A 57,671-nucleotide genomic window follows, 5' to 3' on the forward strand; every position below is an offset into this window, starting at 1 on the left:
TGCACGTCCTGCCCGAGGGCGTGCTCGGCCTCGAGTCCGCAGCCGGCGGTCCAGGTCGCTGGATCGCCTTCCGGCCGGTGGTCTCCCGGTAGCCGGCCACCGCGGCGAGGCGTGCCGCGGTGGCCGGCTACCGGATCAGCTGACACGGGGGATCAGGGCGGCCTGGCCGGCCGGGGCGCCGTCGGCGTCGCGCAGGGTCCAGAGCGTCACGTCCTCGATCCAGAACCGGTGTCCGTCCTTGGCGACCCGCCGTCCGCGGTAACCGGTGGCGTACCCGTCGGCGCGGACCGAATCCAGGAACATGCGCCGGGAGGCCCGGTCCTCCTCGTCCGCGGACAGGCGCGACGGCAGTCCCACGAACTCGTCCCAGCAATAGCCGAACACCTTCTGAGCCGTGCGGTTGGCGTAGACGAACACCGGGTCCGGCGATGTGTCGTGGGCGAGCAGGCCGAACGGCGCGTCGTAGAGCCAGGCGGCCGCGTCCGCTCCGGCCGGGACAAGCGGCTCGCCGACGAGCCGGCGGTAGCTGTCGGCGAGCAGACCGGCCCAGACGGCATCGAGCGCGTTCACTGGACGAAGATGTCGACCGACGGTCGCATCTCGGCGCAGATGCGCAGGACATCGTGGATCGGGTGCTCCTCGAACGCCTTCATCACGGCCGTGTCCGGGGCCTCGGCGGTGTACGCGGTCTGGCTGAGCAGATAGTCGAACCGCGGCGCCCACTTACGGGAGCCCAGCCGGGCGGTGGTCGAGCAGTTGTCGACCATGTACGCGACACCTCGCGCGTGCATGTACGGGTTGAGCGAGTCGGTCGCCTCGATCACCGACTCGTTGGCAATCTCGGAGTACGGGTGACCCTTCTCGATGAACGTGTCGATCTGCCCCATCATCACACCGCAGAAGACACCGGCCGTGTACGGATCCAGCGGGAGCGCGTCGTCGTCGCGGGTCTGTCGCGCGACCTCGCCGGCCTTCCACATCGAAGCCTGGTCGATGCGGCCCATCGGGAAGCGGGACAGCCGCTCGCCGGCCAGGATCACGCTGCGGATCTCGTTGCCCGACGCCACCTCGTCGTAGATCTCCTGGGTGAGTTCCAGCCCGACCGGGTAGGCGGCGGCGTACGCGTGGGCGAACCCCTCGCGGTCGGTGCCCTCCAGCCGCCGGTAGAGACCGATGAGGCCTTCCTTGGACACGATCCGGGAGATCGGACCGGTCACGCAGTCGACCGAGTGCCGGTACGCCTCGGTCTCGCCCATGCCCTGCTCGCGGAACCGCCGGTACAGGCTCTCGACGATGCCGTGGACGCCGCCGAGCAGGATCGATCGCTCACCGGTCAGGTCGGACAGATATTCCGAGCGCAGCGTCGTCTGGAAGGTGTAAGGCGCGCCGAGCCCGACCGACCAGCCGATCGCCCGGTCGACGGCCTTGCCGCTGACGTCCTGCTCGACGGCGAAGCTGGCGTTGATGCCGGCGCCGTTGGTCTCGGCGCCCTGCTGGTACAGCGCGCGCACCGAGGCGCCCATACCCTTCGGGCACACCGCGATCACGTCGATGTTCTCCGGGAACCGGTCGCCCTGCTGGTCGAGGTGACCCAGCAGGAATCCGTGGGACAGGCCGAGCGTCGCACCGGGCCGCAGCGCCGCGAAGATCTGCTTGTACCGGGCGGCCTGTGCGGCGTCCGAGATGAGCAGCAGAACCATGTCCGACGTGGCGATGACCTCGAACATCTCGCCCAGTGTCCCGTCGGCCTCGGCGAAGCCGGCGGCGCGGGCGGCGTCGAAGGAGGACGAGCCCGCACGGAGCCCGACCACGACCTCGACATCGCTCCCGGCCAGGGAGTCGCGCAGGTTCTGCGATTGGGCCGACGCCTGCGGTCCCCAGCCGATCACACCGATCCGGTTGACGCCCTCGAACGCCCGCGGCAGCCGGTCGAACAGGTCGCGACCACCCCGGACGATCGCCTCACGGGTGCCCGCCAGGGTGATGTATTCCTTGTCGAAGGTGCTCGTCTCGAAGTCCAATTCTCGTGCGTTCATGCCCGGGAAATCGCATTCGTCCGCCCGAGGTTCAGGCGCGACCGGTAGTTGTGACATGGCTTACTCGCCAATGGGCGCCGCCTCGGCTTCCTCGAGGCGGGATCGGGCCGAATTGACGACAGTGTGATCTTTCGGTGTCGCATGAACTCCCGGCATTTTTCTGCGACAAGCCACTTCACGCCGATCGCTTGGAACCCGACTGTCTCGAGCGCGTTGAACAGGGAAAATGATCCAGTGGAACATTCCCGTGGCGCGTGGATGACACTTCGCGCCGGCCTGGTCCAGGTCGACATCATGGTAAAGCGGCGCAATGAAATTCTTTCATTTTTGCGTGATGTACCGTACCGCTGTGTCTCGCTCCACTTCTCGCATTGTCGCCCATCGTTACCGCCTGGTTCGAAAAATCGGCCAGGGCAAGATGGGTCGTGTTTGGGTGGCCACGGATGAACTCCTGGACCGCGAAGTAGCGCTGAAAGAAGTGCTGCTGCCCGCCAACTTGAGTGACGCGGAAAGGCAGGCGATGCGCGAACGGGCGATGCGCGAGGCCCGCGCCATCGCTCAACTCGCTCACCCGAACGTCGTACGGTTCTTCGACGTGGTGCTCGATGATGACCTTCCCTGGATCGTCATGGAGTACGTTCAGGCGCCCTCGCTGCACGAGTTGATTCGGCGGGACGGACCGCTGCCACCCGAGCAGGTCGCCCACATCGGTACCGCTCTGCTCGGCGCGCTGAAGGCCGTGCACGAGGTCGGCATCGTGCACCGCGACGTGAAGCCGTCGAACGTTCTGATCGCGGCCAGCGGCCGCGTCGTCCTCACCGATTTCGGGCTCGTCTCGCTCGCCGGTGACTCCGAGCTGACCGGCAGCGATGTCGTGGTCGGCTCGCCATCCTTCATGGCACCGGAACAGGCCCTCGACGGAGTGATCGGGCCGGCATCCGACCTGTGGTCCCTCGGAGCGACGCTCTACCTGGCTGTGGAGGGCAGGCCCCCGTACCTCGGGAATTCGCCCGTAAGCACTTTGGCCGCTTTGGCCATCGAGCCTCCCCGAACCCCTCGCCGCGCCGGCGGGCTGCTGCCCACCCTGCAGGCCCTGCTCGAAAAGGACCCCACCGCGCGTATCGACGCCGGGGAGGCTGAGCGACTGCTGCGTTCAGCGGCGAAAGAGCCGGCGATCGCCCCGCGAGCCGAAGCGGTCGAGCATGACCGATGGCTGCGGTGGGGCATCAGCGCGGCGGTCGTGCTCGGTATCGGTCTGATTTCCCTGGCGGTCGGGAAGCCGGAGGATCTTCGAACCGATTCCGGAAGCGTGCCTTCCGTGGGATCGCCGCCCGTCGTTCTGCGGGCCCCCACATTGCCGAGCGTGCCGTCCTCCGCGGCGGTCACGCCGCCGGCCTCGCCGCCATGGTCGTCGACCGCCCCCATGGCGGAGCACGTCACCGGCCGATCCGCCGCGGCTGCGGGCCAGATTCCGAAACCGGCCCGGCCCACCCCTACCGCGGAGTCCACGCAGTTCACGACGGTGGTGTACCGGGCTGAAGCCAATCATCACTACGTCAGCGCCGAGGATGCCGGAGCCTCACCGCTGCTGGCGTACCCGGCAGCCGCCGGCCCCTGGGAGACATTTGATGAGATCGATCTCGGTGGTGGGGAGGTGGCGTTACGCGCTGAGGTGAACGACAAGTACGTGACCGCCTCGCCGTCCGGCGGCGCGGCGCTAATCGCACGCAGTGACCACGTCACCGCAGCCGAGACCTTCGTTCTTGTCTTCAACGCCGACGGTACGGTGTCGCTGCGCTCCAAAGCCACCAGCCGGTACGTCTCGGTGCCCTCGCGGGCAGAGTCGCCGCTGACGGCCAGCCGATCCTCGATCTCGAAAACCGAGAAGTTCACCCGCTCGGTCCTCGGCCGGCACGGCTGACCCTCGATCCAGCGCACGCGGGTTTCTCGCCGGTCCGGCCGACAGCGGCCGCCACGTCACCTCACGAGGCCTACGGCCCGGCCCACAAGTTCAGGTGCGAGTTCGGTCGCTGAGCCATCTCGGCGAGATCGGGAAGCTCCACGATCTCCACCCCGGCCCCGGTCAGGAGCGTTACTCCCTCGCAGGTGGCGAACAGTGCGGGTTCCCGCCAGGCGATGACGACCCGCCGGATGCCGGCCCTGATGATGAGCTGGGCACATGGCGCGTCCGGCCGGCTCCGGCGGTGCGAGCAGGGCTCCAGCGTGCTGTAGAGGGTGGCGGTGGACAGCCGCGGATCATCGGGCACTTTCGCGAGGGCGGACTCCTCGGCGTGTACGTGCGGGTCGTTTTCGCGGGAGTAGCCGTGGGCGGTCTCGGTACCGTCCTGGCCGACGATCACTGCTCCGACCGCGTAGGCGGTCGTCGACCGGGGGCACCGGTACGCGAGATCGATGGCGCGGCGCATCCATCGGCGATCATCTGCGGTGCCCGTGCTCTGGCAGCCGGCTGCGGTCGCCTGGCTCATGTGGTCACGGGCTTGGTGAGGTAGCGCGCGAGCACGACATCGCCGGTCTGCCGAACTTCCTCAAGTCTCATCCGATGCGCGCTGTCCTGCGGGAAGGTTCCCGCGTTCACGCAACGAGGGGCCCCGGTGTCGCCGACGAAGAACGGCGCCATGGCCACATGCAACTCGTCGGCGAGGTTCTGCGTCAGGAACTGCGTGTGCATCCGGGCGCCCCCTTCGACCATGAGCCGACGAATGCCCCGATCACCGAGGTCGTCCAGTACGGTGCCGAGGTCGACGGGGTCGCCCCCGTCGACGACGGTGGCCAGGCCGTCCAGCTCGGCGCGCGTCTTCTCGGCGGCGGCCGTGGAGCAGTAGACCAGCTTCTCACCGCCGGTGTGGAAGAACGTGAACGACGAGTCCAGGCCACTGCCGGTGACAGTGACCTTCACCGGGTGGGGTGGTCGTGCGTCGGCCGCCCGTGCTGCTCGTCGCTCGGCGGAGTTCACCAGCAGGCGGGGGTCGTCTCGCCGGACAGTGGTCGCGCCGACGAGGATGGCGTCGGACCCCGCCCGCACCTCATCGACGCGGTCGAAGTCCTGTGCGTTGGACAGCAGCAGACGCTCGGAGCTGGCGTCGTCCAGATACCCGTCGACGGACATGGCCCAGCTCAGGAGCACATACGGACGATTCATGTCTGCCCTTTCGGATACTTTGCCGGCCGGACCGCAGTGATCAGCCGGCCAGCGGCAGGGCGATGGTGTGGTGGGTATGGGTGACCTTGGCCGACAGGTACCGGACGTTGGCGGTTGACACGTGAACCGCGGTGGGGACCCGGTCAGTGACCCGCACACCGAGCGCGCCGAGCTGCGTCGCCTTGTCCGGGTTGTTGCTCAGCAACCTGATCCGATGGGCGCCCAGGGAGAGCAGCATCTGAGCCGCCGCGGTGTAGTCGCGCTCGTCCTCACCGTGGCCGAGCGCCAGATTGGCCTCATAGGTGTCCAAGCCGGTGTCCTGCAGAGCGTAGGCGTCGAGCTTGGCGTACAGGCCGATGCCCCGGCCCTCCTGGCGCAGATAGAGCAGGAAGCCGCCGGCATCGGTGATCCGCTCGGCCGCCTCACGAAGCTGCGGACCGCAGTCGCACCGCTGGGAACCGAATACATCACCGGTCAGGCACTCGCTGTGCGGACGCACCAGCGGCGCCACACCTCCCCCGGCGCTCCGGTCGAGGGCCCCGCGCCAATCACCGAGACCGAGCGCCAGGTGCTCCCGGCCGTCGGCCAGTCCGTGAAAGGTGAACACCTGCGCCGTGGTGGCATACCCGTCGGAAAACTTCAGCGGCACGGTGACTTGCGTCCGCGCTGTTGCTGCCGACGCCACGAGCGGGTCCGTTCCACTGGTCATGACCGCCATGCTGATCTCCAAGATTGTCAACTTCACCGACACCGACCCGATAGGCATGAGCCGTTGGGTCCGACGATGTCTTGCTTGCTATTACTTGTACCTACAACCAAGACCGTAAAGCATGCTAGTTGTAGCTGCAACTAAATTTTCGGTTCAATCTCGTGATGTATGTCTTCCTGTCCTCCCCAGCTCAGGCCGGATCCGCCCGCTCGCGGGGTTCGCTCCCCGTCCTGGCTCGGCGTACTGCTGCCGGGGGAGCCGGGTTCGTCGGTCGGCGCCCAGCCGACACCGGTGGCGAGTTCCGCGTCGAGATGCTCGTTCACGAGAACCGCGTGCAGCGATTCGAGCCGGGCGCGCTGGCCGGCCAGAGCTCTGCGCGCTTGCCGGGTCCACTGCTGCCGTTCCCGGGGCTGGGCCTCCTCCGTTCCCGATGGCCGAGGATGGCGCGACGGATCGCGGACCTCGTCGATCATCGTCATGAGCAGGTCGATGAGCGGCCCCCGGCGGAGGCCGGCCGGTTGGTCCAAGACCCGGACGAGGGCATTGATGAAGGGTGTGTCGTTGTCGTCCAGGGTGAACGCCCACTCCGAGCGGGCCCGGCCGAAGGCCGTGATCGCGCCTTCGAGCTGCCCGCGGATGCCGTCGTCGGGCCGGGCCTGCACGCTCAGGGCGATGGCCAGGTCGGCCAAGGGTAGAGCGGCGTCCAGACCCTCCTGGTGGGTGCGGTACCGGTATCGGGCGATATGCGCGATCAGCGTGGTGACGAGATCCAGCCGGCGCGAGGGTGATGCCGTCGCGAAATGCCAATAGGTCGGCGTCACCGACGAAGGAGCCTCGCCGCGTCGCTGCCGGATGCTGGTCAGCGCCTGAGTGGCTCCGTCGAAGGCCAACAGAGACGCGACCCGTTTCGCATCGCCGATCACGACGGCCGGCGGGCGGTCCGTCTCGTTCCCCGTTCGCTCGGCGCTCATCAAGTGTTCCAGCAGCGAGGACACCATGCCGTACCGGGAAACGCCGGCAGCCGGTGGGCCCACGAAGGCACGCAGCAAACCGTGGGCGTTGGTGAACCCGCCCAGGGACTCCTGGGACAGCCACGACGAGTGACCATGGTAAATGGCCTGATCGACCGTCCCGACGGTCAGCTGAAGCAAGCGGTCGGGGCTGACGTCAGCAACCGCGCTCAGCCTCAGCCAGTCGCGTTGGCTCTCGACCGCGCGAAGGCTCTCGGCCGCCCGGGAGTCAGCGCGCCGTAGGTCACCGCCGGCGCCCTGCCGTAGTGCGACGGCCATGTCATGGAGGAGGTCGGTGGTCGCCGGCCCGTCGTCGGCTGCTCCGGCGTCGAGAGTCCGCACGAGTTCGTGCACGATGCCGGCATCGGCGGCGCGGATGTCACCGGCCGCCCATCTGTTCCGTAGCTCAGCCAGGACCAGTCGCGCATCGAGGAGAGCATCAGGTCGTGGACGTTGACCGGTCATCTCCTCGACGGCGGCGTCGATTTCCGGCAGCGCCGGACTGTCGCCGGACACCCGGATCGACAGTTCGTGCCGTAGGGAGTGCAGGGACTCGTACAAGGCGGTGTCGAATCCGGACCCGGGCGAGGCCAGAGCGCTGAACAAGGACGCGGCTGCCCGGGACGAGGCCCAGCGGGACCCGGCGGCGTCCAGCGTGTCCAGGGCATAGGCGATCGCCGGGAGGTCCCGGTGATGACCGGCCACGGCGGCAGCCATCCGGCCGGCCATGGAGGTCGACAGCTGGAATTCCGCGGCCGCGGACCGGTTGACCGTCTCCGGGCCCAGTGCGCCCTCGATGTAGAGGGCGATCTCCTCCCGCTCGTCCGCAAGGTCGAGAACGTCGCTGAAGTGGTCGGCGACCGTGTCCAGGAGGCTCGCCTCGGACAGCTCACCTCGCGCGGTGTCGTCGAGTGACCCCCACAGCTGCTCGAAGGAGACAGCCGGCCGGATGAGGGGACGCCACAGATCCTCCTCATGCTGGTCCTGCGGCTCCGGAGTGGCGAAGACCGACGCCACGTCCAGGTAGAGCAGCGTGAGGTAGGTCAACGCCTGCGCGCTCTCGCCGGCGTAGAAATCCGTGACGAGCTCGGAGCCGTCGATCAGTGCGCGGGCCGGGTGGTACGACGGCTCGCTCCGGACGGATCGGCGAAGCGTGCTGGTGAGCATCCGTACCATTTCGCCGACTTGGCTCATCGACATGCTCACCACGGGCGGCGTGTCCGTCATGTCGGCGATGGCGGTGGGATGCGGGCCGGCGGGGTACGCGGCGTCCGGGCCGCCGAAGCCGTATCGGTGATCCGCGGCCGGGTCGAGCAACGCATCCACGGTGTCGGCCATGACGGACCGGTCCGGACGTCCTTCGGGGCGGATCTCCCGGCCTCGCTCGTCGAGCAGCACGGCCGCGATCCCGACGTGAGCGATCGCCGGACGCTCCTCGGAGCCGAGTACTCGCCGGCCCGAGGGACGATGCAGATCGGTGTACACGACTCCGGCTCCCCGGATCTGGCTGGCCATGACCGCGTGGCCCATGCCCCGACGGCGCCGGACCAGCACGAGTGCCATGTCCGCCCCCGTGGTGCGCATCGCGGTCTCCAACCGCGGCCAGGAACCGTACTCGACGGGACGGGCGCCACCGATCAGGGCCGCGGTCTGCCGTCCGTCGAACACCGCATCGTCGACGGAGCCGGCGGCGGCGACGATCGCCTGGCGGCCAGGGTGGGTGAGCCGGAACATCTCGGTCAACCGGGTGATGCAGGAGTTCAGATCATCGACCTGGTCCTCGGTCGTGACCGGGCGGTCGCCGCCCGCCCGGTCGGCCAGCTGAGACAACCGCTCGAGCCGGCGAGCTCGGTGCACTTCATTCATTCGAGTGAATACGGGGAACCGAGGATTGCTGACGAGATACGGATCGGGCCGTACCACGAGACTGGTCAGCGCCGCGTCGAAAACATTCTCGGGGTCGTCGACGCCGGCGAAAAGCAGCGACAGCGCCCGGTCCTTGATGAACGACAAGGTTCTCTGCCGCCAGTCCGCGTAGGCGCTCGTCAGGAAGGCGGCCATGTCCTCGGTGGTCCGCCGCAGGTTCCGGCTGTCTTTCAGCGTGAGGTGGAGAAGAAGGTCGGCCGGAACGTCAGGGTGCCACTGCTGAGCTTGCGCCACCTGGTCGGAGAACTGAGCAACGGCGGCCACCACTTCGCTCACCAGGGCGGTCGTCACCCCGTGACCGGGATCGGCCGGTCCGGTGAAGCCCGAGAAGCGGTTGAGGCGTGGAATCGTCCGGACCACGTGATCGACGTACAGGGTGACGTTCGCCAGGTCCGGCCGGATGTCGCCGAGCCCGGCGGCGACCTGCTCCCGCAAGGTGTCCCGCCACCGGCGGTAGTCGTCGACGACACGGAGGGCCGCCTCCTCCGCCGTCATCTCCGCGGCGCCCGGCAGGTCCTCGAAAATGCTCCGCAGGATGGCGTCGGGCGCGGCGCCCAGGTCGGCGACGTCGTCGCTAGTCCCCGTCCCGCGCCGGTCGAGCACGCGGATCCGGTCCACGACCGTGCCGGCCGAGAGAGCGGGGACGTACGGCGGCAGCGGGTCCTGATCGGGTCCCCGGGCGGGTGGGGCACCGGCGTGGTCGCGGGGCGGACGGGAGGTGAGCAGAGTACTCGGGTGATACCGCAGATCGACTTGGGCCAACCGGCCGGTCGGATCCAGAAGCGCCTCGATGCCGCTTTCCCGGTGCGGCGGATCGGTCGCGAGGGCGGCCGACAGGTCGAGGATCAGCGGAGCCCGATCATCGGTACGGCCGACAGCCAGGCGCAGCCGCTCGCCGATCCGGACCAGGGTGACCGCTTCGGGCGCCAGTTGATCGAGCGTCGCGGCCGTGGCCGAGCGGAAGGTCGCTTCGATTGGCCGAGCCCAGCCAGCACCGTCGGTGGGGCCGGTGACAGGTCGCGCGTCCGGGGGCAGCAGCCGGCGGAAGAGAGATTCGGCCCGGTCGCTGTCACCGGTCGAGCCGTCCTGACCCAGGATGTCGGCGATCAGCCCCTCGGCGCTGACCGGCGAGGATTCCGGGACGACGAATACACCGTCCTTGAGGGTTGCCCCGGCCGCGGCCATGGCGGCCACATCGACGAAGTGCACCGTCTCGGCGGCGGCCCCGCCGTCGGACTGGCTCTCGAAAATGCGAACGAAACGGCTGGGTACAGAGACCTCAACATCGAACGGTCCAGGGCTTCGATCCGCCAGCTGGAGCAAGCCACTGGGGTGATGCCGCATCAAGGACACGATGACGGAAGCGGGATCGGGGGGGTTCGCGATGACGCCTCGTACCAGATCCGCCGGTGATCGGCCGGCGTCATCCCACTCGCGACGCACTACCAGGACGTTGTCATCGTTCGCGGGCAGGTCGGGTGACTCGCGCAGTTGCCCGACGGCCTCGGCGATGTCGGGCCCGAGGGTGTCCGGCTCATCCTGGAACAAAGCACGGGAAACGGCCGGTAGCTCCTCATATTCCGTTGAGCGCCCGGCTGTGACTACACGGTAAGCCAAGTCGTCGTCCGACGCGACCGACACCACGATCGTCCGGTGCTGCGAGGCCCGGTCGATGAGTTCGAGTGCCTCCGTGTCGTCACTGTCCATCTCGGTGAAGAAGACGACGACATCTTTGTCCGGAGGCAGTTCGCGGGCGTACTCGTCGGCATCCAGATCGAGCAGATCACTGGAACCGTCGCGCGTCTCCAGGTGCACGCGCTCCGAGATCGCGCGCGCGGCACGCAGAGCCTGAGCGAGACCGTCCCATCCTTCCGTATGGGCGAAGAGAGCCTCCGCCGACCAGACTCGCCATCCGTGTCGCAACTGCATGGTGCTGTCGAGTTCGGCGACCGGCGCCACGACGACGACGTAAGCGGACAGCTTGCTCATGAACGCCGTCTGCTCTTCGCTGTTCGCCTCCCGGCTGAAAACGATGGCCGCAGGGGAACCGTCCGCGGAAAGACGGGTATCGACGAACCTGTTGAGGGAGAAACTCTCTCCGTCAGGTGCTATGTACCAACCGTTGTCGTCCACCTGACCCTCTTCGGCCATCAGGGCGGAGGGCAGCTCCCGTGCTGTTGCTAGGGCACCGAGGACAGACGTCGGGACTCCTGTTCTCAGGACGACGTCACCGCCCCGCCGGATCTGGGTCTCGTGACGCGTGAACGAGATGACCGTTGCCCGCTCGGACAAGTCGTCGAGGAACGGGTGCCCGCCCTGATCATGCTCCTGGGTGACCAGTACGACGCGCTCCCCGGGCCCCGCGCCGGCCGGAACGAGCGGGACGGACCGGGAATCCTGCAGGAAGTCGCCGTCATGCACGGCGAACTCGGCATCGCCGTGACGGAGGGCGGAGAGAGCGTTCCGTAACCCCCGGCGGATGCCGGAGAAGCGCTCGAGCGGAACGCCGTGCCGGAACATCACCCATCCGCTCGATCGGGCGGACTCCTCCGGCAGATGAAAGGATATGACGACCGCGGAGTGGGACAGTTCCCGGACGAACGAGGCCGGCTCCTCGGCGTACGGGCGCGTGAGGAGCACCGCGGGCACGATGTCGGTCGGAGTCAACGTGGCGGCCATCTCCGAGGCGGTGTACCACCGGCCGTCAACGCTGGACCGGATCCGGTCACCCGCGACGACGCCCGGCTCGACGGTGAGCCGCCCGGCCACCTCGCCGGTAAGCCGGAAGAGCTGCTCCAACGGCATGCCCGGCAGCCGGACCGCGGCGTGGACGATCTCGGAGCCGACGCGCATGCGGTTGACCCAGATCCCGTTGTCCCGGCCACCGCCTTCCGCGCGGACGATCGCCACATCCAGGGCCGGACGGTCAGGCGCCGGCGGCAGGTGACGGGTGAGAGCCTCGAGTCCCAGGCCCAGCCTCACCGCGATCGTCCGGGCGGTCGGCGGGACGACCGGGCGTACGGCCTGGGCCTGCACCCACGTGCGGGCCGCTTCCTTGGTCGTCAGCGCGGTAGCGTTCGGGGCGACCGGTACGTGCAGCGTCTCCAGCATCGTGTCGGTCGATGGCCGGTCGAAGCCGGCACTGTACTCGGGGACGACCGGCATGGCCCGGCCGATCAGTTGAGCAACCGTTGCCATGCTCACTCCCGGCCGGACACTCAACCGGCCTTCGATCACGGCCCGAGCCTCGTCGGCCACGTTGATCGGCCAGACGCCGTGGTCGCTGTTCTGGGCCACGGTCAGCGCCGCTTCCAGGCTCTCGTGGCTGCTCCCGGGTTCGCCGGTCCTCAGGTCGGCGACGGACCAGACGGCGCTGGTGGTGCTGCTGAGGTGTTCCCGGAAGACGAGCCCGTACGGTGCCGGAAGTCCCTCCAGCCGCGCCTCGACGATGGCATCCGCGAATTCTTCCGCGACCTGGCCGGCATTCGGCCCGAACAGGTCGAGGACCAGAATCCGCCGGCTCTCGACAGGGTGGAGGGCCGCGTCGTCGATCAGGTCGTCGGCGGAGAACGGCAACACCCCGTTGATCAGCCGATCGGCCGGCAGGACGCCCCCCGATTCGCCCCGGGCCGAGACACCATCCCGGGCGGTGTACCCACCGACGTACACATGGTGAGCGAGCCGGGGTGCCTCGGCGTAGGCGCCGTCCAGCGCGCGGCCCGTCCGCGGTGTTCCCCCGAGCACACTGTCCGGTTCGGGCTCGATGATGTGAACACCGTTCGCCGTCAACTCGCGCACCGTCCGCGGGGGCGGTACCGGGCGAGCGGGAGCGGGGGTCGCTACAGCCGGATCGGCGTGCCCGCCGGCGTTCGAGGATCCGGGATGAGCGGGGATGACCCGATCGAGCAGGGCCGAGACCGAACGGGTGCCCCGGGAGCCGGCGGAGCTCACGGGGCGCCCGTCCCGGTCGACCACGACAACGGTGCTGTCCGCCGCCCTCAGGGCGACCGACCAGGGCAGGTTCGAGGCCTCCCCGTACTCGTACACCTCCGGCGCCGCGGGATCCTGCGGATCGACGACCCGGACACCGGCCTCGCCGGACATCAGCCAGAACAGGTGGGACCGGTCCGTCCGTTCCCACACCAGTGCCGCGCTGCCGACCTCGTCGTTCAACCGCTGCACCAGGTCGTCCGGAGACGGAATCGGCGCGAACGTCGCGCCCAGCGCCTCGGTGAAGTCGTTCAGTCGAGGACGGATGATCGCGTCGTGAACCGGGTGGTTACCGGTGCGCCCGTACCGGACCATGTAAGCCGCCCAGGCGAGTGGTAGGCAGTCCGCCGCCTGGCCGTCCGGCCGGCTGACCGCCTGAGCCTGCTCGATCCAGGTCGACAGGGTCGGGCGTTCCGAGCCGGGGGCGAGTGTGGGAAGTGCTCGCGTGAAGAGGTTGATCGCGTGCTCGGACATCCGCTGGGGAGAGAAGACGTCGCCCGGACCGCGTGCTGAGCGCGTGGCGGCAGCGCCCTCAACGGGCTGCTGGGCCGGCTCGCCGATGCCTGCGATGAGGTCACCGGCGATCGTGTGCGCAAGTCGGTCCATGGCGTCGACGGTCGACGCCGGCGGCCACCGGCGGGCCATGGCGAGGATGCGCGCCGGCGACGTGATCTGATTGACCCCGCTCAACAGCTCGTTGACCCGGTCGGCCAGGTCTGGCCCCTCCTCCGCGCCCGCGAGCGCCGGCTGGTCGGCGATCGTGAGGACCACCGTGTCGGGGACCTGGTGTGGTTCGGTCAACCAGACGCTGACGGCGTGCGGTGCCAGGCCCGGGTACTCGCCCAGGTGAGCCCCAACGGCCGGCATGAGCGCTTCGAGGACGGTCTGTGCCTGGCGAAGGGCCGACGCGTGTCCCTGGTCGTCGGTGCGGGGAATGCCGATCCGGATCTCCACCGGCCCCCTGGTCGCGGCTCGGTCGACAAGCCCGCGTGCGAGGTCGTCGACGGCCGCGACGGTGGGCTCAGGGTGCTCGCCGGCCGGATCGATCTCGATCACCGAGCCGTCGATCACCGGGCCGTCGATGATTTGGAGCTCGATGGGCGGCTTGGCCCGGGCGTTTCGAGGGCGTCGTCCTCTGCCCTCGGAGGCGATGATCGCGAACCGGTCGTTGCGGCTGAAGCCCACGGACGGACGGTTCCTTCGCGGGCGGCCGAGGCCGCCGTTCAGCGCCGGCTGAGGCTCCGGTCGCCCGGTGCCGGTCCGGAAAGGCTCTACCGAGGTGTCGCTTGAGCTCCAGAGCTCTCCGTTGCCCAGGCGAAGCACACCTACACCTCGTCGAAGGCCGCCAAAGGCGTCGTTCAGATCCAGCGGCAATACCGGAGCGTGGCCATCGTCCCGGAGCGGGAAGATGTCACCGCCGCGACGTTCGACCGCCAGCGGTTCGCCCGTCGCCGGCTCGGCGCCGGGCCGGACGACCAGGGCGCGACCGCCTTCCGGCAGCAACCCGAGCAGGTCCGGCAGCCGGACGACGTCCAGCCTCAGCGGGTACCCGTCCTCGTCGACTCGCTCGCGCTCGCGCAGCCGGTACGCCCGCTCCCGTTCGCCCAGGGAATACGCCGGTTCGGCGGTCGGGCCGCTGGTGACCCGTTCGGCTGTTGAGCCGACGATGACGTGAGCGAGCAGCCCGTCGGGGACGGCTGCGGTGCCGAAGAAGGAACCTCGCAGGGAGAAGATCCCCCGGAACTGCCCGCGACGCCCTCCACCCGTGTGGTCGTACATGGCGAAGAACGCTTGGGCGGGTTGAGCTGAGTCGAGGCGGTCGACCACCCGGGCGGAGCCGTCCGGCCAGGTGACGATGGTGGCCGAGCCAGGCCGGAGCTGGTCGAGCATCGTCGTGGCCACGTTGGTGGTCACCCAGCTCCGCCACGATGCCCGCCACGTCGGGTCACCCCGGAAAAGGCGCAACTGGCGGCGGGGATCGGGACGCCCGGTCACGTCCACGTCGTCGGAGCCGGCCGCGATGTCGCTCGCGATGGCGTCCGCGACCTCGGCCGCGTCGCCATGAGGTGTCCGTATCACGAACGAGCTGTGGATGTGAGCCGGCGACGCCGTGCGGTTCTGCTCTTCCAGCACGCGGTTGACCGCGTCCACCAGATTGGCGAAGGCCTTCGACCGCCCGAATTCCAGATGGGTCGTGTCGTCCTGCCGGCGTACCGAGATCGTGACCGCGGGACCGGTCCCGGACGTCACGGAGGGCAGGACGCGCACGGCCACGCGATGCGGGGGCAAGTTCTCCGCGTCCAGGTGACTTCTGATGTCCGGCATGACCGTGTCGAGGAGCGTAGTGACGAGTTGGTCCTCGCCGGTGACGTACAGTTCCACGGCTTCGTCGTCGTCAACGGCGAAGCCGGCGATCGTCCGCGTGAGCCCCTCCAGGCCGGCCGGCTCGCGGCCGTCGAGAGCCGCCGCGGACACGACGAAACGGCCGAGTGGGGGACCGAGCTCGGAGTCGCTGCTGTCGGCATCATCGAATCCGCCGCGGAAGCTGATGGGCTCGTCGGTGTCCTCACTCCCGTCGCTTGAGTCCCCGTCCACCACCACATCGGCCGGCGAACGATCCGGGCCGGAACCTTCGACTCGGATCTCGACGACGGTCTCGCGCGTCGGCGAGTCCCGATTGAGAAGGCGCGAGACTCGCCTCAGCGCCCCCGACAACGGGTGGATCGGCGGCACACTGCTGAACCGGTTGGATCGTGCGTGCGGTTGACCATCGTCGCCGGCGGTAACCATGTCCGTCCACACGGTCAACGTGATGTTCGGGTGCTCGGTGCTGAAGCCGGCTGGTGCCGACCGGTGCCGCGTGGGGCCGCTGATGAAGCGCCATACCGAACGGGAGAGCGGGACCACCGTCTCGCCGCGCTGTGGTGATCGCGTCTGCGGCAGACGCGGAATGATTCGGCGCAGGCGTTGCCACGAGCTGCCCGTCAGGCCCGGCCCGCGGCGACGGCGAGGTCTGGGCGCGCCAGTGTGGCCGGCGCCGGGTACGTGAAGGACATCGGGCCGGGGATCGACGAGGTACCGCAGTTCGTGCAGCCGGCCGGGGCGGCCGCTGTCCCACTGGTGGAGCCGCGCCGGCCTGGACCACGCATCGGGCCAGCTTGGGCGCGGCAACCGGAACCGGCGACCGTCGCCGCCGCGAAGCCGCTCGGCCGGGCCCGACGGCGACGTCCCTGTGGCCGGCCGCAGGTAGCCCAGCTCTCCGTTGGCCCGGGTGATCAATTGGCCGCTGCCTTCGGTGTCCGGCCACCCCATTCTGATCGGCCGGTGAAGGCCGGGCGCGGGATCGATCACGAGGAGGCCGGAGTCGGAGTGTTCGACCAGCCGGACGTGATACCGCCCGTCTTTGCGGAGCCTGATCGCCGTCACGGCGCCGTGCGGGAGTGAGCTCAGCTTCCGCAGGTCATGGCGCCGGAACTCGCCGTGCAGACTCTCGGCGAGCCGGTCTGTCCACGATTGCCGCCCCGCCGGTCCGCCGGGTCGGCTCCCCCCATGGAGCACAGCCAGCGCCTGGTATGCGCGTTCCTCGCTGTCGCTGGACGTCAGTCCGGCGAACACCTCGTTCCACCTCACGGCGGCGGGTGCAGTCACCGGCGTCGTGGTGGGCGCGGCCGGCGCCATCGTCGTGGCGTCCGTGGTCCGGGCCGGATGCGAGGGGGAGTTCAGCCCGAGGAGACCGCGGATGCGCGAGTGACGCCAGACGCTGGTCCCGGACGGCGCGGTGGGACCGACTCCCGGCGGCAGCGGTTCCGCCGACCGGTCGACGGTGACGGCGACATGGACGGTGGGGGGTGCGAACGCGACTCTGGACTCTCGACGCGTCGCGAACTGGTTCATCGCGATACCCACCCGATCACGCCACTGGCGGGAGCGGCTGACGTCGCTCGAACTCGCGTTCACCTGCTCCGTACTGGCGAAACGGTTGCCGAGTCCCCGCAGCGACGACCCCGGTGCCGTGGAGTTCGCGCCCGCGGTGCTCCCTTGCCTTCGGGCCAGGGAGACAGCCGATCGGGCCATCCGCGACCTCGACCAGGATCCGGACGGCGGCCCGGGAGCATGGCGGGGAGGTACCGGGGGGACGGGCACGCTGAAAGTTCCGGGTGGTTCGGGGCCGCTCCAGCCCTCCGCCCGGCCGGCCGGAAGGACCGGCACGGCCGATTCAGGTCCGCTCCAGCCTTGGGATCGGCCGGAGCCGGCCTGGTCCGGCCTCGGCGGGCCGAGCCGGGACGGACCCGCTCCGGCGTTCGGCGGCGGGCCCGGCGGGGCGGCTCGGGTCACCGATCCGGGTTCGTCGATGTCCCGGGGAGGCCGCGGCTCGGCGGGAAGACTCCCACGGTCGGGGGGCAGCGAGGCGGTCGCCACCTCAGAGATCTTGTCGAGATGGCGGGGATGCAGACCGGTCTGCGCCTGCGGGTCGGACAGGGTCATGAGGGAATTGCTCGCATGGCCGTATTCGTCCGGCAGCCCGAGATAGTGACCGATCTCGTGGGCGAGCTCCGCCTCGCTGATCGAGGTCGACCACCGGGTCTGCGTCGTCGACGGGAGTCTGCTGTCGACCAGTTCGACGGTCTGGTGCGCGTCGGCCGGGTTGTCGGTGAACTCGACGGTGACGTTCAACCGGTGCCCGGGCCCGATCGTCAGGTCCCGGTTGAATGTGGCCGCGACCGCGTCCCCGGTCCGCTGTTTGATGGCGTCGAGGGCGCCGCGTGCGGCCTCGTCGCTTGCCCTGAGGTGAAGCTTGACCGTGAAGTCCTGAACCGGGACCGATCCGGGCGCCTCGATGACGCGGTGATCATAGGCGATGATGCCGTCGACCCGGGTGAGGCGGATGACCGGCCGGTCGGGGGGAGGCTCGAGGTGGACTGCCTGGTACGAGTCCCGCACGATCTCGGGTGCGGGGACGGGCGCGGCGCCGGCGGCGGTCACCTCGGCGCCGCTCACGTCGAACGAGGTGGTCGTCACCGTCCGTGGAGCTGTGACCGAGCGGATCTCGGCGACCGACGGTCCGGGCCCGGCCGGATGAGCGTCCGCCTGGGTACTCGGTGTCCTCATCGCTGTGGGCACCGTGACAGCGGTTGCAGCGGTCCCCCCTAGATCGCCCGTGGGCACCGCTGTGGTGGGCGGTGACGTCACGATCGACGAGCGCTCATCCGCGACAGACGGGATACTGGCCGGACCAGTCCCCATGATGAGTGGCTGCCTCGTCAGGTCGTCTTGAGGTGCTTCGTCGATGCTGACCAGCGCGCCGCCGTGCTCACCGAGGATCGCGGCACCCATGGCGGCCGGCGTCGCCGCCGATGCCGGTGGAACACCGGCCGTCGAGCCCGGGTCGAAGCCGGTCATCGTCATCGGATCGAAGCCGGACACGGCCGCGCCGAGCTCGGTCAGGTCGGGGTTGGCGGACATGGCCGCCGGGTCGGCCCAGAGCCGGGCGGTCCACCCGGCCGCCGTCGCGCGGGCGGCCCACCCTTTGATGTTCACCCGCTGCCCGTCCGTGACGGTGGCCGAGCCGGACAAGACCATGTGGACGACCTTGGGCACGGCCCGGGGCTCGTCCACCGCGGCAGCGATCCGGCCGTTATTCGGCCGGTCGTCGGCCGGCCCCGGAGCCGGGCCGTCCCCGCTGCGGTGATCCAGCGGTGTCATCGCCGGAACGGCAAGCGGGGCGACGCCCCCGCCGAGCGAGGTGAGCGGGGCGTCGCCGTCCTTGAGGAGCTCTCCGTCCTCACCGGCGCCCGTGTCGTCCGGTGCGGTGTCGCCGGTGTGCTGGTCCCCGTGGTGACCGGTCAGGTGCGGGAAACCGATCACGGGAAGATGGCGCAGAGACTGGCCCGCGCGCTTACCGCCGAAGGTGGCCCCGACGGAGGGCAGGGCCGAGGCCGCGGCCCCCTCCACGTCGGTCCGGTCCGGACGCTGGCCGGTGATCGGCGCCCAGGACGCCTCGACCAAGGCCTCCGTACCGGCCTCTTTCGCGGCGTGGGGGATCAGCTCGGCGAGCGTGGCCTCACTGTGCGGCAACGCCACGCCCATCTCGCGGGCCAGCCGGCCGACCATGCCGCCGAGGAACTCGACTCCCAGCCCGACCGCCCCGCCGAACGCTCCGACCTCCAAAGCTTGCACGACTTGGCGGACGTCGATGCTTTTACGGTGGCCCTGTTGGATCTGGATCTCCTGCGCGACCAGATCCATCAGAACCTGCATCGTCATGCCGAACAGTTCGGCCGAGGCGATGGAGACGCCGAGCTTGATCAACCAGGACATGATCATTGATCGGCCGGCGATCAGCCGAGCGGCCAGCTGGGCCAGGATCCCTGGAAAAAGCCAGGCGGCCGCCATCGCGAACAGGAACTCGATCAGCAGTTCGACCAGGATGACAATGATCATCAGCTTGGCGTACTCGACCTGGGTCCCCATCTCGTCGATGGTGTCGCCGAGACGGTGCGCGAACTTGGCGGTCCCCGGCAACAAGCCGTTCTCGCGCGTGTAACTGCCCATGGCCTCGGCGAACGACTGCTCCGATTGCCCGGAGACGCCGGACCGGATCTGCTCGACGGCGGCTTTGAACAGCGACACCGCGCTGTCGATGGTGGCCGCCGTGTCCCGGTACGCCTGAGCCAGAGAGCGGACACGATCCTCGTTCGCGCTCGGGAACTGCTCACCGGTCAGCCAGAACTGGAACCGGTTCAGGTCGTCGCTCGCCTCGAGTGCCATTGGGGATCAGATGCGTCGGCCGGCTGTCTCGCCGTGCGAGTCGTGCCCGGCCAGCTCCGCGTTGACGTCCTCGCTGTTGCTGAGAAGCTCTTGCAGCAGGCCCACGCCATCGACGTCGCCGTTGGCGAGCTGGGTGAGCGCCGCGATGACGTCCGAGGCGGCGCTCAGGTTCTGCGAGAGCATCGTCTCGAGCTGGTGATCGATCGAGCAACGGGGCGCGCCGTCGAAGACCGAGAACGAGGCGTGCTGATCGAGGAGCTGCTGGGCCGCTTTCAGCAGCTCGGCCGGTCGGTCGAGACCGAGCCGCTGCATCTGCTCGGCGTCGAAGGAAACAACTCTTTCACTCACCCCTGCTACGTCGGGCGGGAAAGTCCCCGGTTCACCCGCGACGTCGTCTTTCCCCGTGGGGGTCCGCTGTCGCCTTCGGGCCGGCCTGAGCAGTCCCCATCGCGGTGGCGAACCGTCCCGGCTCACCCGGCGCCATGACGATCACGCTGAGGTGCGGTGCGCTTTGGACGGTGAGGAACTCGTTGGTGAATTCCATTGAGCCGAAAGCGGGGTGGTAAAGCCTCTTGCGGTCGTGCCGCCACTGCGAGACGGCTTGATCGCGCCAGAGCCGCCGGAAGAGCGCGCTGTGCTCGGTCAGCTCGGCGGTGACCTCGGCCAGGCGGGGATCGTCGGGATGTTGCCCGGCCCGCAGGCGCAGGAGCCCGGTCAGCTCGGTGGCCGCGCCGACCCAGGCTTCGCCGTAGCGCTCACGCGCGCGGGCAGCGAGCAACATCCACCGCAGTCCGTTGCGCTCGGCGGGGGGCATGGCGGCGAAATCGTCGAACACGAAGACGGCGGCCGGATTGGCGTACACCACGTCGAGTAGGGGCCGCACCACCATCGCCGGGGTCGGCCCCAGCAGCGCGACCAGATCGCGCACCTGCTGCTCACCCGCGTCCGAAGCGGTTTCCGCGGGTTCGTCGGCGACGTGCGCGAGCGTGAACAGATGCCGCCGCTCGTCATCGGTCAGGCACAGCGCACGGGCGACACTGCGCAGGACACCTGTCGACGCGGTGGGCTGCCGGCCCTGTTCCAACCGGGCGTAGTAGTCGACGCTGAGCCCGGCGAGTTGGGCGACCTCTTCACGGCGCAGCCCGCGCACCCGCCGCCGGTGACTCAGGGGCAGACCGACCCGGTCCGGGGCGACCCGGCTCCGCCGATCGCGGAGAAAAGCGCCGAGTGCTTCGTTGCGGATCACCCGGCAAGCGTACGCGCGAAGGTGGTCATGACATTCCTAGGTAAGGGTCTGCCTTCCTCGCGGCCCGGCCCGGCGCTTGGCTGGAACACGACGGACACCAGGAAGGACAGGCTCGTGGAGACTCATACCCTCGCCGGTTCCCGCGACGTGGTCGCGGAGGGCCTCGTGACGCGAGCGCAGGAACTGATCCCACTGTTGAGCGCGCACGCCGCCGAGGCGGAGGAGAACGGCAGGCCGGCCGCGGCGGTGGTCAGCGCGCTGCGTGAGGCCGGGTTCCTGACGCTGTTCGCGCCGGCCTCGCTGGGCGGCCGGCAGAGCAGCCTCGCGACGGCCGTCGAAGTCTTCGACCGCCTCGGGCGTGGCTGTGGCGCGAGTGCGTGGACGGCCATGCTGGCCTCGGGTGGCTCCTATCTCACCGCGCTCCTGGGCGACGAGGCACGCGCCGACGTGTGGGGCGCGGGCCCGGACGCGATGGTCTGTGGTGGCTTCAGCCCCACCGCGAGCGCCGAGGTCGTACCCGGCGGCCTCTCGGTGAGCGGGCGGTGGCAGCCGTTGTCCGGGGTGCTGGAGGCGCAGTGGGTGCTCGTCGCCGTCCCGGAACACGGCATGGTGCTGATTCCCGTGGCGGCCGGTGTGGTGGAGCGCACGTGGCGGGTGGCCGGGATGCAGGGGACCGGCAGTCACACCTTCGTCGTGCGGGACGCGTTCGTGCCGGCCCATCGGGTGCTGTCCATGCCAAGGATGCTGAGCGGCGGTTACGCGTCCGATCACCCCGGCGAGCCGATCTACCAGGCCATGCCGATACCGTTTCTGTCCGTCGCGATGATGGGCCCGGTGCTGGGCATGGGGACCGGGATGCTGAGCGCCACCTTGGAACGGCTCGAGCAGGGCAAGCCGATCGGCGGCACCGTCTACCGCGACGCCCGCAACGCGCCATCCGTCCGGTTCGCGATCGCCGATGCCGCCTCGCGCGTCGACACCGCCCGGCTGCACACCGCCCGCGCCGTCGCCGACGTCGAGGCGGCTCAGCGTGCCGGCCGTCTCCTGCCCGTCGAGGCGCGAGCCCGGATCCGGATGGACACGGCGGCCGCCGTGACGGCGCTTCGCGAGGCCGTCCGCCTGCTGCTGGACGTCAACGGAGCTAGCGGCTTCGCCTCCGCCCAGCCGGTGCAGAGGTTTTGGCGTGACATCGAGGTCGCCACCCGCCATCAGATGCTGGCCGCTGACGCCGGGCGTGAGGCGTACGGCCGTGCCTTGCTGGGTGTGACGGAGCAGAGCTCGCCGATGCTGTGAACACTTCAGCGCGGCCGGGGTGCTCGCTCCCGGGTCAGGCCTTGTAGGGAGTGTTGTCGAGCCATCGCTGCCGAAGGGCCGGATCGCCCGTCAGCTCGACCGCCTAGTCCGCGAACACCCGCCGGCGCGTCACCCCGAGGAGCAGATCGACGGCGGGGCCACGGAGAGCCGCCGTCGCCTCCGCGCGCCGGTCGCCGGACAGGATCACACCTTCGCCGTCGCGGACCACCGTCCACACCGCCGGGACGTCGAAGGCCTCTAGCCTGAACGTCTGCCCCGGTCCCACCGGGACCGGGGCTTTGACTAACCCGTCCAGGGTCGAGATCATCGCGCCCGCGGTCAAGGCGACCCGTTCCAGGTGCTCACTGATGCCTTCGACGGCCAACTCGGGCGACAGCGAGTAGCCCCGGCCGAGCGCGATGGCGGCGTCCGCGCGATGCACCGTCGTCTCGGACAACCGCCGGCGCAGCCACCACACGATCGGTTGAGGACCGTACATTGTCCAAACCGATGCCTCGGGTGCCCTGCAGCCGAACGGCGTCGACGATGGCTTGCGCCGAGCCCGGCAGGCCCGGCCGCGTTTACATAGTCATCCGGCGTCTGCAGCAGCGCCCGCTGGGCGATCAGAGATGCGGCCCACACGTGGCCGTGGCCCAGGTGCTGAACGGAATCCTTCAGGCTCCACCCCGCCGTGGTCGGCACGTCGACGGTCAGGTCGGCGCCGGCGACCAGTTCGGCGAATGCCCGCGTCTCGCTCAGCAATGCGTCTTGGTAGTCGATCACTTTGTGGTCTCCCGGTTCATGCTCGGCGAATACATGTTCGCGCCTGTAGGTCGGAGACAATCCGGTTGCGGCATCGGATACCGCGGCGAGCCGGTCCTGGTCGCCTGAATGGTCCGTGGACACCAAGCCAACGGTGTCCGTCCGGCCGGATGCGGCGGATGAATTCTTTGTCCGGTCGGCCCGGGCGAACAGGGCGCCGGGCTAGAGTGCGTGACGCTCGGCCCGCGCCGGCACCACGCTCGTCCGGGAGGCCGACTTGCCGGATTCCTTGCTCGTCCTTCCGCCCGGGGCGGAAGCATTCCTCGAGGTACTGGTCGGCGAGAAGATTCCTCGCGCCGACGAGAACGCGTTGCGGCTGATGGCCGATGAGGTGAAATCTGTCGGCGACCGCGTCGAGGGCTTCGTTCGGCTTCTCGACCAGGCCGTCGGTCAGCTGCACGAGAACATCGCCGGGCGCGGCGGGCGAGCGGCGGTGGCCGCGATGGAACCCTTCGGCGGAACCGGCGGTTTCATCCCAGCCGTCGCCCGCCACATCCGCCGCCAGGCGACCACCATGGACGACCTGGCGACCCAACTCGAATACACCAAGTTGATGATCATTGCTACGGTGGTCGAGCTCTTCATGGAGTTTCTCTGGGCGATGGCCGTGGCCTGGTTGTTTCCGGGGATTCTGCCGAACCTGCTGGCGAGACTCCTGATCGGGCGCGCGCGGATCGTCGCGTTGGTGACGCGAATGCTTTTCTCCGTCGCGTCGGCCCAGGCCACCGGGATCGGCCTGCAGGTGATGCTGGACGCCATCGTCCAGGCGATCCAGATCGGCGAGGGCCACCGCCGGCGTTTCGACCCCGAACAGACCCGGCAGGCGGTCATCGCCGGCGCGCTGGGTGGAGCGATCGGGCCGGCCCTGGGCGCAGTGCTGGGCATTCTGGGGCGGTCCGCCGGCCGCCATGTCGAGGTGCCGTCGTGGGCCGGTGCGACGGTGAAGGACGTGTCCCAGGAGGCGCTGACCGAGGTCGGCGTGACCCTGGCCGTGAACGGCACGCAGGGCTCCCCCACCAGCGGATCCGATGTCGGCGGGAGCGCCGCGTCCGGAGCCGCCTCGGCCCTGGCCGGGCTGGGTGGCCGCCGGACGGGCCATACGCTTGCCGCGCTCGCCGCCTCGAGGTCGCTTCCCCGCCTGCACCCGGCGCGCGAGCGGCCCGGTGACGACTCCCCGGATCCCGCGCCGGCCGGAACCTTCGCGCTGCTGCCCGCGACCGGCGCGGTCACTACGCCGGTCGCGCCCACCGGAGTGCCGGGGTCGCTGCCCGGGCTTTACGCGAAACGGCCGGATCTGCTGTACGAAGTGGACTCGATCCGCGATGCCGAGAAGCTCATCAGCGATCTCGGGGCGGGTGTCGATGAGGCCGTCCGAGCCCGAGCCGCCACGACCTCACGCGGCCGCCTACCGGATCTGCCCGGCCGGACGGCCGACGTCTCGCCGGTCGTCGCGGCACTGCGCACCGACCGGCAATCGCTGTTCGCCTCCGGCGGCCGCAGTTTCGACATCAGGGACGGTTTCGGCAACTGGCATCGGGTGACCATCCGCCCGGAATGGAGCCCGGACAACGCCACAGCCGTCAGCCAGGCCGAGGACAAGGCGAAGTTCGACACGCGGGTCGATGTCGTGCAGGGCACGCGGGAATCGGTCACGACCGGCGGCACCGGTGCGGTGGGCGCCGGAGTCGTCGTTCCGCAGCGGATCGGCCCGGGTGGCGGTTTCGGTGGGGAGGTGGCCGTCTCCCGGCCGATCGACTCCGTCGAGGAGGCCGTGCGCCTGGCCGATTCCCACAGCGTGCGCAGTGGTGGTGCTTCCCAGCTGGTGCGGGCCCCGGTCACCTTTCACATCAGGGCGGAAGATCCGCGGGCTGAGGTCGGGCAGGGCGTCAGCACGGCGGCGGCTCCGATTCGGGCCGAGGTGACGTTCCGTTCCCTCGACGACCTCGCCAAGGCGCAAGCGCCGCAGGCGGTATCGGTCATTCGCCTGGACGAGCGCGCGGTGGGGGAGGTCGTCGAGCATTCCACCCCGGTGCGCATCCTGGGGGCGGCTCTCGACCTCGACGCCGGTCAGGTTCCGGCTGGGACCTGGCAGCAGGTGGCCGAGCAGATCTTGGCCAAGCTGAGCGCCAGCGGGACCGTCGATCCGGGCTCGATGGGCGCCGGCGACGCCCGTGACCTGTTCTCGGAATCATCGGTTGTCTCCCATCTGATCCCGGCTCTCGACGGTCCGGTGCACCCACCGGTGATCTCCAGTTCGCGCAGCGCCCACGCTCTCTCGCTGGAGATCGAGGCGGCCATGCCGGAGGTGAGCGTGCTGGCCCGGGTCGACAAGTCGTCGTTCCGCTGGCAGCCCGGCATCAGCACGGCGACCAGGGTGCAGCAGTCGTCGCGGACCGGCGCCGCGATCTCGGTGATCCCAATCCGATGGGCCTTCGGTTTGGGCTATGCCCAGGCGCGATTGTCCGGTGGCTTCTTCCGATCGATACAGGCCTCGCACTTGTCGGGCGCGGTGTCCCGCATCGGTACCGAGTTCAAGGACGTCAAGAACGTCGCGGTCGAGGCGCGCGTCCGCCTGACGATCACCCCGGCCGTCCGGGACGTGCTGGGCAGTCGTCTGTGGTCCGCCGGCACGGTTCCCGTCATGCATGCCGACCTGGTGGTCCTCGGCCGTCTGCCGCTCACCAAGGCGATCGAGCTGGCCGGCGGGGCCAGGACGCTGATCCCCTCGCCGCAGGCGTGGTTCGTCCCGCCGTACGCCGGGCTCGGCGGCCGCTCCGTCACCTACGGCTTGACCGGATTCGCCCGGCTGCGGTCCGACACGACCGAGCTGATCCGGCGGTTCGAGGGGGGTTTCCTGCCGAGGTTCTCTGACCAGGCCGGAGCCGCCCGGACGCGGAGCAGCCGGTCGGCCGTCGAGCGGGCCCGCAACCAGAGCGCCCTCGACAAGGTGCTCTCCTCGGCCGGTCTGCGCCAGGGCCAGCCCGCACTGCTCAACGGGGGCCTGATCGCCGAGCTGACCCGGACCCGAAAGGTGATCGGCACCGCGCACGTCATCGTGCACGTGACCGGCCGCTATCTGCACGACTTCACCCATTTGGGCCAGGAGACGGCCCAGGCGGTCCGCACGGTCCGGGCCGACGGCAGCCAGCACAGGATCGTGGCGGCCGGTCAGTGGCGGGGCACTGTGGCCCTGGAGGGCGGTGGCGTCTTCCGGATGCGGGCCGGCGGGGTGGCGGCCGCGCTCTCCCCGTACGGGGCGATCGAGTACCGCGGCCGGTTCAGCCGCCAGAGTGGCTCCCAGCTGACCGGACGGGAGATCCGCGTCAACGGCGGCACGCCCGGCTCGCAGGTTTTCGGCAACGACCTCGAGCTCACCGTGAACGTCTACTCGTACATCAAACGTCCCGGCTTCCACTCCGGGTCGCGGCTCGGGTTCGGCCGGGTCGTCGAGCAGCGCGTGCCTCGTCCGTCGACCGGGCTCACCCGTCGTACCGAGCCGGCCCGGGAGGCGGTCCACGGACTGACCCGGTTCCGGTTGGTCGAATCGAAGTCCGTGCGCGTCCTCCACGACAACAGCACGGTCATGCCGTACCGAATCTCGCAGGACACGGTTCTCAGCCGGCGGCCCGACCCGATGGCGGTCAGTCGCCGGGCCCAGCTTGATGTCGACCGCCTGCGGGACTGGGTCGACGCGATCCCGTCCGGCAGCAGGCCGGGGCGCCCGGTGCTGGATTGGCTCTCCGTCGAAGCCATGCCCGGCAACAGGGCCATCCTCGAGCTGGCGCGGGACGCGCTGACCGGCGCCCAGAAGTACGCCGACGAGGTCTTCTCCCACACCAGGATCGGCGGCCACCGCGGCGTCGACGGCCTGCGGGAGGGAAGGTCCCTCTGGATCGGCCTGATCAGCCGGCTCAACGCCGTCGACGAGGCCGGCCGGCTACGGGACATGCTCAACGATCATTGGACCGTCGACAAGCTGATGAGCAACGACGACGGGGCTCAGGTCGACCTGGCAGTCTCGGTCGCACTGACCAATCCGGCCCTGCTGCCGGCGCACGGCCACGTCTCGATCGAGAACGCGTCGGCCGGCGGTGTCCAGGTCGATGGCGCGAAGACATCGGAGCACCAGGTCGTCGGCCGGATCAACGGGTCGGCCAACATCCGCCGGACGGGAACGACTCGGAGCACGTACGGCGGCGGCGGGGTGCTGCAGGGCGGGATCGAGAAGATCGCGTACTCGAGGGCGGCACGCGCCGGGGAAAGCGTGTCCGGCACGATCGAGCGCAACGCCAACAACCGCAAGGGCAGGACCCGGTCGTACGTCGTAAAATTCGACATGCGGGTCACGGTGGCAGTCGAGATCACCACCGATCCGGCCCGGTTCGCGATCGTCCCACAGGCCCTGCGCAGCGGCGCCTGGCTGCACAGTCACAAGTCGATCCAGCGTGACGGCACCGTGACGAACGCCGTCTACCTGCGGCTCAGGGCCGACGTGGTGGCCGGACTCGGTCTGCTGCCGCCGCTCGGCGACGACCCCGGCCGGATGGCCCAACCATGGATGCCACCGTCGGCCGCGACCCTGCGGCCGGTTCCCGGGCACGGCCCAGGCCTGGGCCTCTACACGTTCCGTCACACGCCCAATCTGGTCCGGGCGGCCAAGGAGGCGCTGGCCGGCGCCGAGCACAAGGCGCTGAAGACGATCGCTGGCTCGGTCAACCACCCCGGCCTCGACGACCCGATGCTCAACCGGCGGCGCCTGCTCTACCTGTTCACCCCGCTCGGCCTGAAACGGCACTGGCCGGCCATGGTCGACGGCGGTGTCTCGGTGCTGCACCTGCGACCGGGCCGGCTCACCCAGCATGCCCGGGACGTGCGGCTGTTCGCTGAGATCACCAGCGACCCGGTCGTCAAGGGCTTCGTCGCCGACCATGACGATCTCGACATCAAGACCACGCTGGTCCAGGACACCGGCGTGACCGTGCAACGTACCCACGGCTCGTCGGTGATCGGCGGGGCCAGCGGCACCGGTGTCTCCAACCACCACAATGAGAACCTCGCCGTCGGTGCCGGCGACAGCGTCGGTCTCGCCTCGCACACGGTCAGCTCGCAGGCCACCGGCCTGGCCGACGGGCACACCGACACGAGCTCGGCCCGGGGCGTCAAGGCCCGCATGGAGTTCGCGGCGAGATTCTCCCTGATGGTGTTCGACCGCGGCCGGCCGGTCGGTGAGCCCCTTTTGGTCGTGCACGACGTGGTCGAGCAGGACCGCTGGGCTGACGACCTGCGGCCGAAGCGGGGTCCGGGCGAGACGGTCAAGGCGCCGACCCCGTACGAGATCGGTGAGCCCGCCGAGCTGGGGCCGGGGTGGACGACCTCGAACGGCCTGCCGCTTCCGCCCCGGTTCTCGGCCGAGGACCTGACCCAGGTCGCGCAGCTGCAGAAGGTGGTCGAGAAGCTGCTCGTCTCGTCGGCCCGGCGGCTGGCGCGCCCCGGATACGCCGGCGCGCACACAGTCCATCAGAGTCTCACCCCGGAGATTCTGCTGCCCGGAGTCGGCCGGATGCTGACCCGGGACGGCCTCGAGCTGCCCACCGCCGTCAGTGCCCAGATTTTCGGTCAGAGCGCTCAGGTCACCATCAGGCTGGTGCCCGAGGCGGTCTCGCTCATCGGTATCAGCTCGGGGGTGTTCCGGGAACATGCGGGGCTGAGCACTTCGGGCTACAGCGCGGGCACCAATCAGATCGTGCAGTCCTTGCGCACGCCGCGTGTCCCACTGCTCGGTCGCGGCTACGCCGACGACGCCTTCCAGGCCCTCGAACAGGGGGGTCCGGGCGTCTCGGCCGGCGATGCGCAGGTCGCGACCGAAAGCGCCGGCGGGTCGACCACCGTTCTCGGCAACACCAAGCCGGAAAGCCGCTCGGCCGCGGTCGACTACCTGTGCCGGGTCGAGGTGACCATCCGGCTCGACAAGATGGTCGGCCGGAGCAAGTTTGTCAGCAGCGCGTCGCCGGCCGTCATCTCGACAGTGACGCTGCGAATGGGGCTGCACGATGCCCGTACGGCGCTCGGCCTGTCCTCGGACGCCGGCAAAGGCGCGTTCGAGGAGCTTGTCGCCCACGAGAAGACCCTGGCCGCGGCGGCCGACGAGTTCGTGGCGGCGGCAGAGAAGATGGACAATGCCCGGTTCGACGCCTACGCGGCGACCGGCCCGGCGAAGGACTTCCTGGTCCAGACGATTCCCGGACTCGTCACGACCTGGGAGGAAGCCGGCCGAAAGTGGTGGGATCTCGAGCAGCGGCATCACGAACTGCTCCACCGGTTCCGGCACGACCATCTCGGATTGCCGGGCTCGTCGATTTCCGGCGGCCGGGGAGCCGAGCTGGCGGAATACGTCCGATCACTCGGGGAATGAGGAGTGGAGATCATGACCGGTGACCTCGTCGGGGTGGATGCCGATGTGCTCCGAAACAGTCCGCCGCTGCGGGCGTTGCAGGCGCAGGCGGGCGCGGCCGCCGCCGATCTTGATCGGTTGTCGGCGGGTTTTCTGCAGATCGTGTTCCCCCACGGGGAGCCGAACGCCGGCATCGACCGGGCGATCACCGACGTCCTTCATCCCCAGTTGCAGACCATGGGCGCACTGCTGGAAAGCCTGGCCTCGTTCGCCGGCGGCAATGCCGAGGGGGTCGAGGACCTCGTCGAGGTGCTCGTCGCGGCCGACGGGGACGCGGCCGACCTGGCAGACGGTACGCGGGGCGTTCACCACTGAGCCGACCGGGTGTGAGTAACCGGCCGAGGTGAACTTTTCTGACCGCCGGCCGACGTCACACGCGAGACGTACGATCCAAGAGGTAAGAAAAGCCGCACTGAGGACACGAACCTCCTGTGGACGTATCGACAAGGGAAGTCTGCTTCTCGATTCTGGGACCGCTGCGGGCGACGGTCGATGGCGTCGAACTGAGTCTGGGCAGCCGCCAGCAACAGACCGTGCTGGCCGTTCTGCTGGCCCATGCCGGTCAGCCGGTCGACCGGCATGAGCTGCTGACGGCGTTGTGGCCGCAGGATTGCCCGCCCAGCGCCATGAACGTGGTGCAGCGGCACATCGGCGCGCTGCGCCGGGTGGTCGAGCCCGGCCTCGGTGTCCGTCAACAAGGCCGGCGGCTGGTGGGCCGCCCTGACGGCTACCGCCTTCTCGTCGGAGCGGGCACGCTGGATCTGCTGCGGTTCCGGCAGATGGTGGAAGCGGCTCGTGAGGCGCTCGGTGCGGGGGACCGGCCCACGGCGATCGCCCGGTACGTGGAGGCGCTCCAGTTGTGGCGTGGACCGTGTGCCGCCGGCCTCGGGCCGTTCGACGAGCTACCGGTGTTCGCTCGCATCGACGAAGAGTCTCGCACTGTCGCGCTCGATGCCGCCGCGACGGCGCTGGAGTGCGGCCGCAGTGCCGAAGTGCTCGCCGTTCTGCGGCGGGCGGCCGAGCGGCATCCGCTCGAGGAGGCCTTGCAGGCGCAGTTGCTGCTGGCCCTGGCGGCGCAGGGTGAGCAGGCCGAAGCCGTCGTCGCTTACCGTCAGGTGAAAGACCGCCTGGCGGCCGACTTCGGGATCGACCCGGGCGAGTCACTGGCCACGGCGTACGAGTCGGTCCTGCGCCGCACCAGCGAGGCGGAGGCACCAGCGAAGGTGCCGGCACCGGCACAGCTGCCACCGGACCTTCCCGGCTTCGTGGGCCGCCACGCGGAACTGGGATTCGCCGAGAAGCAGCTCCTGAGTGGTCGACCGGACGACGATTTTCCGAGTGTGCTCGCCGTCGACGGGCTTCCCGGCGTCGGCAAGACGACCTTCGTCATCCACCTCGCCCACCGGATCGCCTCCCGGTTCCCCGATGGTCAGCTCTACGCGGACCTCCAGAGCTATGGCGGCGCGGAGCCCTCCATAGGCCCGGCCGAGCTGCTGCGGGGCTTCCTCACCGCACTGGGCGTATCGCAGCAGGAGATCCCGCCGACCTTGTCGGCCATGGCCGGGCTCTACCGGACCCTGCTCAACGGCCGCCGGATGCTCATGGTGCTGGAGAACGTGCGAGACGCCGGCCAGATCCGCGACCTGATGCCGGCGTCGCCCGGATGCGCCGTCGTCGTCACCAGCCGGGGACATCTCTACAGCCTGGCTGGAGTAGCCGGGGCGACCATGCAGACCCTCGAGGTGCCTTCGATGGCCGACGCACGGGCCACGATGATGACCCGCATCGCCGCCCACCGGGCCGAGCCCCGTCAGCACGAGGTGGACGAGATCCTGGAGCTCTGCGGCCGGCTGCCCCTCGGCATAGCGTTGATCAGCGCGCGCGCCGCCGCCTATCCGGAGGTCGGCCTGGCCACGATCGCGGCTGAACTACGCGACGACAGTGCGCAGCCGGCCCGGCCGGCCGGTGGTGGTGTCCGCGATGACGTGCAGACCGTCTTCGCCTCCTCGTACCGCGTCCTCACCACCCGGGCCGCCCGGCTCTTCCGGTTGCTCCCGATTGCCCCCGGCGCTGAGACGACCGGCGCCGCCGCGGGCAACCTGCTCGGCTTACCGCCCCTGGCCGCCCGCGAGCTTTTGGGGGAACTGGCCCGGACCGGGCTGGTGACCGAGCACCGGCCCGGCCGTTTCGGGCTGCATGACCTGCTGCGCTGGTACGCGTCCTCGTTGAGCGCGGAGTTCGACGACGAGGGGGAGCGGTCCGCCGCGCGGCAGCGCGTGACCGACTACTACCGGCACACCGCTCACCAGGCGAATCTGTTTCTGAGCCCACCATTGCGCCTGCCACAACCCGATCCGCCCGCGGCCGGTGTGACGCTCCAGCCGCCGGCCGACCGAGTGGCGGCGTTGAGCTGGCTCGACGCCGAGCACGACGCGTTGCTCGCGGTGATCCGGCTCGCCGCGGAGGCGGGGGAGTCGACGCCGGCGTGGCAGCTGGTGTGCAGTCTTCAACAGTTCTGGATGTGGCGAGGCTGGTGGCAGACGTGGGCGGAGTATGCCCGTACCGCGTTGCAGGTCTGCCAGGTCGGGGAAGACCGGCTGGGTGAGGCGCATCTGCACCGGAGTGTGGCCGGAGCGTATTTCCTGCTCGAACGCGCGGACGAGAGCTATCCGCATCTGCGGCAGGCGGCCGAGCTGTTCGCCTCCATGCCCGGTCATGTGGAAGAGCTGGCGTTGACGTTCTACAACACGGCCGCCGTGCTGGAACGGGAGAAGCGGTTCAGCGAGGCCGAGGCTCAGGGGAAGAAGGCGTTGCGGCTGTACCAGTCGATAGATTACCGAAGAGGCGAAGCCGGTGCGCTGATCGGCCTCGGCCGCTGCGCCGTGGGCCTTCACGATCCGGAGACCGCTATCGCACTAGGTCGTCAGGCCATGGCGATCCTGAGTGCGGAAGGCGCCGTCAACGAGGTGGGCGTGTGCTGGTCGGTCATCGCCGACGCCTACTTCGAGCAGAAGAAGTACCAGCAGGCCATCGCGTGCATGCGCATGGCCATCAACGCCTACCGCGTGGGAGGTCACGACACGAACATGGCGCTGGCGATCCTGGCGCTGGGTGACATGTACCTCGCGGCCGGAGATCCCGAACAGGCCCGCGACGTCTGGGGCGCCGTCATGGCCTCCCTGGACCGCCTGCCGGCTCCGCTTCAGCGTGACTTCCGCAACCGGATGCACGACGTTGTGCCGCCTGCAGGGGGAGACCCTGCCTGACCTGACGCAACCAAGCATTTCGATGAACTTGGTGCCGGCCCCGACGACTATCCCGGTATGAATCTCCCCTCCGAGATGCCAGCACCGCCGACCCGGGTGGACGTGGCGTGATGTCACTCCGCAACCTACGCGCCGGCGCCGCAACCGTGGCCGGTCTGACCGCTGCCGTCCTCACCGGACCTGCCGTCGGAGCGGCGCCCCCGGCCGTCGGTACGCCGGCCGCCCCCGCCGGTGAGGTGCTGGTCGTTCTCAAAGACCGCCTCACAGCGCTGCCACCGGACGCCGGTCACGAGGGCCGCCGCCGGTCGTCGGCCACCAGCCAGCAGGATGCCGTCGGCAAGCGCGCCGGCATCACCGGTGCAGTGACTCACCTGACGGTGGGCAACGCCTTCCTCGCCACCGTCACTCCCGCCCAGGTCGCCGCCCTCGGGTCCGATCCGGACGTTGCCCGGATCGTCCCGGCCGCCACCAGAATCGCGACGGCGCCCGTGCACCCTCGCGGTGACTCGGGGCCGGCCACCGGCCGTCGTCACCCGCTCGTGACCCCACGTCCCGGCCGTGACGCTTCGTCTGCGCTCTGCCCGACGGACCCGTCCCAGCCGTTGCTCGAGCCGGAGGGCCTGACCGCCATCCACGCCGTCGGAACCGACGGCGCCGTGGGCGCCCAGCAGCTCGCCGACGGGTCCGGGGTCAAGGTCGCCGTCATGGCCGAGGGCCTCGACCCGGCCGCACCGGACTACCGCCGGGCCGACGGCAGCAGCGCGATTGTCGATTATCAGGACTTCTCGGGCGCCCCGGTGGCGGAGAGCGGTCACGCGTACGGCGAGGAGATCTACGGCGACGCCTCGACGATCACCGCGCAGGGAAACGTGGTCCACGACCTGTCGACTTTCGTCAATGCCACCCATCCGTTGCCGTCGGGCTGCACCATCCAGATCCGAGGTGTCGCCCCGGGGGCTGACGTCGTCGCCCTCAAGGTCCTGGACGGTGGGCCGCAGGGCACCTACACCACCATCGGCTCCGTGGTGCAAGCCATCGACTACGCGGTGACGGTCGCCCACGTCGACATCATCAGCGAGTCGATCGGGGCGGCGAGCTACCCCGACGCCGGTACCGCCAACGCCGTACAAGCCTTCAACGACGAGGCTGTCGCCGCCGGTGTCACGGTGATCGCAGCCGGCGGCGATGCCGGGGCGACGGGGACTATCGGGTCCCCGGCCGCCGACCCGCTGGTCATCTCCGCCGCGGGATCCACAACTCAGCGCCTGGCGATGCAGACCGCCATGGCCGGCACCACGTTGTCGAACGGACACTGGGTCAACGGCAACATCGGCGCGTTCTCCTCCGGTGGTATCACCCAGTCGGGCACCGTGCCGACGCTGACCGCACCGGCCGACGCCGGATGGGCGGCGTGCTCTCCCGATATTTCGGTGCCCGGCTGCACTTCGTTGAACGGGGATCCGGCTGCCCCGGCGCCGAGTGACATCGAGGTGTTCGGCGGCACCAGCATGGCCGCACCTTTCATCGCCGGAACAGCGGCACTGGTCATTCAGGCGTACCGGCGGGCTCACCACGCGAGCAGTCCGGCCCCGGCCCTGGTGCGCCAGATCCTCACCAGCTCCTCCGATGACCTGGGTGCACCGGCGGACCAGCAGGGCTCCGGACAGGTCAACGCCCTGGCCGCGACCCGTCTGGCCATGCGGGCCGGCCATCCGGACAAGCCAGGCGCCGCATCCGGAGACGGTGTCCTCCTGTCGGCCTCGCAGCTGACAGTCACGGCGGCGCCCGGGCAGACCGCTACCAGCCGCGTCACGGTCAGCAACCCCGGCTCGCGGGCCGTGGTGCTGCATCCGGGCCTGCGCCGACTGGAGCCGATGGCTCCGGCGGAGCAGAGCACTGTGTCGCTCGACCCGGACACCGACCCCACCTTCGCGGGCCCGCGTGGCGAAACCGACAGTTACCGGCGCGTTCCCTTCACCGTCGGGCCGCACACCGACCACGTCGCGGTCGCCATCGCTTACCACAGCACGGATGCCATCGGATTCAACGGGGCGGCCTTCGGAATCCCGACGCCCCAGGTGAGCGTGACCCTGCTGGACCCGAGCGGCGCCTACGTCATCAGCAGCCGGCCACAAGGCGGCACCACCGCCGGCAACTACGGCAACGTCGACCTCGCTCGACCCCGGCCGGGCAGATGGACGGCCGTCCTGTCAACCACGCCGGCGATCGGCAGTCTCCTCGGGGTGCCCTTGACCGTGCCGGCCTTCAAGGGGGACGTCCACTTCTCGGTCCGTCAGGAGCGTTGGACGCGGGCGGGCACAGCGTCGCCCGCGACGCTCGTGCTACCGCCCGGAGCGAGTAGTACCGTGGTCGCGCACAGCACGCTGCCGAGCACCGGCGGCGACTCCACGGCGGAGCTGACCTTCGGCGCCGGCCGGCCGGTCGTTCCCGAGGTTCAGCGGGCCCTCGTGCCCGTCACCGCCCGGGGTGGCCGCTTCAGCGGCACCGTCACCGGCGGCAACGGGCGGGGTCTGCAAGCGGCACAGACGACGACGTACGCGTTCGACGTCCCGGCCGGGCATCGTGATCTCGACGTCTCCACCGTCTTCAGCGCGACCGGCACGCCGGCGGCCATGATCGCGTTGATCGCGCCGAACGGGCAGATCGCCAGTGCCCAGAACAACATCGGAGCGGATCTGGCGAAGGACACCTTCCTCAGCGGCAACGCTGTTCAGAACTATGTGGCGAAACCCCAGTCCGGCCGCTGGCGCCTGGTGGTCGTCATCGGCCAGCCCGTGCCGGGTGACGCGGTCAGCTCCGCGTTCACCGGAATCATCACCTTCGACAAGGTCGCCGTCGACGCGGCCGATCTGCCGCACCAGCGGACCACCGTCCTGCCCGGCGGCAAGCCCACGACCGTCCACATCAATCTGGAGAACACCGGATCGACCACCCTGTCGGCCTACGCGGACGCCCGGACCGCGGTGGTCGGAACGGTGAATCTCGGAGTGGCCTCGCAGACGCTACCGGTCGACGAGTCCGGTTTCCTGCTCGCACCCCGGTTCCGCGTACCGCCTCAGACGACGGAACTGTCCGGCACCGTCAGCGCCGAGCTGCCGGTCATGGCTCAGATGGACGGACCCACCGCGGGCCTGCTCCTTTCCGCCCCGAGCGCGGTCGGGCCGGCGACCTCCGGTTCGGGACAGTCCTCCACCGCAGTGGTGGACGGTGCCGGCGGGTTCGTCAGCGCGGGGGACTGGGGACTGCAGACAGCACAGGTCGGGCCGTACGGATCGGCCGGGGCACCGACGGGGAGCAGCACGATAACCATGTCCGCAACCACCCCGGGGTTCGACACCTCGGTGACGGCGTCGACCGGCGATCCGTACCAGCCCCCGGCCCTGACGACCGGGCCACCGCCGGGTACGCCGTCGGTGATCCAGCCGGGTGCCCAGGCGGGCATCGACGTGACGATCACGCCGTCGGCGCCGGCCGGAACAGTGGTTCGCGGTCATCTCAACATCGTGACGGCCGCCGACGCGAGCCTTCTGACGAAGATCGAGGACGCGACGCCGCCGGCGACCGGGCAACTGCTGGCTGTCATCCCGTACGAGTACACCGTCGGCGCGGCCGCGTCGCGCTGAACCACATGTGCGCCGCCCGGCTCCACGGCCGGGCGGCACACCAAGGATCCGCGGTCGTCTACAGGCCGGCTCCGCGTACCGCCGCATGGATCTCGGCCATCCGGTCGAAGTACTCGTTCCGGTCGCGGGACACGTACGGCAGTGTCAGGTAGGCGTGCTCGATGCCGCCCGCGGCCAGTTCGGTGATGTCGGTTGTCACCTGATCGACGCTGCCGGTGAACGGCTGCCGGCCCTCGGCCGGAACCTCGACCAGGGGGCCGCGCAGCGAGACCTGGAAGATGCAGCCGACGGCAGTCGGTTCCCGTCCGGCGGCCTCGGCCATCTCCCGGATGAGCCCGAGCCCGGCCACCGCCTGGGCGGGCGAGATGCCGGTCGGCAGCCAGCCGTCGGCCCGCCGGGCGATGCGCAGCATCGCGGTCCCGTTGCTGCCGGCCAGATAGAGTGGGATGCGCCGGGCCGGCTTCGGGTTCACGTCGGCCTGATCGATGCGGTAACGGCCGGTGTCCACGGTGACCGGGTTCGTGCCCCAGACCGCTGCGGCGACGTCGAGGAACTCGTCGAGGGCGGCCCCTCGCTCGGCGAACGGGCGGGGTGACGCGGCCGCGTACTCGTCGATCGACCAGCCGCTTCCCAGGCCGGCGATGAACCGGCCCCGGCTCGAGTGGTCGAGACTGGCCATCGTCTTGGCCAGCTTGACCGGCAGGTGCAGCGGCGGCAGCAACACCCCGGTGCCGAGCTCGACCCGCCTGGTGACGGCGGCCGCCATGGCCAGCGTGACCAGGGGATCGGAGATGGCACTGTAGACGGCGGGCCACGGCAGATCGGGTACGCCGTACAAGCCGTGCGAACCGGTCTGATCGTGCGGGAACAGAACCCGCTCGAACGCCCACACGCTGTCGTAACCGATCTGCTCGGCGGCGCGGGCAGCCGCGACGATGTCCTCGGCGAGGTCGTAGTTGGTGCTTTGCGGAAGATTGACGCCCAGTTTGAACGGCACGACGGCTCTCCTCGGTCGGCGGATTCTCCCCACCCCGTCGTATCGGTAGCCGCTCGGCTCACCGGTGTGAGCGACGTCGCGGGTGAGTTTCCCGGCTCGCGGCGTCACGTACGGCGGCGTTCCCCTGTGGAGCGAGGTGGCTTTGTGAAGGCCGTTTCAACCGCCGTGGCATCGGGCATCGCCGCGCTGTTGGGCGGCGCGTTGACCGTGGTGGGGCAGTGGATCTCCGATCGAGGGTCGCAGCGGGAAGTGGCGGTGCGGGAGTCGGCCCAACGGGGCCGCCTACGTGCCGATGAGGAAAGACGCAACCTGTACGAGATCCAGGACCAGATGGTCGAACTCAGTGACTCCGTCGTGGCGATGCGGCATGGGGATTCCGCGGCGCGCCTCGACGCGAGTGCCTCGTTCTCGCACATGAGCCATCGCCTGCGGGCATTGCTCGAGCGGATCCCCAATGCGGCCATCCGTGACCTTCTGGCGCGATACGTCGAGGCCAAGCAGCAGGAGGCGGCGCAGCCCGGCTCCACCCCGCCGTCGGCGTTTTCGAGCGGCACATACGCCGACGCCCAGGTTCTGATCGGCTCGGCGATTCGTGCGCTGGATGAGCGCCGATGACGCGGCGCCTCACTCCGGCTCGGAGAGCAGCGGCAGCGTCGGGCGCCCGGCGGGCGGAACGGGGACGCGCTGACTGGTGACCGGGCGCTGAAGGGCGGCCAGCATCTGCTCCGGCGTGGGGCCCGCGGGCAGTTCGCTGAGCTCGCCGGTGCGCAGGCTGTCGAGGTGCAGAGCGACGAACCGGGCGGACGCGGTGGGAAGCTTGTCGGCGACGGCGGCGATGATGCCGGCGTTGGCCAGCAGCAGCGTGGCGACATCCTCGCCGGTGAAATCGGGGCGTAGCCCGCCGTTGGTCCGCGCGCGGGCGATGAGCTGATTCTGGGCGTGGAATATCCCGGTGCGTACGCGCTGGATGGCCGGTGACGGCGGCAGGGTCAGCGTCAGCACATCGGCGATGCTCCGGTCCTGTTCCTGCATCGCGCACAGCGTGGTGACGTACGCGTGGAACGCCTGCCAGGCATCGGACTGTGCGAGGCACTGAGTGAGCAGGTCGAGGCAGGCCTGACCGCGGTCGAGGAACACCGCCTCGATGAGCTCGGTGCGGTCTGGGAAGCGGCGGTAGAGCGTACCGACCCCGACGCCGGCCTCGCGCGCGATGTCTTCCACCGACGCCTGCATGCCGACCCTTGCGAACAGGGTCTTGGCGGCAGTCAGGATGCGCTCGCGGTTGCGGACCGCGTCACTGCGCAGGCGTGGAGGTGGCGGCACGTGACCATCCTAACAAACGGAAGATTGACTTCCGCTTAGTGGTACGGTCTGACTATCAAACGGAAGGCTATCTTCCGGATAAGAGAGGAGTGGTCCGATGTTCGACTCCGAAGTCTCACGTCCGTCCCGGCGCCAGATCCTGGGCGGTGTGCTGGCCGCCGGTGGCGCCGTCGCGGCGGCACCGCTGCTGACATCTGTTCCCGCCGCCGCCCAGGGTCTGCCGGCGACGATCTTCAGGACGGCCCCAACGGTGGACGTCTCGCACGCCAGCGCGGAAGTGGGCAAACTGGTCGCTTCGTACTTCCACGACAAGAACGCGGCGAGGCCCGACGCGACGATGGCGCACTTCTCGCGCGACCCGTTCGCCTACCTCGACGCCGCACTCGGCCTGTCGTTCGCCACCTGGCAGTCCCTCCTGGACTTCTTCCGGCAGGTCATGCCCACTTGGACCGCCCAGGTCAGGTCCTATCCCGTACGGATCCTCGGTGACGCCACGAGCGCACTGGTGTTCTTCGTCGAGTCGGCCGGGGCGTTCGGGCCCGCCGAGATCCGGGCCGCGGCCGCCGTCAACTTCCGCCGCGGCCTGATCGTCCGCAACGTCGACTACTGGGACGGACGCCATTTCGGCCTGAGCAATCTGGCCGCGGCGCAGCTTCCGAAGGACCAGTTCCCGGCGGACTGGCGCGAGTCGATCGTCGGTGAGACCGCGTCCCCGGTGATCCAGCGGGTCTCCCGGCGCCTCAACCACGCCTTCGCGACTGGTGCGGTGGACGATGCGGTCGCTCTGCTGGCTCCGGACGTGCTCTTCGAGGACGAGCCCGCCCACCTTCGCCTGACCGGCACCGCCGCGGTCGCCGGGTTCCTGCGCCGAGCCGGCGGTGACCTGCCCTACGCCCATGCCGGCGTGGCGGTCCGCCATGTCGTCGGCAGCGCCGAGGGCGGTGGGTTCGAGTGGAAGAGCGCGGGCCCGGTGCCGCGCGGCCTGACCGCCCTGGAACTCGGACCGGATTCCAAGATCACCCGGCTCACCGCGGTCTGGGACGGCGCTCTGGTCGACGATGCGCACCTCGTCCGCCTGCAGACCGCCTCTATCGAACACTAGAAGGAGGACGCGCTGCCCACTGAACTTCGAGGTGAGATCGGCCGACATGGTGGTGTAACCGATCTTGATGTGGTTGTCGCCGGGCCGGCCCTTTCCGCTTTCTCCGGGAGAACATCCCGGTCGCAACGAGATGGCCGACTACTTGAGCTCGTACGTGGACCATTTCCGGATTCGCGGCAGCGTCCTCGTCGGCGATCGAGACGACCGCCGGCCCGGCCGACACGGCCATGAGATCGGGAGCGAGCTGTTCACCGACCATCTCGGGGCTGAAGTTGATGCAGGCGCCGACAACCGCGTCGGCGCGGTCTGATCGGCCGTCGCAACAATGCTCGCGAAGTTCATCTCCTCGGGCCGTTCCCTGAGTCCCAGGTTTCCGGAGGTAAGACCTGCGCATTGCCGGACACGGATATGTGTAAACGGTTCAGCGACCGCGGTGTGACCGGCTCAGGCGGGAGTGCTCACCCGGCTGCCGGACCGCTGTCCCGTCGAGTCATCGAGGATCAAAGCTGATGGAAATCAACAGACGCCCGGTCGGCACCGCGCGAGGCGATGACCATTTCCAGGGGGAAGTGTGGATCGACCACCTCGTCCGGCCAGGGTCAGGATCGACACTGAGCATGCAGTCGGTCTACTTCGCCCCGGGCGCCCGTACCCCGTGGCATTCCCACCCGGAAGGCCAGATCATTCACGTGGTGGCCGGTTCCGGTCTCATTCAGGTACGCGACGGAGGAGCGACAGTGGCCATCGGCGCCGGTGACACCGTCGTGGCGCCACCCGGCGAATGGCACTGGCACGGCGCCGACCCGGACTCCGCGATGACCATGATCGCCGTCCAAGGCGCTGACCCGGCCGGCGCGTTCGTCCTCTGGGGCGATCCCGTGCTCGATGCCGACTACCGGGGAATGACCTGACCGTCGTCGTACACCTGCGCCCTGTCCCCGTCGCGTCGCGTCGACCGCCCGTAGGATGGTGGGAATGCGGATCGAGAAGCGGCTCGATGAGCTCGGGTTGCGACTGCCAGACCCGATACGGCTACCTCCCGGGGCCGTGCTGTCGTTCCCGTGGGTGCGGACGTTCGGCGATCGGGTCTTCGTCTCCGGGCACGGACCTTTGCAGCACGACGGGTCGCTGGCCGGCCCTTTCGGTAAGGTCGGTGCGGACGTGAGCGAGGAGGAGGCGTATGCCGCCGCGCGTCTGACCGGCCTGGCCATGCTGGCCAGCCTTCGCAAAGAGTTGGGCGACCTCGACCGGATCGCCGCCTGGTTGCGAGTGTTCGGCATGGTGAACACCGCGCCCGGATTCCATCGGTTGCCGGCCGTCATCAACGGTTTCTCCGACCTTGTCGTCGAGCTTTGGGGCCCGGAGGCGGGCAGTCACAGCCGGTCCGCGGTGGGCCAGGCCGAGCTGCCGTTCGGCATCCCGGTCGAGATCGAGGCCGAAGTCGCCATCACCTCGTGACGGCCGGGAGCGGTCCAGCGTCGACTCGAGTTCGCGGGCGGGCCGCCAGGTCGCGGCCCGCCCGCCCCCATCGCGGCGCGTTGTACCGATGGTTCGGCGAGTTGACGGGCAAGCGCCGCCGTATCACCCGGTAGGTAGACCCAACCGGCCGATGGCCGGGGGCGCCGCTTCAGAGGCGGTCCGGTGAGGACTGCGGCGGTCATGCCGGTCACGGGTGCGACGCTGGGGCGCAGGGTGTGGAGCGACACCATATGACGTCCGGCTGGGCTGGCGATGGTGGTCATCGAAGTACTTGCCTGCGCTCCCGTTCGAGGAGTCTCGTGGTCGTTGCCGTGGGGCGAGGTTCACATCGATTGATCTTCCGAAGAGCTCGGCCGATGACTTCTTTGAACATCCTTACTCAATAGAGGGAATGCCCGCTCATGGTTGAACACGCGATCGACACTGGCGCTGCTGCCGTTTCGGCGGCCGCGACCGGCGTGATGGTCGGATCCGGGCGTTGCCGGGGCATGCGGAGCGGCTGCTCAATGGGCAAGAACGAAAGTGCGTCGGACGGGGTACGCGATGTCTGACCGGACCTTTCCCGTCTCGGTGCTTGACCTTGCGCCGGTAGCCGCCGGAACCTCCCCCGCGCAAGCCCTCGGCCGGAGCGTCGACCTCGCCCGCCACGCTGAACGGCTGGGCTACCACCGGTACTGGGTTGCCGAACACCACAATATGGCCGCGAACGCCAGTTCCGCACCGCCAGTCCTCATCGCGCGGATCGCCGCCGTGACCTCGACAATGCTGGTGGGGTCCGGTGGCGTCATTCTGCCCAACCATCCCCCGTTGGCCGTGGCGGAGCAGTTCGGTACCTTGGAGGCCTTGTACCCGGGACGCATCGACCTCGGCATCGGACGGTCGCCGGTGCCGCCGGCCGTGGCCGCGGCCCTGCGCCGTCCCGGACACAGCGACGAGGGAGCCGCCTTCGGCGGCCAGCTCACCGAACTTCTCGGCTACTTCGCCGCTCCGGCCTCCAGGGATGCGGTCATCGCGGTACCGGCGGGCGCGGACAATCGTCCATCAGTGTGGATCCTTGGCAGCAGCCTCGCCAGCGCCCAGCTTGCGGCCAGCTCGGGCTTGCCCTACGCCTTCGCGCGTCACCTCAACGGTCATGCCTGCGTGCCCGCCATCCAAGCCTATCGTCGCGACTTTCGGCCGTCCGCTGTCCTTCAAGACCCGTACGCCATGGTGGCGGTGATGGGGGTCGCCGCCGAGACGGACGAAGAGGCAGCGTGGCTCGCCGGCAGCATCGGGTTGTTCGCCCTGCGGGCGCGCGACAGCGATTTCGGACCGCTGGCCTGGCCCGCCGAAGCGGCTGCGTACGACTACTCCTCCTCAGAACAGGAGTTCCTGCGCGGCCGGACTGCTTTCCACATGGTCGGCGGTCCCACGACGATGCGGCGGCTCGCCCACGAACTGATGGACGCGACCGGCGCGGACGAGTTGATGATCAGTACTCTCGTTGCCGATCACGCGGCCCGCATCCGATCGTACGAAATAGTCGCGGACATACTCATGTGACACCGACCGGCCGGCGGCGCACGCTATTTTCGTCCAGCTCAGAAGCGGTCTCCCCGTTGACGGCCTCCTCGCATCCGGATGCGGAGTCACACTGAAGCCGAGCCGGCGGATATCGCTCTTTTGTGGGTGGAGTGGCGGAATATCGCAGGCGCTGCCTTCACGAGCGGCACGCGTAAGCGCGCCGGTCGCCCCTTTCGCTGCGCCGGAGTGGTCCTGCTTCCCCGCCACCGTGCCGGGCCAGCAGCCCGCCCCGAGCTTCCGGAGATGCTGTACGGGCTTGCAAGCGCAGTGCATTCCGGCGGATCCGTTGCGACCGGCCGACTCTGCCGGGTTCGGTCTCGCGGATGCTGTCCGCCCGGCACGACGGATCAGCACGAACTCCTCACGGACCAAGAGCCGGTTTGAACTGCCTGCTGTGTGCGGCGGCGAAAATCGTCTCGGCTGCGGCCGGCCGCCCCTTCCTGTCAACCGGTCCCCATTCCGGCAGAGACAGACGGTCCAGCACCGGAGCGACGCCCCAATGCTGTGGATCTACTGCTTACTTGCGGCAGTATCCGGACGCACAAGTCCAATTCTTACTTCGCGGTGAGACATATCACGAATGGTAGGCCAAGGCAGTGGGATCGGTCGCAGAATGAGCAAGGAGCAGCATCAAGGAGAAGTAGGATGCACGGCGACCGGTCCGCCTGGCCGCTGCTCGCGTGCGGGGTTGTGTGCTGGAGGGATGTGGCGGCCGTGGCGAATATGAGCCTCGATGACCAGAGGTACTACTTCATGGGCCTTAACAGAAGGCTCAATCTATCGGCCGGTGCCGCTCTGATGATCCCAAGCCGTCCGGACATCGACGACATCCGTAGGACTGTTCACGAAGCAAGCCTCGCCGTTCCCGAGCTCCGCTGGAGGATACGGCGTCGACCACCCGTTGCCGGAGGCCCGGCCTGGGTGACCGACGTCCACTTCGATTTCAACCGGCACTTTCGTCATATCGACTTGGGCCATCCCACTTCTCTTGGCGGGATGCTACGCCTAGCCGACGACTTCCAGTCTCGTCCGTTTGATCTTCAGAGGCCGCTCTGGGAGATCTGGTTGTTGACGAATTCAGATACCTCGTCGCCATCCGCTCTGCTTTTCCGGATGCACCATTGCCTAGCCGACGGGGTCGGGATGAGGAATCTCGTTCATTCGCTGTTCGGTCAGGCCAGAACTCCGAGAAAGACTTCAGGTCAAACGCCCCACGACGACAGGCCAGGAAAGGCGTCGAACCATCCGGCACCAGCTCATGCAGGCTCACCCACACGGACAGCAAGAGAGCTCGGTCGGCTCTTGGCCGATCCGTCGGAACGGGCAGCCTTGTCGCGACGACTTACATACTATGCGCGTGGGCCCGTCGCCAAGAGAGTGCGGGACAACACGCCGGCCAGAAAGTCAATTCACTTCCGCATACCCGTAGAACTCTGGCGGGCAAGGGCGACGTTGGCTGGCGGTAACAACAATGATCTATTCATCGCCTTTGTTTCCCGGGTCCTACACCGGAGCAGGGCAGTCGGAGGCCGGCCGTGCTACAACCTTGTCATGCCGGCCAGTCGCCGGAGACCGGCCGACGGCTTATTAGGAAACCATACCGCGGACGTCACCATCTCGCTGAGCGGCCGGAAAGACATCTTGGCAGAATTGGCCGAGGCAAGACAATCTGCCCTACGGGGCCGACAAAAGGCTGCTAATGAAGCGCTTGGCTTCGAGCGTCGACTTATCAAGTGGCTCCCCGGCCGCGCACAGGGCACCCTTGCCCTCAATTTGTATGCTCGACCGGACGCGGTCGCCACGAACGTGCCGATGCCAAAAAGCCTTTTCGTAGGAGGAATCGAGGTGGACAAGGCATTCATCCATGCTCCGGCCATCGGATCTCCGCTGACTTTTGCGATTGCGACGTACGGTGGTTTCTGTCATATCAGCATCAACATGGACATCGGTGTCATCGCACGTCCCGAAGATCTGTACGTCGCGGCACGCGACGAATTGACCGACAATTTCGGAGTCCCTGGGGTGGAGATTATCACCGCATGGCGCCGAGCGCTCAGCCGGGAAGTCCGAGCGAATTCGACGCTCTCCCGATCATGGCACGGCGTCAGGGACGCGGACGCCGGCTCTGAAGACGGCTAGCACCTGACGCAGCCGAGCGAGGTCATCGAGCGGGTTCTTCCGCACGACGAGCAGATCGGCGTCCGCACCGGGAACGATCGCGCCCTTACGGTGGCCTACACCACACACCGTGGCCGCCACGCTGGTAGCGGCGGCCAGCGCCTCGCGAGTATCGAAGCCCCGGGACGACAAAGCCTGCACCCCGTACGGCAAGACGTCATGGGGTTTGAGCGCGTTGATACCGGCATCAGAACCGATCGTCAAGCGTGCTCCCCTCGCGTGGAGACTTCGGTACACGGCGAACATGGCATCGAGACGATCCAGGACGAAGGCAGGAAGCTGAGAAGTAGGTCCACCCGGCACAGTGCCCAAGGTGATGCTGACGACGGTGGAGCTGTCCGCGATGGCGTTGAGGAGATCCTCGGGTGCCCGCACCTCGCCCGCCTCGAAGAACGAGGCATGCTCGACGCTGTCGGCCCCCACGGCCACAGCATCCGCGATGGCATCCGTTCCGTGGGCATGCACGGCAACCGGAAGGCCGAGCGCGTGCGCTTCCTCGACGATGACCGCAAGGTCCGACCGGGAATACTGTTTCACCTCCGGGTCGGTTCCCGCAGTCATGGTTCCACCACTATCCATCACTTTGACGACATGGCAGCCTCGGCGGTGGCGTTCCCGCACGGCGGCTCGCAGCTCTTCTGGTCCTTCGGCGATCCCGCCGAGAAAGAAGCAGTGGCCGCCGCTGGTGGTGATGGGCGGCCCCGCGAACAGAATTTCCGGCAGGTCGGTCGCCGGTACCGGGCCGGTGGTGACGGCGGATGCCAGAAAGTTGCGGTCTCCCAGGTCGCGGACGGTGGTGATGCCGGCAGCCAAGGCACGCCGGGCTGCTGCACGCATGCGCTGTACCAGCGTCGCATCATCGGCGCCGGACAGCGAGGCGACGACATCGGTGCCGGCGTCGAACGCGAGATGGACGTGCGGGTCGATGAGCCCGGGCATCAGAAACGCATCGACGCCAAAGTCGAGCACGGGGACTCCGTCATCCGGAAGCTTCCCCAGGTCGTGCTGTACGGCGCTGATAACGCCGTCGGTGACGGTGACGACGGTTGGTCCGGTAGCCGATCGGCCATCGAACATGGCCGAGGTACGGAGATGAAACGAGCGCATGAGATTCCAATCCGGCCGGGCCCTTCGAGACGGTAGGTTCCGGCACTCCTCGACTGGTAGGTCGTTCAGTCGGCCGGCGAGTTCACCCAGCCGGATGAGCCCATCCGGCTGGAACCGTGGGTACTGACTGATGGAACACCGGTAGGTCGAGCCCTGAAGTCCGCGCTGAGGTGGTCTCGAACGGCCATGTGTCGGCGGACACTGGAAGCACGCCGTGGTCGAGCACACCGGCCGGCACCACGTGGCCGGCATCGCCGATGCCGGCCGGGGCAAGGGCGGCATCGGGCACCGCGAGTTCACCGTGGCTGCCCACGGCTTACCGGCCGGTCGGCGACCCGGCGAAGACGACCGCATCACCGTCGACGACAGCGTGGACCCGGTGCCCAAACGGCCAGTCCGGCGCCCAGGGCAAACGGCGGGACGGAGAACCGGCCGGACCCGCCGAGGCGGGCCATGTCCAGCAGCGCGGATGCGGCGTAGCCGCCGATCTGCAACCCGATACCGAGTGGAGGCCAGAAACCAGCGGGGCTGACGGGGAGGGCGCTGGACGATGGGCGGGATCAGCGCCCCCGGTAAACTGCTTGGAGCGATCGCGGCGTGGCCTGGCCGCCGAGCCCATACCGATCTTCGTCAGCACATCCGCTGTACGCTGACCGGGGAACGCGAAAGGTCAGGCCGCTGATTACGGCCTGACCTTTAAGGATCCGTCGCAACGGATGCGAGGTTCCAGTCGGTAAAGCTCACCGTTGCGGTGGAATTCCACCGATACTGGTGTCCGGAGCCCAACACGAAGGGTATTCACACGGTGATCGTGTCCCGTGAGCTGGCATGCGCGTGATCTTGTAGCAGTTCTGCTCGTGCCTCTTGGCGGGGCCATGGTGCGCCGCGCGTCAAGTACGGCCGACCCGAGCCCATCAGGCTGGGACCGGCCCCCGACGTCAACCACGCCGAGATCGGCTCACCGTTGATACGCCGTAACGGATGACTTGCCGACCAGCTCGACGCCTGCTCCGCAGCTGGCTACAGTTCGGGGTCCTACAGACGGACTTCGACCATGGAGCGCCAGGACCCCGGCGCAGTCGTGGCATTGGCAGGGCAGCCACCCTGGACAGCCGGTCGAAGCGCCACGGCCAGATTGGGACGTCCACGCCTCGTTCATGTAGGTACCCGGTCCTGCTCGCCGCGAGCGGTCATGCGGGAGGCGCGGCGAGGTACGTCATGCCTTCCACCCCACATTCCACCATCGACCAGCCACTGCTTTAATGCGATGGTTGGAGGCGACAAGATCAGATCTTGGTCAGCGCGGGCGCAGGGAAGGGGTAACACCGGAGATGCTCTACCGGCGGTGTGTCCATCCGGCACGGGCGCAGACGATTACAACCGGGAGCAATGAGGGCTGAGATGGGCGCCATCGATCGTGCTGCGTTTGATCGGGCAGTAAAGAATGTCGCCACCAGAGGTGACACCGATGTCTTCCCATTCCCCATCGAGAACCACGTCCTACACGACAAGAATGACGAAGTTGTAGATTTACTGATGCGCATCTCTAATGATTTTCGCGCATCTCTTTCAAACACGCCTATTACTCAACATTCATCGCTTGCCCCCGTCGGTTATGCGGGATACCGTTGGACCACGCAAATCGACCCTGCTTGGAACGCATATTTGTTGGGTCTAGTGACCTCCTTGGCGCCCGCCATCGAGCAGGCGCGGATTGATCCCGAGGAAAAGACTGTATTCTCGTATCGCTATGACAGTGATCCGGCGAACGGGCTATTTGAAGTTGACGGTTGGCGTAAATTCCAGGAACGCTGCCTTGATCTAGCTAGCCGGCATCGATTCGTGGTCAGCGTAGACATTGCCGACTTTTACACGAGGATATATCACCACCGACTAGAGAACGCGTTGCAGGAAGTAGATGATTCCAGTTTCGAACGTTCGAAGCAGATCATCTCAATCTTGACCAGAATCAGCGACGGAACATCCTACGGACTGCCGGTGGGAGGAAACGCGGCGCGCCTTCTGTCAGAGTTAGTTTTGAACCGTGTGGATCGACTACTGCTTGCTGAGAGTGAAGCTGGCGAATTCTGTCGCTATGCAGACGACTATCGATTCTTTGTCGACGACATGCAGTCGGCTCATCGATGCATCGGCATGCTATCCGAAAAGCTGATGCGAAACGAGGGATTCTCGCTACAGAAGGCTAAGACGCGAATATTCACTTCCTCCGAGTATGATCTAGTTACCGAATCTCAGCAGCAAGGGGATCCGGAGAGCGCCGGCCGCCGATTCCTCGGGTTGCGCCTTCATTTTGACCCGTATGCAACGACTGCGGTCGAAGACTACGACCGAATGATGGAGCAAGTGTCTGAGTTCGACATTCTGGGTATGCTTCGCGACGAGATAACCAAGGGCCGTATTCATATTAGCCTGACCAAACGGCTTGTTTCTGCGCTTCGCTATATGGACGAGGGAAGCAGGGCTCAAGCCGTCGTTTCACTGCTCGAAAATGTCGAAACGCTCGCTCCCATCATTCCGCAAGTGATGCTTGCGGTAAGGCAGTGCCTCGACGATATTCAAGATGAGGTTGCGGCAGCCGAGATCTTGTCCACCGTCCGAGGGCTAATAGATGATAACCATTACGTGGCCAAAAACGATTTAAACCTAGCGTACATCGTCAGAGTTTTAGGCGCACGCAAGGCAACCGAGAACGAACGAATGCTGATACGCATATACGGTGCAGCTCACGGATATGGATCTGAGTCCGCGCCGAACATTCAGCGAGACATCGTTCTCACAATGGCAAAGTGGGATGCGCGATACTGGTTAAGTGAGCGCAAGCGTTCCTTCGGACGCGACCATGACTGGGTGCGGCGTGCGTTTCGTGTCGCGAGCTTCAGCCTCGGCGACGAGGGCCGTCATTGGCGTCGGTCAAATAGGCCAACGGCTGGCTCTTTTGATGAAATCGTCGAGAGGTGGGCATCGGAACGTGCCAACCAGTCAGGTTGGTCGGTGCCGGTATGATATCCGTCCGTCGGTTTTCGCTTCAAGGCTCGGCATGGCGTCAACTGACTCCAATGATGGAGCAGGTCGTGCACTGGATCAACGATGAGGAGTTGCCGCTAGGCAGGCCGGTTCCACTCAGCACTGTTGGAATGCGAAGTGCATTAATCGCGGAGACCGCGTTCCGGCGTGCTGCTGTTGACGCTCCCCTCTTTCCTGAAAACGATGACGCTGAGCAGGCGGCGGCTGCGATGATTTCTCAGCTACCTCGTGGGCAATTTGGCGATGCCACCCTAACTGAGAGCGAGAAATCCGAAACACGCTTAATCCAGCAGAATTTAACTCGATTCAGCAGCACCCTCGGAGACGCAGAGTATTTTCCATCGATACCCGGGTGCGGCGTGGTTAACAACTCAATCGGTGATATCTTGAGCTTCTCGCACCTCGTAGAAGTCAAGACCGTTTCGCGCCCTTTTAGGAGTACTGACCTCCGGCAGCTGCTCACTTATTGTGCGATGTTGCGAGCGTCAGATATTCCGATAGAAACGATTAGCTTGTACAACCCGCGGCGCGCCTACCGATTCACTGATGATTTGGAAGATCTATCTTTCGGGTTGTGTGGCCGTTCGGCCGTCGAACTTATGCAGGACATCATTAACACGATGGTCGGGTTTCAAGTATCCGCGTGATAGATTGCCCGTAGGCAGACGACACTAGGGCTCGCTTGTGCTATCCATCTGAAACTTTGCGACGATCAATCGCGACGTATGAACCAGGCTGACCTTTAGCGACTTTCTTCATTTCAGATACAGCGTGTATCGCTTCAGCAACGGACTTGATTCGCCCTTCCTCCAGCGCAGAAATGACGGCGCCGACTGAAAGTGTTACGAGTGCTGCTCGGTGTAAGTTGCGCCGCCGATCCGGTACGTTGATGTATCCTCTCCGGAGGTCCTCTGGGTCGTATAGGCGATCTGCTGCCTGTTCGAAAGAGGTGACAGAATGCCGCGCGATCTTCAGCATTTGGTCTGGCTCACAGAGCACTAGAAAGTCGTCTCCTCCGATGTGAGCCAGTTTGGGCCGCGGTGGTCCCGCGTCAAAACCGGCCGCAGTTAAGGAGTCCGCGAGTACCCTTAAGAACTCCCCGGCCCGATCCCACCCGTATACATCGACTACGCTCTTAAAGCGATCGATATCGTACAATAGGAAAGCGAACGATCGGTTGGCGGCGATGCGTTCGGCCAGCTCCTCTAGTATCCACCCTTTTCCGGGCATCCCTGTATCCGGGGAGAGTTCGCGAAGGTATCGAGCGCGCTTCCAAACCGCGTTCACCCACCGGGCGAATTCGTGCGGAGATATTTCGTGCGGAAGAAGATGGTCAACTGTAAGGCCGGCTGAGCTTATTCGACCAGCTTGCCGAGAATTTCCCACCGCTAGAACTGGAATTGATTTGAACCATGGATCTCTGGCTGCGGCTGCGATTCCGCGAGGCAGACGGCCAGCGCCCGGAAAAACTACGACGAGGTCGAACCGTTGGACTGCGACGAAGTTCCTTGTAGCAGACTTCCTGCTGGCGACCAGCACTTCCAATGACTCATTCTTTCGGAGTTCGTCGATGTGCTTGCGATGGTAACCCGGTTGAGCCAGCACAAGTATTTTCGCTTGCCGGGGGAAGCGAAGTTCGTTCACGTGGCCAGGTGTGGGCAACTCTGTCGCCCCTTATGGATGTTCCGATGATGTTGCTTTCGATGCCGGTTCTAAGTCGAGGTGCGTTTTCCCTAAGACGTTGCCATTGGCGACGCCGACGGTATCGCTTTTGGACTCTTGTTCCCAGCGGTCCAATCGACTTAAGACCCAGCTGCGCCACATCATTCGGCGGAAACCGAACCTGTATCGACACGCATGCTCCATGCGCGCGGTGATCAGTCCAATACCACGCGGCCCAAAGTCGCGGAGGTTCATCCCGCTTCCTGTGGTGATAGGAGGTGACTCCCACGCTTCCGCGCAAGCCGGTCCAACGACTTGAGAAATCTCCCGACAACACTGGTCGAATACGATGCTGAGCGTCCGACTTTCAGCGCCAATCCAACCCGCTATCTCCGCTCGCTGTTCCTGGAGTGTATGTCCACGGTCAGCGAGAGTTGCGCGTGTGGCAGGTTCGTCATCGGTACGCCGACGGATGCGATATGGATATTCGGCCCATGCAACAAGGTACCGAACCGCTTGAGCATAGCGGTCGCGGCGGAGATTCGCGTTCGCTCGAAGATTCCCCGATATCGCGTTGACGAAGGCCGCTACGACGCCGGAGCTAATTACAGCGACAACAATTGTTGTCAATACCGGCGGTGTGGGTGAAGTCTTCGTTGTTTCCGCCGCGGCCAGTAACCAATTCAAGGCAGAGTCCCCCTCGAGCTCGACGCGTACAGGCTACGACTTGCGGTGACACCACGGCCAGCAAGGCAATCGACCGCGTGGCCATGGCCATCGTCGGATTCCGTCGCCTGCTTCCTGTGTACGTGTCTTGCACCCGAGGATAGCGGTATCGATGCAGCTCATCGTCTGAGGATTGGTCGACAGCGACGAGTGCAGACGTCTGGCTCTACGCTAACGCCTAGTAGTCTTTTGCTATCTAGTCGCGCGCCGTCCTCCTGGCAATTTGTCGTGCGCAGGAGCCCGCGCGGCCTCCCGAAGGTGTAGGTGGCAGGGCCGGCGAACTGCCTGGTCGAGCGACCGATCATCGCAGGCGGTACCCGTCGCGGACATCAAGATGTGCCGGGACGTCCTGACAGACGCGGTTCTAAGCGGAGGCGGGAAGAGGAAACCTGGTCGTGAGCCGGTATCCAGATCGCGCGAGCATTGGGACACCGGCCGCATGAGGCCCCGGCCGTACGTGCCCCCCAGCGAGCGTGCGGCCGGGCTGCCAAGCTCGACGCGTCAGGCGTTGACTGCGCAACTGTCGGCCCACACGCGCTCGAACGAGTCAAGGTACGTGCTGGCCATGCCGCCAGCGGTAGATTGTCGGAGATGGATTACCGGCGCGTGTGACGCTGGCCGCCCGTAGATATGGGTGTTGACCAACATGTCGTCGTCGGCTCGGTAAATTGAGTTGTAAAGTACGGTGTCGTGCAGCCGTAGGTCGGCGCCAGCGTCAGTGACGGGGCGAAATCCGATCAGTGCGGTACGGATACGGGCGCTCAGGCCATGGCCGATGCCCTCCTCGCGACCGCGCTCGACGATGTGGAGCCCGTCCTCTCGTCCGAGTGCGATCCGCACCCGTACGCCCGTCTTGGCCTTATTGGACAGTTGCGTCACCGCCGCGAAGTCCTCGGCGAGAAAGAGTGCGCTGTAGGCGAGGATGTCGATCTCGGACTTGGCTTCGGCGAACAGCCGTGACCAGGCTTCGGTTGGCACGGTGGAGCGGTACGGGTAGACGATCCGGACCTCGTCGGCGTTGGCATCGGGCTGCGTGGGTCGGGGTAGGTCGGGCCAGAGGTCATGCTGCGACCAGCCGGTAAGGCGCGCCAGGGCATTGCGGTGGCGCGGATACGGCATGCGTCCAGACATCCAGCGCTGAACGGTCTTCGGGTCGACCCTGAGGCGTGCCGCGACCTCGACTTCGTTGACGCCGGCGCCTCGCAGTGCGCGGGCGAGAGGGTTGTTCACGACGACTCCGATCGTCGGTAAGAACCGCCATGCTATCGAAGAAGTCCCGAGACGTCCTATAGCCGTGGTTCACGTTCCGTCACCTGACGTGAAGAGTCGGGCGAGAGTCACGATCGAGAGAGTGGACGGGCGAGCGGCGATGACGAGAGACGATCGCGGAGAGCAGGAGTCGGCGCAACGTTCGGCGGACCGCTTGGCGCTCGCGCTCGAAGACGTCGGCTTTGACGTCGGTCAGGAGTTTTCGGCGCTGCATGATGCCATCGATCGTCAGGGCGCGGCGGTTGTGCGCATCGGCGATGTCCTGCCGATTGTCGCGGACAGGCTTGCCGCCGTACTGATGAGCGGTGCTGCGCGGCAAACGAATCAGGCGGAGGAGGACGACAACAGGCAGTGACCTTGAGTGCGTGTAGCGGGACGTTCGCTTAGTCTGCCTATGTGGATCAAGCCGAACGTGCCCGTGACCTCGCGCGCCTGTTGCTGGCCGAGTCGATCCCGCGCCGGTGGTCACACAGCCAAGGAGTCGGGCGCAAGGCCGAGTCGGTCGCGCACCTGGTAGGCGGCGACGCGTCGGACCTCGTGTCCGCCGCATGGCTGCACGACGTCGGCTATGCGCCCGACCTGGTCGTGACCGGCATGCATCAACTGGACGGCGCCCGTTACCTGCGCGACGCCGCCCACGCCAATGATCTGACTTGCCGACTGGTTGCGCACCACTCGTGCGCGTTTATCGAGGCCCGCAACCGTGGGCTGTCCGATCAGCTCGCACGCGAGTTCCCGCCGGTCGAAGGATTGGCCTCGCACGCGATCACCTACGCCGATATGACCACGACGCCCGACGGCGAGCCGACCGAGGTGGAACTGCGCCTCGCCGAGATCCTTGCCCGCTACGGCGATGGCGACCTGGTCGCCGAGTCGATCCGGGAGGCGAGTCCGCTGATCATCGACTCGGTGCGGGTGATCACGGTGGCGCTCGACGATAGCTGAGGATCAGTCGGCGCGGGAGATTGCGCCCTGCTCGTCCCGGCTCCACCTCCGGCCGGCGCTGTCCAGGAACTCGATCTGCACCGGCTCGGGCTCGACGTACGTGCGTAGCCAGTCGGGCGGCGCGGGACGCTGGACGGTGCTCCCGGGTGGGACGAGGCCGACGAATTCCGAGCTTGCCTCCTCATCCTCGCGCGCCGGTAGCGGCAGCTCGACCTCGTAGATCGGCATCGCGCTTGCGTTGTGGATGTGGAACGCCAGCTCACGACCGCCGTCGACCTTCCGTGTCAGTTCCACCCAGGCGCTGATCCGCTCGGCCTGCGCGCGGCGTTCGTCCTCGGCTCGGCCGGCCTCGCGGTGGTGCTCACGGCGCAGCAGCAGAAAGCCGACCAGGAACGCGCCGACCGTACCGACGGCGGAGAACACGTCGGCGAAAGCGCTCAACCAGTCGCTATCCAAGGTGGGGATCCTGCGGGGCGGCGAAGAAGTGGTCGAGTCGCAGGCGCATCGACTGATCCATCGGCAGGGATCCGATCTCGGCGGCAGGGATCCAGCGGACCTCCGTCGTTTCCGCGCTGGTGGTCGGCGATCCGCCGAGCGGCCGGCCCGAGAAGACGACGGAGAACTCCTGCCGTACCTCGCCGTCACTGGTGTAGAGGATGACGTGGCGGGGGTCGGTGTAGATGCCGACCAGGCGGGTTATCTCGACCTCAATCCCGGTCTCTTCGCGCGTCTCACGCACGGCGGTTTCCGGCAGCGACTCGCCGAGGTCCATGGACCCGCCGGGGAGCGCCCAATTGCCGTTGTCGGAGCGCCGTATCAGCAGCACCTCGCCGGCCTCGTTGCTGACGACCACGTTCGCCGACGGCACCAACGACGTCGCGCGCGGCGCGTCCGGGTCGTCGTAGAAGTCGATCCGCTGTCCCACGCCGAACTCATTCCAACGGTGTGGCGTCGTCCCACACGTGCTCGAAGCTGTCCATGTACGTCGTTACCATGCCGCCACCGGCCACCCGACGGAGATGCAGCACCGGAGCCTGCGCGGCCGTGAAGCCGTAGATGTGCGTGTTGACCATGAGTTGGTCGTCGGCGCGGTAAATCGAGTTGTAAAGCACCGTGCGATGCAACCGGAACTCGACATTGTCGATCTTGCGCAACGGCCGGTACATCACCAGCGCGTTCTTGATCTTCCCGGCCTGCGCCTCGTCTACGCCCTCGTCGGCGCCGCGCTGGGCGACAGCCTCGCTGTCCGGGTCACCGAGCAGGACGCGCACGCGTGCGCCGGCCTCGGCCTTCTGTCGGAAGATTCGCTGAACGCCGGCGTCCTCGGAGAGGAACAACCCGCTGTAGACGAGTACGCCGATGTCCTGCTCGGCAGTCTCGAACATGTGCCGCCACAGGTCGGACGGGACGGTCCAGCGATGCGGGTAGATGTTGATGATCTCGCTCTCGCTGGCGCTGGCCACCTGGTCCGGGCTGAGCGCGTCGGGCCACAGATATACCTCGTCGACACCGAGGTGGGCGGCGACCTGGTAGCGGTGGCGCCGGTACGGCGTGCGTCCGCTGATCCAACGCTCGACGCTTTTCGGGTCCACGCTGAGCGCTTCCGCCATCTCGGCGGGCGTGATGCCACGTTCCAACATCGCGGTGCGTAGTCGCTCGTTCGGCATCGTCTTCCCGTCAGGACGTCCCGGCAGCCAGACCACCTTATGGGAGACGTCTCGGACACGTCCAGCCACGACCTGATCACGTCCCGTCCATTTTTTGCACTCTCGGTGGCGTCGATGCGGACCGCGCATCACCGGACCGAGAGGAGATCCACGACATGGAAACCCAGCACCTCACGTACGAGGTTCCGACCTGCCCGTGCGGCGCCCAGCTCGGCGGGGGACACCCGACGCTGTGCCGCAAGTGTGTTGCCCGGTCGCGCTGGAACCGCCGGCATCAGGCGCGGGGCGGGCACGGCGGGGCAGACCAAGCCATCCGTACGCGTCGGGGCCGCCGCAACCGCAACGGGGATGACGCATGACGATCGCCGTCTCTGCGGTCATCCTGCTCGGCGTCTTCGTCTTCCTACTGTGGCGGTACGCCCGGCTCCCGCTCTGGCAAGCCGCCATCTGCGCCGCATTCGGCTACTACCTCGCCGCGTCGTCGATCGGCCCGGACATCGGGAACGGCCTTCGCGCCTTGGCCCGGTTCGTCGCCGGACTGGACCTCTGAGGTGGCCACCGATCGCCGACGCGACTGGTGGGTGATCGTCGGCATGACCGTCGCCGCGATCTCCGCCGCCGTGGCCAGCTTCGCCGGCCTGCGCGGGCTCGCCCAGGTTGCCGGCTGGCCCGATCAGCTCGCATGGCTGCTACCGGTCACCATCGACGCGTACGCGATGACCTCGGCCCGAGTGTGGCTCGCCGGGACGCTCGACAGTGACCGAGCCCGCCGCTTCGCCCGAGCCAACGCCATCGGCGCCATCGCCACGAGCATCGTCGGCAACGCCGGCTACCACCTCACCGCCGCCGGCCTGATCGCGATCACCTGGCCGATCGTCGTCCTGGTCGGCGCCGTTCCTGCCGCTGTACTCGGACTGACCGCACACCTGCACGCGCTCAGCGACGCCGCGACTCCCGGGACCGAACCTCCGGTCCGGACCCGGGTCCGGCCCCGGCCCACCGATGACGCCCTACTCGCCGCAGCCCGTGAGGCCGACGCTCGGCACCGCGCCCTGCACAGCGGACGACCCATCAGCCGAGACGGCCTGCGTTCGGCGCTGCGCATTGCCGGACCCAAGGCGACCGAGCTGCGGCGGCAACTCGCCGCGGAAACCACCAACCGAAAGGAGGCTTCACCCCGCCTATGACCAACCAACCGCGCATCCCGAGCCCGACCGTAGACCAGGAGGCCATCCGTACCCACCTGCATGCAGCACGACGCCGGCCCACGCCGGCCGCTGTCTGGACCGCTATCGCCGACATTCCCGTCCTTCTCGCCGAGGTCGACCGGCTCGCTCGTCTGCTGAGCCGTACCCGATGGGACTTCGCCGATCTGCTCGCCGCCGCCCGTGCCACCCTCGCCGCCGACCGGGACGGCGAAAGCGACCCGTTGGCGTACCTGCGTGACGCGGTTGCCGAACACAGGGCCTGGATTCCGCCCGTTGACGGCGAGTTCGCCGAATGAGGGCGTACGGACGCCGGCACCGCCGGTGGAGCCGCCGCAACCCGCAACCGCTCCTGTTCGTGCCGCACGAACCCCTGATCCTCGTCGGCCTGGCCGCGATTGGGCGCGTCCTGTTCCGATACCGGTCGGAACTCGCACCTGTCACCGCCGGAATCGCGCTCGCCGTCGCCGGAATCGGCTTGCACCACAGCCATTCCGGCGCCTGGCCAATCGTCGCTGTTCTCGCGGCTGCGTCGGCACTGGGAGCCGGACTCCGCGGATTCCCCTGGGGCATCACACGGACCGAGGAGCGTACGTTCGCCGGGACGATAACCGCCGTCGCGGGAAGCTGGCTGAGTGCAGCGACAGCGCTCGGCCCCGGAAGGCCTCCGCTGCCCACGATCCTCGCCGTTTCCGTTGTGGCGCTTGGGATTCCGTGGTGGGCGCATCGGCGTCGCCGTGCCCGAGTTCGGGTGGATCGGGTCATCCAGGCGTGGCCGAACCTCGCCGAGGCGGTCGGGCTCGACGGATCCCGGGTCATGTCGGCCGTGGTGGACACGTGGGGCTGGCGCGCTCGAATGAAGCCTCGCCCGGGGCAGAGCGTCACCGACGTCGTCGCCCGCGTACCGGCCATCGAGTCCGCCTTGGGTACGAGGCCCGGCGCGGTCCGCGTCGAACAGGACCCGGCACATGCCGGCCGGTGCACGATGCGAGTCCTCGCCGTCGACCCGCACGCCGGCGCCATCCCATGGCCCGGACCGGCCGCCCGTTCGCTGGCCGACCCGATCGAACTCGGTGTCTTCG

40 protein-coding genes and 2 pseudogenes (2 of these 42 only partly in view) are annotated in these 57,671 nt (G+C 67.9%); 24 read left to right on the forward strand and 18 right to left on the reverse strand.

All coding sequences use genetic code 11. From position 1 onward, the window contains the following. Positions 1 to 92, forward strand: partial view of a hypothetical protein gene (locus AB0J66_RS20105; RefSeq protein WP_364662532.1) — the end only. 8,221 nt of this gene lie to the left of the window's left edge; 92 of the gene's 8,313 nt are visible here — the last part of the coding sequence; its start codon lies off the left edge, out of view; its stop codon occupies positions 90 to 92. Positions 93 to 135: 43 nt separating this feature from the next. Here the strand turns inward: AB0J66_RS20105 and AB0J66_RS20110 are convergent, their stop codons facing one another. Both AB0J66_RS20110 and AB0J66_RS20115 read right to left on the reverse strand, forming a co-directional pair. Beyond that, a complete protein-coding gene (locus AB0J66_RS20110; RefSeq protein WP_364662535.1) occupies positions 136 to 570 on the reverse strand; it encodes an MEKHLA domain-containing protein in 435 nt (144 codons plus the stop codon). After that, the gene (locus tag AB0J66_RS20115) at positions 567 to 2,036 is read right to left on the reverse strand and encodes a hypothetical protein (protein WP_364662537.1); all 1,470 of its coding nucleotides are present in this window, start codon (positions 2,034 to 2,036) and stop codon (positions 567 to 569) included. Before AB0J66_RS20115 ends, AB0J66_RS20110 begins: the two co-directional genes overlap by 4 nt. A gap of 310 nt (positions 2,037 to 2,346) precedes the next feature. Here AB0J66_RS20115 and AB0J66_RS20120 point away from each other — a divergent pair, with 310 nt between their 5' ends. Next, the gene (locus AB0J66_RS20120) at positions 2,347 to 3,957 is read left to right on the forward strand and encodes a protein kinase (RefSeq protein ID WP_364662540.1); all 1,611 of its coding nucleotides are present in this window, start codon (positions 2,347 to 2,349) and stop codon (positions 3,955 to 3,957) included. A 70-nt stretch (positions 3,958 to 4,027) separates the two neighbouring features. Here AB0J66_RS20120 and AB0J66_RS20125 read toward each other — a convergent pair whose 3' ends face one another. From AB0J66_RS20125 to AB0J66_RS20150, 6 genes are all read right to left on the reverse strand, one after another. Further along, positions 4,028 to 4,522, reverse strand: coding sequence for a deaminase (locus AB0J66_RS20125; protein WP_364662543.1), 495 nt, complete (start codon positions 4,520 to 4,522; stop codon positions 4,028 to 4,030). Further along, positions 4,519 to 5,196 carry a dihydrofolate reductase family protein gene (locus AB0J66_RS20130; protein WP_364662546.1) on the reverse strand — a complete coding sequence of 226 codons (678 nt, stop codon included), beginning with the start codon at positions 5,194 to 5,196 and terminating at the stop codon, positions 4,519 to 4,521. The genes AB0J66_RS20125 and AB0J66_RS20130 overlap by 4 nt, the downstream gene beginning before the upstream one ends. Before the next feature lie 40 nt (positions 5,197 to 5,236). Continuing rightward, the gene (gene ribA, locus AB0J66_RS20135; protein ID WP_364662549.1) at positions 5,237 to 5,905 is read right to left on the reverse strand and encodes a GTP cyclohydrolase II; all 669 of its coding nucleotides are present in this window, start codon (positions 5,903 to 5,905) and stop codon (positions 5,237 to 5,239) included. Positions 5,906 to 6,045: 140 nt separating this feature from the next. Further along, positions 6,046 to 19,599, reverse strand: coding sequence for a hypothetical protein (locus tag AB0J66_RS20140; RefSeq protein WP_364662552.1), 13,554 nt, complete (start codon positions 19,597 to 19,599; stop codon positions 6,046 to 6,048). Between the two features lie 6 nt (positions 19,600 to 19,605). Beyond that, positions 19,606 to 19,947 (reverse strand): hypothetical protein, encoded by a 342-nt coding sequence (locus tag AB0J66_RS20145; protein ID WP_364662555.1) that lies wholly within the window; start codon positions 19,945 to 19,947, stop codon positions 19,606 to 19,608. A gap of 31 nt (positions 19,948 to 19,978) precedes the next feature. Then, positions 19,979 to 20,845, reverse strand: a complete 867-nt coding sequence (locus AB0J66_RS20150; RefSeq protein WP_364662558.1) for a helix-turn-helix transcriptional regulator — start codon at positions 20,843 to 20,845, stop codon at positions 19,979 to 19,981. 114 nt (positions 20,846 to 20,959) lie between these two features. Here AB0J66_RS20150 and AB0J66_RS20155 point away from each other — a divergent pair, with 114 nt between their 5' ends. Continuing rightward, positions 20,960 to 22,138, forward strand: coding sequence for an acyl-CoA dehydrogenase family protein (locus AB0J66_RS20155; RefSeq protein WP_364662561.1), 1,179 nt, complete (start codon positions 20,960 to 20,962; stop codon positions 22,136 to 22,138). A gap of 103 nt (positions 22,139 to 22,241) precedes the next feature. On the opposite strand, the gene AB0J66_RS20160 is transcribed toward AB0J66_RS20155, so the two are convergent. Together AB0J66_RS20160 and AB0J66_RS20165 are read right to left on the reverse strand one after the other, a co-directional pair. Next, complete coding sequence (locus tag AB0J66_RS20160) at positions 22,242 to 22,616, reverse strand: hypothetical protein (protein WP_364663014.1); 375 nt, start codon at positions 22,614 to 22,616, stop codon at positions 22,242 to 22,244. Positions 22,617 to 22,720: 104 nt separating this feature from the next. Continuing rightward, positions 22,721 to 22,840, reverse strand: a pseudogene (locus AB0J66_RS20165) (hypothetical protein); the annotation flags it as partial. On the opposite strand from AB0J66_RS20165, the gene AB0J66_RS20170 reads away from it, so the two are divergent. The 5 genes from AB0J66_RS20170 to AB0J66_RS20190 all read left to right on the forward strand — a co-directional run bounded on the left by AB0J66_RS20170 (position 22,781) and on the right by AB0J66_RS20190 (position 36,321). After that, positions 22,781 to 23,029 carry a hypothetical protein gene (locus tag AB0J66_RS20170; protein WP_364663017.1) on the forward strand — a complete coding sequence of 83 codons (249 nt, stop codon included), beginning with the start codon at positions 22,781 to 22,783 and terminating at the stop codon, positions 23,027 to 23,029. The pseudogene AB0J66_RS20165 and the gene AB0J66_RS20170 sit on opposite strands and share 60 nt — an antisense overlap. Positions 23,030 to 23,177: 148 nt before the next feature. Continuing rightward, positions 23,178 to 29,372 (forward strand): hypothetical protein, encoded by a 6,195-nt coding sequence (locus AB0J66_RS20175; RefSeq protein ID WP_364662564.1) that lies wholly within the window; start codon positions 23,178 to 23,180, stop codon positions 29,370 to 29,372. A gap of 12 nt (positions 29,373 to 29,384) precedes the next feature. Further along, positions 29,385 to 29,726, forward strand: a complete 342-nt coding sequence (locus tag AB0J66_RS20180; protein ID WP_364662567.1) for a hypothetical protein — start codon at positions 29,385 to 29,387, stop codon at positions 29,724 to 29,726. A 116-nt stretch (positions 29,727 to 29,842) separates the two neighbouring features. Further along, positions 29,843 to 32,677 (forward strand): BTAD domain-containing putative transcriptional regulator, encoded by a 2,835-nt coding sequence (locus AB0J66_RS20185; protein ID WP_364662570.1) that lies wholly within the window; start codon positions 29,843 to 29,845, stop codon positions 32,675 to 32,677. Between the two features lie 110 nt (positions 32,678 to 32,787). After that, a complete protein-coding gene (locus AB0J66_RS20190) occupies positions 32,788 to 36,321 on the forward strand; it encodes a S8 family serine peptidase (protein WP_364662571.1) in 3,534 nt (1,177 codons plus the stop codon). Between the two features lie 58 nt (positions 36,322 to 36,379). Here the strand turns inward: AB0J66_RS20190 and AB0J66_RS20195 are convergent, their stop codons facing one another. Further along, positions 36,380 to 37,318 (reverse strand): TIGR03619 family F420-dependent LLM class oxidoreductase, encoded by a 939-nt coding sequence (locus AB0J66_RS20195; RefSeq protein ID WP_364662574.1) that lies wholly within the window; start codon positions 37,316 to 37,318, stop codon positions 36,380 to 36,382. 144 nt (positions 37,319 to 37,462) lie between these two features. Here AB0J66_RS20195 and AB0J66_RS20200 point away from each other — a divergent pair, with 144 nt between their 5' ends. Further along, complete coding sequence (locus AB0J66_RS20200) at positions 37,463 to 37,933, forward strand: hypothetical protein (protein WP_364662577.1); 471 nt, start codon at positions 37,463 to 37,465, stop codon at positions 37,931 to 37,933. Between the two features lie 9 nt (positions 37,934 to 37,942). Here AB0J66_RS20200 and AB0J66_RS20205 read toward each other — a convergent pair whose 3' ends face one another. Next, positions 37,943 to 38,641 carry a helix-turn-helix domain-containing protein gene (locus tag AB0J66_RS20205; RefSeq protein WP_364662580.1) on the reverse strand — a complete coding sequence of 233 codons (699 nt, stop codon included), beginning with the start codon at positions 38,639 to 38,641 and terminating at the stop codon, positions 37,943 to 37,945. A gap of 97 nt (positions 38,642 to 38,738) precedes the next feature. On the opposite strand from AB0J66_RS20205, the gene AB0J66_RS20210 reads away from it, so the two are divergent. The 7 genes and pseudogenes from AB0J66_RS20210 (at position 38,739) to AB0J66_RS20240 (ending at position 44,924) form a co-directional block, all read left to right on the forward strand. Beyond that, positions 38,739 to 39,743, forward strand: a complete 1,005-nt coding sequence (locus AB0J66_RS20210) for a nuclear transport factor 2 family protein (protein ID WP_364662583.1) — start codon at positions 38,739 to 38,741, stop codon at positions 39,741 to 39,743. 67 nt (positions 39,744 to 39,810) lie between these two features. Next, positions 39,811 to 40,053: a hypothetical protein gene (locus AB0J66_RS20215; RefSeq protein WP_364662586.1), complete on the forward strand. Its 243-nt coding sequence runs from the start codon at positions 39,811 to 39,813 to the stop codon at positions 40,051 to 40,053. Positions 40,054 to 40,252: 199 nt separating this feature from the next. Then, the gene (locus AB0J66_RS20220) at positions 40,253 to 40,654 is read left to right on the forward strand and encodes a cupin domain-containing protein (protein ID WP_364662588.1); all 402 of its coding nucleotides are present in this window, start codon (positions 40,253 to 40,255) and stop codon (positions 40,652 to 40,654) included. 64 nt (positions 40,655 to 40,718) lie between these two features. Then, on the forward strand, positions 40,719 to 41,201 hold the full coding sequence (locus AB0J66_RS20225; RefSeq protein ID WP_364662590.1) for a RidA family protein: 483 nt from the start codon (positions 40,719 to 40,721) through the stop codon (positions 41,199 to 41,201). 564 nt (positions 41,202 to 41,765) lie between these two features. After that, complete coding sequence (locus AB0J66_RS20230; protein WP_364662592.1) at positions 41,766 to 42,764, forward strand: LLM class flavin-dependent oxidoreductase; 999 nt, start codon at positions 41,766 to 41,768, stop codon at positions 42,762 to 42,764. A gap of 819 nt (positions 42,765 to 43,583) precedes the next feature. Then, positions 43,584 to 44,252 (forward strand): annotated as a pseudogene (locus AB0J66_RS20235) (wax ester/triacylglycerol synthase domain-containing protein); the annotation flags it as partial. Between the two features lie 84 nt (positions 44,253 to 44,336). After that, a complete protein-coding gene (locus AB0J66_RS20240) occupies positions 44,337 to 44,924 on the forward strand; it encodes a WS/DGAT domain-containing protein (protein ID WP_364663020.1) in 588 nt (195 codons plus the stop codon). On the opposite strand, the gene AB0J66_RS20245 is transcribed toward AB0J66_RS20240, so the two are convergent. After that, positions 44,877 to 46,070 carry an amidohydrolase family protein gene (locus AB0J66_RS20245; protein ID WP_364662594.1) on the reverse strand — a complete coding sequence of 398 codons (1,194 nt, stop codon included), beginning with the start codon at positions 46,068 to 46,070 and terminating at the stop codon, positions 44,877 to 44,879. The two genes, AB0J66_RS20240 and AB0J66_RS20245, sit on opposite strands and share 48 nt — an antisense overlap. Before the next feature lie 1,401 nt (positions 46,071 to 47,471). Here AB0J66_RS20245 and AB0J66_RS20250 point away from each other — a divergent pair. Further along, positions 47,472 to 49,094: an RNA-directed DNA polymerase gene (locus AB0J66_RS20250; protein WP_364662596.1), complete on the forward strand. Its 1,623-nt coding sequence runs from the start codon at positions 47,472 to 47,474 to the stop codon at positions 49,092 to 49,094. Positions 49,095 to 49,147: 53 nt separating this feature from the next. Beyond that, entirely contained in the window at positions 49,148 to 49,762 is a 615-nt protein-coding gene (locus AB0J66_RS20255) for a hypothetical protein (protein WP_364662599.1), read from the forward strand. A 40-nt stretch (positions 49,763 to 49,802) separates the two neighbouring features. On the opposite strand, the gene AB0J66_RS20260 is transcribed toward AB0J66_RS20255, so the two are convergent. Beyond that, positions 49,803 to 50,345 carry a GGDEF domain-containing protein gene (locus AB0J66_RS20260; protein ID WP_364662992.1) on the reverse strand — a complete coding sequence of 181 codons (543 nt, stop codon included), beginning with the start codon at positions 50,343 to 50,345 and terminating at the stop codon, positions 49,803 to 49,805. 1,659 nt (positions 50,346 to 52,004) lie between these two features. Next, entirely contained in the window at positions 52,005 to 52,733 is a 729-nt protein-coding gene (locus AB0J66_RS20265; RefSeq protein ID WP_364662602.1) for an XRE family transcriptional regulator, read from the reverse strand. Between the two features lie 139 nt (positions 52,734 to 52,872). Here AB0J66_RS20265 and AB0J66_RS20270 point away from each other — a divergent pair, with 139 nt between their 5' ends. Beyond that, positions 52,873 to 53,127, forward strand: a complete 255-nt coding sequence (locus tag AB0J66_RS20270; protein WP_364662605.1) for a hypothetical protein — start codon at positions 52,873 to 52,875, stop codon at positions 53,125 to 53,127. A 41-nt stretch (positions 53,128 to 53,168) separates the two neighbouring features. Continuing rightward, positions 53,169 to 53,717: an HD domain-containing protein gene (locus AB0J66_RS20275; protein WP_364662607.1), complete on the forward strand. Its 549-nt coding sequence runs from the start codon at positions 53,169 to 53,171 to the stop codon at positions 53,715 to 53,717. Between the two features lie 3 nt (positions 53,718 to 53,720). Here the strand turns inward: AB0J66_RS20275 and AB0J66_RS20280 are convergent, their stop codons facing one another. The 3 genes from AB0J66_RS20280 to AB0J66_RS20290 are packed head-to-tail and all read right to left on the reverse strand — an operon-like array spanning position 53,721 to position 55,384. Continuing rightward, complete coding sequence (locus AB0J66_RS20280) at positions 53,721 to 54,173, reverse strand: hypothetical protein (RefSeq protein ID WP_364662609.1); 453 nt, start codon at positions 54,171 to 54,173, stop codon at positions 53,721 to 53,723. Beyond that, complete coding sequence (locus AB0J66_RS20285) at positions 54,166 to 54,642, reverse strand: NUDIX domain-containing protein (RefSeq protein WP_364662612.1); 477 nt, start codon at positions 54,640 to 54,642, stop codon at positions 54,166 to 54,168. Before AB0J66_RS20285 ends, AB0J66_RS20280 begins: the two co-directional genes overlap by 8 nt. A 7-nt stretch (positions 54,643 to 54,649) precedes the next feature. After that, entirely contained in the window at positions 54,650 to 55,384 is a 735-nt protein-coding gene (locus AB0J66_RS20290) for a DUF5919 domain-containing protein (RefSeq protein ID WP_364662614.1), read from the reverse strand. A gap of 355 nt (positions 55,385 to 55,739) precedes the next feature. Between AB0J66_RS20290 and AB0J66_RS20295 the strand changes: the two genes are divergently transcribed. The 4 genes in view from AB0J66_RS20295 to AB0J66_RS20310 are tightly spaced (at most 59 nt apart) and all read left to right on the forward strand, a layout consistent with a single transcriptional unit that may run on beyond the window. Beyond that, complete coding sequence (locus tag AB0J66_RS20295) at positions 55,740 to 55,934, forward strand: hypothetical protein (protein ID WP_364662617.1); 195 nt, start codon at positions 55,740 to 55,742, stop codon at positions 55,932 to 55,934. 1 nt (position 55,935) lies between these two features. Continuing rightward, a complete protein-coding gene (locus tag AB0J66_RS20300) occupies positions 55,936 to 56,571 on the forward strand; it encodes a DUF2637 domain-containing protein (protein WP_364662619.1) in 636 nt (211 codons plus the stop codon). After that, a complete protein-coding gene (locus AB0J66_RS20305) occupies positions 56,568 to 56,888 on the forward strand; it encodes a hypothetical protein (protein WP_364662622.1) in 321 nt (106 codons plus the stop codon). The genes AB0J66_RS20300 and AB0J66_RS20305 overlap by 4 nt, the downstream gene beginning before the upstream one ends. A 59-nt stretch (positions 56,889 to 56,947) precedes the next feature. Next, positions 56,948 to 57,671: the 5' portion of an FtsK/SpoIIIE domain-containing protein gene (locus AB0J66_RS20310; protein WP_364662625.1), read on the forward strand. The gene runs 803 nt beyond the window's last position; only the first 724 of its 1,527 coding nucleotides appear in the window; the start codon lies at positions 56,948 to 56,950; the stop codon falls past the right edge of the window.

The organism is Actinoplanes sp. NPDC049598, assembly GCF_040675435.1.
Taxonomy (GTDB): domain Bacteria; phylum Actinomycetota; class Actinomycetes; order Mycobacteriales; family Micromonosporaceae; genus Actinoplanes.

Coding starts and splice junctions, on each gene's coding strand:
- AB0J66_RS20115 (WP_364662537.1), bottom strand. CDS start 2,036: ATGAACGCACGAGAATTGGACTTCGAGACGAGCACCTTCGACAAGGAA.
- AB0J66_RS20120 (WP_364662540.1), top strand. CDS start 2,347: ATGAAATTCTTTCATTTTTGCGTGATGTACCGTACCGCTGTGTCTCGC.
- AB0J66_RS20125 (WP_364662543.1), bottom strand. CDS start 4,522: ATGAGCCAGGCGACCGCAGCCGGCTGCCAGAGCACGGGCACCGCAGAT.
- AB0J66_RS20130 (WP_364662546.1), bottom strand. CDS start 5,196: ATGAATCGTCCGTATGTGCTCCTGAGCTGGGCCATGTCCGTCGACGGG.
- ribA (WP_364662549.1), bottom strand. CDS start 5,905: ATGACCAGTGGAACGGACCCGCTCGTGGCGTCGGCAGCAACAGCGCGG.
- AB0J66_RS20140 (WP_364662552.1), bottom strand. CDS start 19,599: ATGGCACTCGAGGCGAGCGACGACCTGAACCGGTTCCAGTTCTGGCTG.
- AB0J66_RS20180 (WP_364662567.1), top strand. CDS start 29,385: ATGACCGGTGACCTCGTCGGGGTGGATGCCGATGTGCTCCGAAACAGT.
- AB0J66_RS20190 (WP_364662571.1), top strand. CDS start 32,788: ATGTCACTCCGCAACCTACGCGCCGGCGCCGCAACCGTGGCCGGTCTG.
- AB0J66_RS20210 (WP_364662583.1), top strand. CDS start 38,739: ATGTTCGACTCCGAAGTCTCACGTCCGTCCCGGCGCCAGATCCTGGGC.
- AB0J66_RS20215 (WP_364662586.1), top strand. CDS start 39,811: ATGTGGTTGTCGCCGGGCCGGCCCTTTCCGCTTTCTCCGGGAGAACAT.
- AB0J66_RS20220 (WP_364662588.1), top strand. CDS start 40,253: ATGGAAATCAACAGACGCCCGGTCGGCACCGCGCGAGGCGATGACCAT.
- AB0J66_RS20225 (WP_364662590.1), top strand. CDS start 40,719: ATGCGGATCGAGAAGCGGCTCGATGAGCTCGGGTTGCGACTGCCAGAC.
- AB0J66_RS20230 (WP_364662592.1), top strand. CDS start 41,766: ATGTCTGACCGGACCTTTCCCGTCTCGGTGCTTGACCTTGCGCCGGTA.
- AB0J66_RS20240 (WP_364663020.1), top strand. CDS start 44,337: ATGCCGGCCAGTCGCCGGAGACCGGCCGACGGCTTATTAGGAAACCAT.
- AB0J66_RS20245 (WP_364662594.1), bottom strand. CDS start 46,070: ATGCGCTCGTTTCATCTCCGTACCTCGGCCATGTTCGATGGCCGATCG.
- AB0J66_RS20250 (WP_364662596.1), top strand. CDS start 47,472: ATGGGCGCCATCGATCGTGCTGCGTTTGATCGGGCAGTAAAGAATGTC.
- AB0J66_RS20255 (WP_364662599.1), top strand. CDS start 49,148: ATGATGGAGCAGGTCGTGCACTGGATCAACGATGAGGAGTTGCCGCTA.
- AB0J66_RS20260 (WP_364662992.1), bottom strand. CDS start 50,345: ATGCCCGGAAAAGGGTGGATACTAGAGGAGCTGGCCGAACGCATCGCC.
- AB0J66_RS20270 (WP_364662605.1), top strand. CDS start 52,873: ATGACGAGAGACGATCGCGGAGAGCAGGAGTCGGCGCAACGTTCGGCG.
- AB0J66_RS20290 (WP_364662614.1), bottom strand. CDS start 55,384: ATGCCGAACGAGCGACTACGCACCGCGATGTTGGAACGTGGCATCACG.
- AB0J66_RS20295 (WP_364662617.1), top strand. CDS start 55,740: ATGACGATCGCCGTCTCTGCGGTCATCCTGCTCGGCGTCTTCGTCTTC.
- AB0J66_RS20305 (WP_364662622.1), top strand. CDS start 56,568: ATGACCAACCAACCGCGCATCCCGAGCCCGACCGTAGACCAGGAGGCC.